Source organism: Maridesulfovibrio sp., from assembly GCF_963666665.1.
Lineage (GTDB): Bacteria > Desulfobacterota > Desulfovibrionia > Desulfovibrionales > Desulfovibrionaceae > Maridesulfovibrio.
This window is the reverse complement of sequence record NZ_OY762999.1, coordinates 3,954,387-4,005,000: the sequence shown is the minus strand read 5'-3', so window position 1 is coordinate 4,005,000 and position 50,614 is coordinate 3,954,387. Positions and strand designations below refer to the sequence as shown.

Sequence of the window (50,614 nt, the reverse complement as noted above, 5' to 3'; positions counted from 1 at the left end):
AGAAGAGCCGCTACGCCCATTAGTGAAAGCAGCAGGTAATCCGCACGGCCCCTGCTGAAGCGGACAGCTCTCGCCGAAAGATATTCAGGCAATGCTGCAGAAGCGGTCACCCGGTAAAGGATATATCCGGTGACAAAAAGGAGTATCAGTGGCAGCCTATCATATATATAACTACCGGAGAGTTCCATATCCTGTTCTCCATTTTTGATTAATCATAAAAATTTCTTGCATGGGAGTTCTGTTTCGTCAACGGTCCGGTAATCCGAAATATTTTGCATATGCTCAGCTGAAAAACAGTTTGTGAAGCCTTTCCCGCCTATTGCGTTTGACCCTAAAAATAAATACTAACTTCCTTTACCTAGAATCTATTCTCCCATCAGGAATCATATATATGTCAGAATTTGTTCATCTGCACGTCCACACAGAATACAGTCTGCTGGACGGTGCCATCCGTATCAAAGACCTGTGCCAGCAGGCCAAAGACTTCGGAATGCCCGCTGTCGCCATCACCGACCATGGATCCATGTTCGGCGCTGTTACCTTTTACATGACTGCCATGGACATGGGCATCAAACCCATCATAGGCTGCGAGGTCTATGTTGCGCCCGGAGAGATAGATGACGAAGAGGCCCACAAACGCAAAGACAAAAAAGGCCGCTACCATCTTGTATTACTGGCAAAAAACCAGCAGGGATACAAGAACATCATCAAGCTTTGCTCGCTCGGTTTTCTTGAGGGCTTCCACTACAAACCGCGAGTCAGCAAATACCTGCTCAATAAATACAGCGAAGGGATCATTGCCCTTTCTGCATGTCTTGCAGGTGAAGTTCCACGCGCCCTGAGAAACGAAGGACTTGAAGCCGGGATTGAAATGGCCAAGACCTACGAATCCATCTTTCCGGGCAACTTCTATCTTGAAGTTCAGGCTAACGGCCTTAAAGAGCAGGACGACCTCAACGAACTGATATACAAATGCGCCGAACAAACCGGATTGCCACTGGTCGCCACCAACGACTGCCATTACCTGACCAAGGAAGACTACGAGGCTCACGACCTGTTGCTCTGCATCCAGACCCAAACCACGGTTGATACAGAGAAACGCTTCCGCATGGGTACCGACCAGCTCTACTTCAAGCCGCAGGAAGAGTTTGAAGAATATTTCGCCCATGTACCGGAAGCCATTGCCAACACCCAGAAGATTGCCGAGATGTGCAACCTTGAAATCGAGTTGGGCAACTATTACTTCCCGGAATATGAACTTCCCGAAGGCATGACCATCGAGACCGAGTTTGTAAAACTCTGTAAAGAAGGTCTGCAAAAACGCATTGAAAACGCGCCCTACGAAATTGATGAAAAAAAATACTGGGAACGTCTTGATTATGAACTGGACGTCATTAACGAGATGGGTTTCCCGGCCTACTTCCTCATCGTTCAGGACTTCATCAACTGGGCCAAAGACAACAGGATCCCAGTTGGACCGGGACGTGGTTCAGCAGCTGGTTCTATCGTTGCATGGGCACTCCGAATCACCAACCTCGACCCCATCCCTTACGACCTGCTATTCGAAAGGTTCCTTAACGTAGAACGTGTATCCATGCCTGATATCGATGTCGACTTCTGTGAACGACGTCGTCTGGAAGTAGTTAAATACTGCTCCGAAAAATATGGTTGGGACCACGTGGCCCAGATCACCACCTACGGAACAATGAAAACCAAGGCGGTAATCAAAGACGTAGGTCGAGCCATGGGCATGCACTTTTCCGAAACCGATCCCATTGCCAAGCTGGTTCCCGATGATCCGGCGGTTATTGCGCAGGGACTCGGGGTCAAGAAAGCCAAGATCACCGTACCCAACGCGGTTGAGGCTATCCCGGAGCTGGGCAACATGGTTGCCACCGATCCCAAAATAGCCAAGCTCATGGATATCGCCACCCGTCTGGAGGGGATGTCCCGCCATGCATCGACTCACGCAGCCGGGGTTGTTATCTCCGATAAGCCCATGACCGATTACCTGCCTCTATACAAAGGTAAAAAGGGCGAAATCGTGACCCAGTACGACATGAAAAAGGTCGAAAAAGTCGGCCTGATCAAGTTCGACTTTCTGGGACTGCGTACCATGACCGTTGTCGAGGACTGCCTCGATATCATCCGTCTGCAGGGCAAAGAAGCACCGGATCTCGACACCCTCACCCTTGATGACCAGGCCACTTTCGATATTTTCTGTAAAGGAGATACTGACGGGGTCTTTCAGGTTGAATCATCGGGTATGCGTAAATATCTGCGCATGCTCCGCCCCAGTTGCTTTGAAGACATCATCGCGATGCTCGCCCTTTACCGCCCGGGTCCGCTCGGTTCCGGTATGGTTGATGAATTCATTAAACGTAAGCACGGCGAAATCGAAGTAACCTACCTCTGGCCGACTCTTGAGCCGAGCCTCAAGCCGACTTACGGGGTTATCGTATATCAGGAACAGGTAATGGGCGCGGCAATGACCATCGCCAACTACTCCCTCGGTGAGGGTGACCTGCTCCGCCGAGCCATGGGTAAGAAAATTCCCGAAGAGATGGCCAAGCACAGGGTCCGCTTTGTTGACGGTGCCAAGGAAAACAACATTCCGGAGCAGACTGCCAACGATATCTTCGACCTCATGGAACAGTTCGCGGCATACGGTTTTAACAAATCGCACTCCGCGGCTTACGCACTGATTTCATACTACACGGCTTACCTCAAAGCACATTTCCCGGTGGAATTCATGGCAGCACTCATGAGTACTGAAATGAACAACACCGAAAAGATCATCATGTACATCAACGCCTGCCGCGACATGGACGTTACTGTACGCCAGCCGGATATCAACCTCGGTGTCGCACGCTTTTCAGTGTACGAAGGCGACATTATTTACGGTATGGCCGGCATCAAAAACGTAGGGGAAGAAGCGATTGATGAAATCGTTGAAGAACGTCATAAAAACGGTCCCTTCAAAGACTTCATCGACTTCATAACCCGCGTTAACCTGCGCCGTGTTACCAAGCGTGTAATCGAATACCTGATCCGCGCCGGAGCTTTTGATTCCATGGGCTTAACCCGTTCCGGACTGATTGCTTCGCTGGATAAGGCTGTTGCATACGGTCAAAAGAAGAACAAAGAGAAAGAGTCCGGCATGATCAACATGCTCGACATGCTCGGCGGTGGCAACGAAGCTGAAGAACCTGCCGCGATCAGCTTTGAAGAATTCAATATGCGTGAAATGGACGACAAAGAGATGCAGCGACTTGAAAAAGAAGCCCTCGGCTTCTACCTGACCTGCCATCCCCTGCTTTCCTACCGTCATGAAATGAACCGTCTCGGCTTGCAGACCATTGAGAACTGCCCGAACATGGCCCATGAAGCCACAGTTAAACTGGGCGCCATCATCACCGGATACAAAGAAATCATCACCAAGAAATCCGGCAAGAAGATGGCCTTTGCCACCATTGAAGACATGACCGGATCCGGGGAGCTCATCATTTTCCCCAAGACCTATGAAGAGGTACACCAATACCTCGGGCAGGACATCCCCTTACTGATCAAGGGTAAGGTGGACAATCCGCCGCCGGAGGAAGGTCAGGAAGAAGCACCGGCGGAATCCAAAGTCATGTGCGATGAAATTTCACCGCTGGAGAATGCGCAGGCCGGCTGCAGCGAAGCAGTACCGCTTTCCGTACACCATTCACTGTGCTCTGACGAAGGTATCGCCGAACTTAAGGCGATTCTGGCCGGATATCCCGGCTCAGCACCGGTAACATTGCAGATGTTTTTAGCCGATTCCATCTGCACCTTGCGCCTCGGTCACGGATACAACATCAAGCCCAACGGAGATTTCTGGAAAGAATTCAACCAGTGGCGCAAAAACGGAAACGGAAAAAACACATTAATTCAATAAATAATATTCATGGAGAATAGATATATGTCTAAAGGTAAGTGGAAACTCAAGGTAAAGAAGGACTTCAGCTCAGCACACCAACTCCGTAACTACGGCGGAAAGTGCGAAAACATGCACGGCCACAACTTCGGTGTTGAGGTGGAAATTGAAGGAGACCGTCTTGACCAGAAAGTTGAAATTCTCATGGATTTCAAAGAGCTGAAAAAAGAACTCAATGAAGTGCTGGACACTCTGGACCACAAGCACCTGAACAGCCTGGAGTATTTTGAGCACCGCAATCCTTCTTCCGAAAACATTGCCCGTTATATATATGAAGAAATGAAAAAGCGTGTTGAGAGCGAACATGTGCGCATGGTCTTTGCTTCAGTCTCCGAAAAGGAAAGTTCCGTAGCAACATACTTTGAGGACTAGAATGAAACTGGTCATTCAAAGAACAAGCGGCGGAAAAGTCGAAGTAGAAGGTAAAACCGTGGGTGAAATCGGGCCCGGCATCATGGTGCTGGCCGGATTCGGCAATGATGACACGGAACAACTGCCTGAATCCAAGGTCTGGAAAACGCTGATCGATAAGATGCTCGGCCTTAGGATATTTGAAGACGAAGAAGGCCGCATGAATCTTTCCCTTGAGGATATTAAGGGCGACGTTCTTCTGGTTTCCCAGTTCACCCTTTACGCATCCTGCAAAAAAGGACGCAGGCCTTCATTTACCGGAGCTGCCGCTCCACAGCTTGCAAGTGATCTTTTTGACCGTCTGGTTGCGGATGTTGCCCGGAAGGCTCCTGCAAAAGTTGCCACCGGACAGTTCGGAGCTATGATGAATGTTGATTTCGTCAACTGGGGCCCGGTCACTATTATTCTGGATTCTGAGGATTTTATCTAAATTTTCAGGTTTTACCTTGACTTCCTTTGCGAAAAAGAGAGGATTAGGTATATTAAAATTTATTAATTGTGACATCCAGAAGTTGTAACGTCAGACAAAACAAATATATATGTCTGATAATAAACATGGAGCATTCATGCATCGCTTTGTGCTGGAAGCAATTCCGACCCCTGAAGAAAGCAGGGAAGTAGCCCGCAAGGCAATTATCATTCTTAAGGATTTTGTTGCGGATGAAAACCTTCTCCACGACATGGATCTTGTCCTGACAGAAGGTTGCTCCAATGTGGCCCGGCACGCCTATGACAAAATCGAAGAATGCAACAAGCTTGAGCTAACCATCAAAGTACATCCCGGTGAGTATATCATCTTTGAGATTGCAGACTGGGGCAAAGGACTCTGTTCAAAGTCGATCGATTTTTCCATGCCCTCCCCCGAAGCAGTGGGCGGCAGGGGAATGTTCATCATGTCTGAGCTAATGGACTCCTTTGAATTAATTAAAAAAAACGGTAAAAACATAATAAAGCTGACCCGCAAATTAAAGGAAGATCAATGGCGGAAGAAGTAATAAAAATCCAAGATGGTATTTTGACCTTAAAATGTGGAAAAGAGGTCACTATTGAAACCATCTATGAATTCAAGGAACAGGTTGAACGGCAAAGTGAGTCTTCTGAAGTTGAAGCTATTATTGCCGACCTTTCTGAAGCACGCTTTCTTGACAGTTCAGGGATAGGCTTCCTTGTTTCGCTGAATTCAAGACTTAAAAGCAACAACAAGAATATGTATCTTCTGCGCCCCAGTGAACAGATCTGCAAAACCCTTGAACTTGTAAGACTGATTTCCTTTTTTACTATCATTGAAGACGAAAGGGAAATTCCCTAACCGTTCCCGCATTTACCGGAGCTTCCTGCATGCCCTGCCTCAAGCACTATTTTGATCCAGATTTCGATTACACAGACCTGAAACCGGTAGAAAAAAACGACGGCAGCGTAGATTATTATAATATGGGCTACGTGCAGAGCGTTATTGTCGGTCAGGTTCTTGCCCAATGGGAAGAGCCCGGCGAAGACGGGAAATGCCCTCTGGGACAACGTCATTACCCGGAAAAGAAATTCCCGCGCGGCCCAAACACCAAGATCAATCCCGAAAACACCGACCAGCTGATTGCCACCCGTAACGGTTATGTCTTTTACAATGAAGAAGGCTTGATTACTGTAAAGGAATTGCTCAACGTACGCGGTGATGTAAGCCTTTCCACCGGGAACATATTTTTTGTCGGCGATATGGTTGTTCACGGTTCGATCAAATCCGGTTTGGATGTAAAAGCCAACAACATCAATGTCAAAGGCGTGATTGAACAGGCCAATGTGCATGCTGCAGGATTCCTCAAATGTGATGGGGGGATAAAAGGCAACACTAAAGGGCTGGTCGAATCAAAAGAAACACTACGCACAACCTTCTGCGAGAATGCAACACTTGTAAGCAGCGGAAATATTATCATTGATAAAAACTGCATGCATACTACAGTGTATTGCGAAGGCAAATTCGCGGCCAAAGGACGTTTTGCCGGCGGCAGATGTTACAGCGACCAAATAGTTTTCATTGGAGAACAGTTAGGTGGCGGCCTAAGTGCTGCTTCACAAATTATAGTGGGCTACAACCCGTTGCTGCTTCTCCAGATCGACAAAATTTCTACTCAGATTTCTGTATTGGAAAGTGAAGTGAAAGACCTGCAGAAAATCATGAGTAATGGAGCCTCGACAACTGCTGAATTCACAGGAAAAATTGAAAAATGCGAAATGAAAATTCGCTTTTTGAAAAACAAAAAAAAGCAGCTGTGGAGCAAAATCCAGCAGGCAGAAAAGCTGGAAAGTTGTAGAATTATGGTTCAGGGCATTGTAAAATCAGGAGTGGAGATCAGTATCGGTCCCGCTTACATGCAGGTAAATGAACCTCTGGAAAATGTTTATTTCTACTATGAAAACAACGAAATAAAAGTGGGCTCTCCCGCATTAAAGAAATAGAGCAAGTATGGATATTGCAACTTTAATAGGAATTGTAGGCGGTTTCGGTCTAATCGTGGCAACCATTGTCATGGGTGGTAACGCTGCCGGTTTTATAGACCCACCATCAATCGTCGTTGTTTTCGGGGGAACATTTGCCTCCTGCTTTATCATGTTTCCCATGAGCGTAGTACTTAAAGCGTTTAAAATCGCTTTAAAGGGTTTCTTTGCAAAATCCGAAGACCCTAAAATCATGATCGACCAGATCGTAGCCCTCGCTGAAACAGCACGTAAAGAAAGCCTTGTAGCACTTGAAAAAGTTTCCATAGATGATGAATACCTGAAAAAAGGCGTCATTCTTGTTGCTGACGGAACAGATGGAGACCTCGTCCGGGCGATCATGGAATTTGAAATTGACGCCATGAAGAAACGACATTTTCAAGGACAGGCTGTCATGAAAGGAATGGGTGCCATGGCCCCGGCCTTTGGAATGATCGGTACGCTGATCGGTCTGGTACAGATGCTTTCAAACCTCAGTGATCCCGATGCCATCGGTCCTGCAATGGCGGTTGCCTTGCTGACAACACTTTACGGTTCCGTTCTGGCCAACGTCATTTTCCTGCCCTTGGCCAAAAAGCTTGAAGAACGTTCCATCGAAGAAGCCTCATACATGGAAATCATGGTTGAAGGTGTTGTCTCCATCCAAAAAGGAGAACACCCCTCCATCGTAAAAGAAAAACTGCAGGCCTTCCTTGCCCCGACCCTGCGAGATGCTTCGGCATAATGGAAAGGCAGCCTCATGGCCAAAGTAGTTATCATAAAACCAAAGAATAATGATCCGCCACCGGAAGAAGGTCTTCCGCCGTGGATGGCAACATTCGCGGATATGGTAACCCTTCTGCTCTGCTTTTTTGTCCTCCTGCTTTCTTTTGCGAACAATGACCTTGATAAATTCAAGGAACTGCTCGGTTCGATCAAAGATGCCTTCGGGGTACAGATGGAACGCAAGGAAGAAGATAATCTTGCCCTGACACCGTCAGACCTGAAACGCAAAGAAGTCAAAATGGACAGCAACGATAAGCGCTTGCTGGGTCTGGTTTTGCGTATCAAGGCCCTATTGGATGAAGAAGATGCTACCCGCAAATCCTCCGGGGTGAAAGCTGATCAGGATGGTGTTCTGGTCAATACAGATTCGGCTTCTCTTTTTGAGCCGGGATCGGCAACCCTCAAGCCGGAAGCGCATAAGGTTTTGGACAAGGTGATCAGTATCCTGAAAGACCACAACTATAACCTTGTGGTCCGGGGGCATACGGACAATACCGAAATCCATTCCAAAAAATTCCCCACTAACTGGGAGCTTTCGTCAGCAAGAGCCGCAAGTGCATTGCGCTATATCGTTGAACAAGGCGGGATAGCCCCAAAACGGCTCAAAGCCGTTGGCTATGCTGATACGCAGCCGCTGGTAAAAAACGACTCACCAGCAAATATGCGCAAAAACAGGAGACTTGAATTCTTCTACCATAAACCGGCCCGTGACTCGTGGTAGGTATCTTCTAATGAGCACAAATTACGAAGCAGAAGCCATCCGGAACGGAACAGTTCTTACCGATATCCGTATCACCTCAGACGGTAGGACAAAACACATGTGGGGCAAATACGGGCAGCGCCGTGAAGAAGAGCTTGCCGCACAACTGGATGACAGTAAAATTCCCCTGCTGGTCGGTTCCGGCATCGGCGTCACCGCGCAGGAACTTCTTAAACACAATACCCGCCCCCTGATCATCCTTGACTGCGAAACAGAAATTCTAGCTGCCAGCGGTTTGAAAGAAGAACTTCGCAAAAATCCCAGGGTAATCTGGATCAATACAACTTCCCCTCAAAACGCTGCAGCGCACATAAGGGAACTGGCTTCCACCTCCGGTAAAGAAATCCAACTGCTCAAAAATCCTTTTTACCTGCGCTTATCTCCCTTCTACAGCCAGACAGAAAAACTTCTCATCGAACAGGAAGGCAAGGCGGTTGAATTCCCTGTCTGGCCCAAGTTTCTAAATGAGAAACCTAGAATCCTGCTCTTAACCAGCCAATATTTCCTCATGGGGGAAATCGTAGCTGCCTGCCAGCGTCAGGGTGTGCCGCACATGTTCATCAACATGGACGCCAAAGAGATGGAACTGGAACAATTTGTGGCTAGAGTTTCATCTGCCATCAACACTTTCAGGCCAGACTTTGTGCTTACGGTCAACCATCTTGGAGTTGATCAGGAAGGAGTCCTGAACACCCTCCTCCATAAATTTCAATTGCCGCTGGCCTCATGGTTTGTGGACAATCCCCTGCTGACTCTGCCCCTTTATCAAACGCAAGCCACTGAAAACACGACCATCTTCACATGGGATGCAGACCGCATGGACTCCCTGCGGGAAATGGGGTTCAACAAAATTTTCCACTTGCCGCTGGGAACCGACCAAACTCGATTCCTCCCCTCCAAGGGATGCACGGAAAGTAAGTGGGCGCGGGATATTACCTTTGTGGGCAACTCCATGGTCCATAAGACAGCCAAAAGGATGGAAGTCGCCAGAATCTCCGGGCTGCTGGCTGAAAAATATCAAGAAGTCGCCCATGCTTTCGGCGAAAGTAATGAACATTCAGTCGTAAATTTTCTGGAAAACAAGTACCCGGAACTTATCCCTGAATACGAGGCCCTCGTAATTCCCCACCGCAAACTTGCCTTTGAAACTCTGGTTATCTGGCAGGCAACGCTCGAATACCGTCTTTCCTGCGTAAAGCAGACTCTGGATTTCAATCCCATGATTGTTGGCGACGACGGATGGAAGCAACTACTGGCAAATGAATCCACATGGGAATACCATAGCGAGCTTTCCTACTACGAGGATTTACCCCGCTTCTACCCCTGCTCCAAAATAAATTTCAACTGCACCAGTCAACAGATGAAAGGAGCTGTAAACCAGCGGGTATTTGATGTCCCTGCCTGTAATGGATTTATCCTCACCGACCACCGTTACCAGATGGAAAGGCTGTTTGAACCGGGCAAGGAAATCGCTGTTTACAATTCGCTGGAGGAAATTCCGCAACTGATCGACAAATATCTGAACGACGAAACTGCGCGCAAAGATATAGTAAAGGCCGCCCGCAAAAGAATACTGGCAGAACATACCTATGACTGCCGAATCAAGACACTTATTGATTGCATGCGACAGGCATATTGTTAGATTTCAACAAAAAATCCCCGACTCAAAAGAATCGGGGATTTTTAATTATTATTCCGTGCACTTACACTCGTAGACAGGCATCTATTATTTGCCTCCGCAACCACCGTTTTTACCGTTGGAACCCTCACGGGGTCCTTTACCGATCTGTCACGGAGATATTCCCATTTTGGGGATCACCACTTTCACGATGATGAAAACGACTGCGAACACCGCAATCAAACCGAGTAAATCTGACATCTGAACCTCACAGGTTTTTTATCTACACTTCATTACCAGTTAAATCTTATATTACCTGTATCAATACAGAACCACAACAATAATCATATCAATCAATAGCGCTAACAGAAACACTGCCAAGATTTACATAAAAACGAAAGGTAGTTCCCTCCCCCACACTGCTGCACACAAAAATTTCCCCACCCATCATGCCTATCAGCTTACGTGAAATGGGCAAACCAAGGCCTGTGCCTCCGTACTTACGGGAGGTTGAAGAATCTGCCTGAGTGAAACTTTCAAATATATAGTTGATTTTGTCTGACGGAATACCGATCCCATCATCCTTAACTGCAAAGATAAGCTTCCCGGAATCCCAATAAACAGAAACTACAATTGTACCTTCGCTGGTGAATTTGACCGCGTTACTGATCAAGTTGTTTAAAACCTGCCTGAGCCGGGTGGCATCCCCGATAACATTCTCAGGTACGTCCTCATCAATATGACAAACGACCTTCAATCCCTTGCGGGCAGCATCCACAGCAAAAACAGCCACCACTCTTTCCACCACCTCGCGAAGCAGAAACTCATGTCTCTCTATTTGCAAATGTCCGGCTTCGATTTTCGAAATTTCAAGAACATCATTTATTATCTCAAGCAGATTCTCACCGGCGGCCCCGGCAATATTTAAGAATTCCCGCTGTTCCTCATCCACATTAGTTTCTTTAAGCAACTCCACCATTCCAAGTATCGAATGCATGGGAGTCCTGATCTCATGACTCATATTGGCTAAAAACTCAGTTTTCACCCTGCTGGCGGTTTCAGCCTTTGCTTTTTCTTCCTGCAGCAGCACCAAAATATCGTTTATTGATTCTGACAAATCACTAAGCTCGTCGTTTCCGCTCAACCTGAGAATCCTTTGTTCAGGACCTATAAAATACTCACCGCGTAACTGCTCCTGAACCCTCTTAACCCGGGAGATAAAATACCTATTGAGCACGAAAGTAGCAGCAATACCAAGAAGCAAAAGAGCGCTGCACATGAAAATCAGAAAAACCTTAAACATGGAACTTCCGACCTCATAGGCATCGCGATTCATGCCCAAGCCCAAAAGCACCAAAGGTTCACCAAAGACATCCCGCAAGACCGTATAACCCTTGATTTTATCCTCTCCACTTACCGGAGGATCGAAAAATACATCTTCATCAGAAACGTCCTTCAACTCCTTGAAGAACAGATCCATCTGCAAAGCATTCCCAAGCTTTTCCAAATGCCGGTCCCCGAAATAACGGCCCATAATCATAACTCCAGCGGGCGCTCCCTCCAAATCACTCTTCAAAATCTTTTGAACGCTGATTTGCATCAACCTGTGATCAATTCTTACAAGGCCGGTCAAACCCTCACTTCCGCATTTGCGGATTATATCGTTTCCCTGACAACCTTCGGTAGTAAAACATAGTTCCAGAGCATCAGTTCCTTCAGCGGAATGCGAGAAATAATATCTTCCCTCATCGTCAAAAAACATAATCAAATCAAGATCAAGGTTGACCAAAACCTCAGGAGTCAAATTTGAAATGACGTATTGTTCATTGAATTTTTTTAAAAATGAATATGTATTATCCCACCATGCCCAATCTCGGCAAAGGCTTTTCAGAGCTTGGGAATTTTCATTGACGGCAAATTCAGCACGGCTGAGGTTTTCTTCCACGAGAACTTTCTCAACCTTGGATATAGCTCGGCTGTTAAGCTTGTAAACCAGCAGGACACTGCCCGCCAAAACCAGCAGGCAAATCAAAGATACAATCAAATAACTTTTAGCCTTCAACCCGATTCGCATGTACACCCCAAAGGAGATTAGATTTTCTTATATCTTACTTCTTTAACAAAAAAAAAGAAACCGGATCGAAATCCGGTTTCTTAAAAATAATACAATTTAACGAATAAATACTAAATCACGGACCAAACTGCTCCCTGCGGAGTATCCTTGACTTCAACGCCGAGCTCAATCAGTTCATCCCTGATATCATCGGAACGGGCAAAATCCTTGTTCTTACGTGCTTCCTGACGGGCGGCAACCAACTCTTCAACTTTTGCCACTTCAATTCCCTTACGCTCAAGCATGCAAAGCTTCAGTTCTTCAAGGAATTCCTTGGGATCACGGGTAAAAATACCGAGTACTTCGCCCCATTTTTTCATGTCATCAAGGATGCGAATCCATGCATCACGTCCGCCTTCAGACTTACGCCATGATTTTTCTTCGCCGATACGTCCGGCAAGACGAATCAGGGTGAACATGTGACCCATTGCACCGGCAGTGTTCATGTCATCTTCCATGGCATCGGCCCAGCCCTTTTCGGCATCTTCAATTTCAGCCAGAACTTCTGCGGGCAAATCGGACTTTGACCACTTGGATTTATTCAGCGCTTCTGCGGTCTGCTCCAATGCGGAGTAAACACGGCGGATACCTTTTTCTGCTTCTTCAAGAGCTTCAAATGAGAAGTCGAGGGGGCTGCGGTAATGCATTGTCAGCAGGAAGTAGCGCAGAGTTTCGGGCATGAATTTATCAAGAATATCCCGAATAGTGAAAAAGTTACCAAGAGACTTGGACATTTTTTCGGAGTTGATCTGCACAAAACCGTTGTGAACCCAGAAACGAGCCATTTCCTTTCCGGTAGCTGCTTCACTCTGAGCAATTTCATTTTCATGGTGGGGGAAACTAAGGTCCTGTCCGCCGCCGTGAATATCGAAAGGAAGTTTTAAATATTTTTCGCTCATGGCAGAACATTCAAGATGCCAGCCGGGACGACCCTGTCCCCAAGGGCTTTCCCATGAAGGTTCACCGGGCTTGGCTGCTTTCCAAAGGGCGAAATCAAGAGGATCCTGTTTTTCTTCACCGGGCTGGATACGTGCACCGGACTGCAGGTCTTCAATGTTTCTGCCGGAAAGTTTTCCGTAGCCATCAAAGGAACGAACCTTGAAATAAACGTCTCCGGAAGGAGTAGCGTAAGCATGATCCTTATCGATCAGAGTCTGGGTCAACTCGATCATCTCGGGAATATGCTCAGTACACTTGGGTTCGATATCTGCGCGCAGGATGTTCAGCTTATCCATATCCACATAAAATTCACCGATAAATTTTTCGGCAAGTTCGGTGGAGGTAACTCCGGTTTCATTTGCCCGGTTAATGATCTTGTCATCAATATCGGTAAAGTTACGCACGAAGGTCACATCGTACCCTTTAAAGCGCAGGTAACGGACCAGAATATCAAAAACTACGGAAGAGCGGGCATGGCCGATGTGGCAGAGGTCGTAGGCGGTGATACCGCAAGCGTAAAGGCTTACGTTGTTGCCGTGTAAAGGTACGAACTCTTCCTTCTTCCGTTTGAGTGTATTGTATAGGCGCATAGCCACTCCTTATTTTCGTGAATAAAAATTTGCCTCGACCGTAATCCCGTAAAGGTCAAGCAGTTCTTCAAAGCTGCGTCCCATGAACATATAAAGCAGGGGCACAGGCTCGGTCGGTTCTACCCGTACAACCAGCCTCTCGGGATTCTCAATAAATTTCATAAGCTCGGCATAAAAATTCTCAGCATAGCCGTTGCCCAGACTTCTGGCCTCTTGCATATTCAATTGCAGAGACTCCAGCAGCCTGCCCCGATATAGTTCCGGACTGATCCCTTCACTTTCGGCAGAGAAGGCCAAAAGTCTCTTAGTAAAAGACATATCCTGCCAGACAATGGAACCGTCAAGCATGCTGGTTCCGACAAATCCGCCGATCCCCGGTCCTCGCAGACTCACATCACCTAGACTGAATCCGGCGCTTACCCGGCAAAGATCAGGGCCGTCAAAATTTATCGACTTTACTGAGAGCCGTTTAGTTTCGTCTTCATAGCTGTAGTCGGCAAAGAGGTCAAAATCCAGCTTTTCATAACCCATTTTTCGAAAATCACGGGCAAGTGTCCCCAGATTCAAGAACTCCACAGGTACAGAAACGCCATGAACTCTACCCCTTAGAAAACGGGGAGGATTGTGTTCATGATCAAAGGACTCAATCTCCAGCTTGCGGACGGTGCATCCTGCCCCGCTGGCCAGACGGCACTCAAGCCCCCAGACATGCAATGACTTGTCAAAAGGATTGAGCAAAGCCCGCTCAAAATCAACCCGAACCAATTCGGCATGACGATCCAAGGACTCGCGGACCTTGGCAGCGGAAAACTCCTCCAGCTTGAAATATCCTCCGGCAGTCACCGCAACCAGTAAAGCCAGTGTCAGGAATAATTTCAAAAAGGATTTTCCACTCATGCCCGGACCCTAAATCTTTTTCAGGCCTGTTACCGCGGCCACGGCTTTAATGCCCTTTTTCTCGCCGGTAAAACCGAGCTTTTCCTCAGTGGTTGCTTTCACATTGACCTGTGCTTTATCCAGGCCCATGACCGAAGCAACATTCTTGCGGATCAACTCCCTATGCGGAGAAAGTTTGGGGATCTGGCTTATCACGGTCAAGTCAACGTGAACGATCTCAACGCCGGCTTCCTCAGCTTTAGCCAGAACCTCTTTTACAATTATCCCGCTGGACATATTTTCACAGGCATCGGAAGTATCGGGAAAATGATGGCCGATATCTCCGCCGCCGAAAAGCCCCAGAATGGCATCAGCCAAGGCATGGAGCAGTACATCACCGTCAGAATGGGCAATTACTTCCGGGCCCCCGGGAATGGGAACACCTCCCAGTACCATAGGACGGCCTTCTCCGAATTTATGAACATCGTAGCCCCAACCCACGCAGGGTATGGTCCGCTTGTCATCTTCGATTTTTTTCAAATCTTCAGGGTTGGTCATCTTAATGTTACCTTCTTCTCCCTCACAAATATGGACATCCTTCCCGGCCATTTCCACCATGGAAGCATCATCGGTCACATCCCAGCCTTCTTCCTCCGCCTGCTTATGAGCGGCATAAAGGGTGGGCAGCGAAAAGCCCTGCGGGGTCTGCACCGCTTTCAAGCGGGAACGGACCAGTGTCTTCTCAACAATACCGTCTTCCACTTCCTTAATGGTATCGGTCACATCAATAGCCGGAATGGCAGCCTCATCCCCGGCCTGCAGACGGTCGATAATTCCGCTTACCATTTTCACCGAGGCAAAAGGACGTGCGGAATCATGAACCAGCACATGGGTACACCTTGAAGGAAGTTCGTTCAAGCCGTTGAATACGGAGTCCTGTCTGCGCTTCCCTCCGGCAGTAACCTTGAAGCGCATGCCAAGTGAATCAGCACCGTCCAGCTTGGCCACTACCTCTTTCATTTCCTCGACCTGATCAGGCGGAAAGACAAAGACTATGCCGGAAATAGCTGGGGTATTGGAAAAAGTAACGGCAGAATGCCAGAAGAGCGGGAAGCCCTTCCATTCAAGGAATTGTTTCTTGACCCCGCCGACAGCATTCGCCAGACGGGTACCGCTGCCTGCTGCCAGCAGAACGGCCCAGACTTCACCGGATGTACTCATAATTAAATCCCTATAAAAAAAGGGGCAGCCCAAAGGCTGCCCCTTTTTAATCTATACAAATAAAAGAGGAGTCGGACTATAAGCCGGGTCCTGTATCTGCCTTGCGGCAGACGATCATCATTCCTCTAGGATGCATGTTACCATACACCTCAAGCAACCTACCCGAAAGCTCGGCCGGGCCGGCCTCAAACACTTCCCTATTTGGTCTTGCTCCGGACGGGGTTTACCTGGCCGGATATGTCACCATACCCGCCGGTGGGCTCTTACCCCACCGTTTCACCCTTACTCCGGTGAATAATCACCGGGGCGGTCTGTTTTCTGTGGCACTTTCCCGGAATCACTTCCGCTGGGAGTTACCCAGCGTCCTGCCCTGCGGAGCCCGGACTTTCCTCCCCGGCATTAAGCCGCGGCGATGATCCGTCCAACTCCATTAAAAATCAATCTTTTCAGTTATGTTAAAAAACTAAGCTTCTTCTTTCTGGAGAGCTTTAGGCTTTGCAGCTTCGGGAATGTGCTCAATCCAGTAGATAAGGCGCTGGCAGTTGGGGCAGCTGAGAATCTGCTTGCCTTCCTGCAGCACGTTGTATTCCTGCGGCGGAATCATAATATTACAGCCGGAGCAAACAGCATCTTCGACAGGTACGATTACCGGATGTGCAAGACGTGAACGGATGAACTCGTAACGACCGAGAATGGGCTTGGGCACAACTTCACCGGCCTTATTGCGGCGCTTGTTGAGTTTATCCAGTTCACCGTTGGCAGCTTCAAGCTTTTCCTTGAGACCGGCACGTTTTTCTTCCAGCTCTGCGTCCAGTTCCTTGATCTTGTTCTCGATGTCAGCCATGCCTTCGGTCTGACGTTCGGTTTCTTCAAGAACGGTAATCTTTTCTTCTTCGCGAAGTCTGTTCAGCTTTTCGAGGCTGTCCATCTCACGCATCATGGCGTGGTATTCCTTGGTGGTACCAACCAGCATCAACTTGCTTTTGCTCTTTTTAACCTTAACGGAATCTTCTTCGATTTCGAAGTCGAGCTTTTTCTTCTGCTCAGCAAGCAGTTCAAGTTTTTCTGTAAGCTGCTGTTTACGCTTTTCAAGGGATTCCTTGCGGGATTCAAGGGCAGCCACATCTTTGGGTGCCTGATCGATTTCGGCTTCAAGAAGGATGATTTCGTCGTCAACCTTCTGCAAAACAACAAGCTGTTCTATCTGTTTTTCATACATTATTGGGTCCCCTTTTGCGGACGGCTTTATTAGGGCCTCCGCCACATCGATGTTCGGAAACTTAAATACAGTTCCGTAAGGCCTCTACGGTCCTGTTAATTCTCTTTTGTCATGACAGCCCGATATTTCAGGGCCTGCGCACGCCTTCCCCTTGCACATGGTAAGCGAAGGGATTGCGTCCGCTGAAAAATTTCACTTCTACTTCCTTTCCGAGATCTTCTCCAAGAAGAACGGAAAAACGGCGCATCATTTCCTCTTCCAGGGAAAAATGCCCCACATCAAGTACTGCCCCCACACTTTCCTGTGCAGGATGATACTTGACATCTCCGGTAATAAATACGTCCGCTCCAAGACCGAATGCCTTTTCCATGAGCGAAGACCCTGAACCGGGACACATGGCTACACAGCTGACATTTTCAGGTTCCGGACCGCACAGGGCCACTACTCCGCACCCGGAAAGCTGCGAAACACGCTCCACAAAATCCGCAAAAACAACCGGAATCGAATATTCACCAATACAACCGTATCCGAGTATATCACCGGCTTCGTTTTCCGCAACCTGATCCAGCACACGCAGATTCTCAAGCTCAAGCTCCCGCCCAAGCCATGAAGCAGCACCCTTGAACTGCACATCCAAAGAGGTGTGCGAAGCAAAAAGGGTGACATCCGCGCAAAAAACCTGCTTCATGACGTCATGAAACCAGTCCAGCTTTGCAGGCAGCTTTGCTTCAATAGCCAGCGGATGATGGGTCAGCACAAACTGTGCCCCCCATTCAAGGGCCGATGAAACAACCTGCGGTAAAGGGTCAAGGGTCACTGCGACCTTGGTCACATCCCTTTCCGGTCCCGCTATCTGAACACCGCAATTATCCCAAGGGGCAGCAAACCCCGAAGGAACAAGTGACTCGATCCTGCTGATAACTTCTGCTGTCTTCATAACGGCCACCATTTGTCCTGTGCATAGCTGCTCATTGCCACGCAAGGAAGATGTTCAATTATTTCCGCTCGTAATCAAATTCAACACATCAAAATGCAATAAAATAATATGCTCCCGCAAGGGATTTCCCCCGGGAGCATAACAGCTTTCATAAGTTAGAAAGCAGAAAGAATCTGGATTGTATTTTGATATGTATCCATATGAAATAAGTGGTGGGCCAACCAGGATTCGAACCTGGGACCATCCGGTTATGAGCCGGGGGCTCTGCCAACTGAGCTATTGGCCCGTTTCGCCAAGCGAGTCGAGCTTAATAGCCCAACATTCATCTACTTGTCAAGGGTAAAAACAAAACACAATTCTTCAAACTTGATAATTACTTCTAGCATAAAAATAAAGCATTTAAAACCAAAGGCAGCCAGAACTATTCGATTTCATTTTCACGGATATGACGAATCACCCCGGTAGTGGAATATCCGGGCAATAGCGGCAGGGAAAGCACTTCACCGCCACGCCCCTCGACAATATCACGCCCTACAATATTATCAACAGACCAGTCACCGCCCTTGATCAACACATCCGGCTGAACTTTATTAATCAGATTGTAAGGGGTGTCTTCATCAAAAAAAATTACGTAATCAATGCAGGCCAGCCCTGCGAGAACAAAAGCCCGCTGCTGCTGCGCGGTAACCGGGCGCTTTTCGCCCTTAATGGAACGCACGGATTTATCGCTGTTCAAACCCAGCACCAGCAGATCACCATGCTCACGGGCACGGGAAAGCAGATCCACATGTCCGGCATGCAAAATATCAAAGCAGCCGTTAGTAAAAACAATCTTTCTCTCAGCCGGGAAGTCAGCTCTGATCTTTGCAAATTCATCCGCAGAGAGTATCTTGGGGCTGTTCAGTTCTATATTTAATTGTTCAGACAAGAGTATATCTCCAATTTATTTGAGGCGCGCTAAACTCACAAACCGTCATAAACTTAATCAGCAATCCTCGCTTGGCAAGGAGTAATCAGCGTGATTAACAACAAAACCGCAATACTTTTTCTCGCCGCTTTGCCATTCTATCTCAACGACTTCAACAACATCTTCATTAAACACGAACTGCTCTGGCTGGCAATCGATTACGGAGCAAAGATTATTCCATTGGGATTCCTATTCTATCTGCTGAGAAAAGGAACGCTTAGCCGCGCTGACCTCGGCCTTGTGGCACTGTCTATGAAACAGTTCATCCTCTGGACCTTAGGTATAACCACGCTAGGTCTCTGCCTTGATGAACCGGGTTTTGCACTCTGGTCCAAGCTGCTGCCGTCTCTGCGGCTGGGTTCCATTCCCATCGTAACTGGCTCGCCGCTCTACATGCTGGATATGACCTTCGGCCTCGCGCTGGTAGCTATCTCCGAAGAGATCATATTCCGCGGCCTCGCCTTCACCGCACTAAAGGACCGCAGCTACTCCATCCCGCAAGTTTTCCTGATCTCTGCCATAATCTTCGGCCTTATCCACTGGTCTCAAGGCCCAGTAGCCGTAGTAGCAACAGCAATCACCGGATCGGGGCTCATGGTCTGCATGTATTGCACAGGCTCAATCTACCCGACCATAATCGCTCACTACGTGATTAATTACCTGTCTTTTTCGGGGAAAGCTGTGGAATTTTGGGGATTGTAGAAAATCGTTGCATTACGGGAGATTGCAACCCCTATCAGGAACTTCTTCTATAAAAAAAGACGTAGTTAACACAGTCCAAACGACAAGCATTATACTAGCAACAACTTGACCAACTCCGTGGCAGTTCACTTTTCTTACCATAGACACCTCCTCACTGTTAATTTTCAGATTGACTTCGAAGGAGGTCTGAGGAGTTGCAATAATTATCTCCACGGGATTTCCTCCCGCAATACAACGACTCGAAATACTTATTTGAATAATCTAGCTACGCTGGCCAACTTCGAAACATTATCAAATAAGTTCTGTTCATCTATTCCATTGGATTCTTGCTTTCGAGCGCGGAAAGTTGAAAGCAAAAGCACTATAAACAATACCGTTGGAATTGAGCCTGCAAAAATAACTAAACACAATGCATAAGGAGTATATTTAATAAGTGGTGTAAGGTGCTCAGGATGGAGAAGCAGAAAAGCAAAAATAGTGTAGAAAAAGAATACGATAAATAATGCAGCGCGAAATACCCAAGTCCTGAACTCTAATCTGGATTTTTCAATTTCTAACTCAATGTCTCTTTTCCCTGCAAGTTCAACACTTACGCTACCAGAAGCCATATCCAAACTATCAACGACTTTTCCATTCTGTTTTCTCACCTAAAAAACACCTATCTTTTTTAGCCGAATATTCATTGCAACGGTAGAAACATTAAAGCTATCTGCTAGGCCCTTAAGTGTTGTAACACCTTGCTCAATTAAATACCTGACTGCTTCAGCAGGCATCAACAATTCCGCAGCAAAATTATTCGCTGCAACTTCATACAGATCGTAATTATTAATCGAAAAATTCTGAGCTTCATCACGATGGCGTGGACCGTGATGCAAAACATAATGACCTAATTCATGAGCAACCGTAAATCTCTGCCTGACAGGTGCTTCTGTTGCATTATACTTAATTACGGGAGCTCCATTTTCTAATGTAAATTCGCCACTTAAAGGCTGGTCCGCATTATTAGTGATTTCCCCAAAAGACTGCTCTACACGCACGCCTAACCCAGTAGCAATACGAACAGGATCAACAGGCAGTCTCCCATCCCAATATTCTTTAAGAATTGTTTTTGCACTCTGAATAGGCATCTCAATGTCCACCCTTTAAAAATTTTTATATTACAGTTGTAATATAACTGCCCTACAAATAAAGTCAAGGACAATGTTAAACAAAACTAAACAACACCCCGTTCATCACCATGAACAAACGGGGGCAAAATAACCAATTAGAACAAACCTTATTTCTTAGGCGATAAATTCTCAGAAGAACCGAGCACGATCAGCTCTACCCAGTCGAGGGCGAAGCTGAGGCATTCTTCCTCGTCATTAAGGATAGCCTGTTGGCGCTCCTCGGAAATATCAAGACGGGAAAAGACGTTCATATCCTTGATGAAATTAATGAAGTTATCCACCTGATAGAGAGCGAGGAAAGCCATGTTCAGCTTGCGCTCATCGAGAACAACACCTGCCTGACGGGCGCGGTTCATGATGCGCATGTAGCGGTCATTGACTTCATTGTACGGCTCAAGACCCTGATCTTTCAGCCATTCATCGCTGGTCCAAGCTTTGTCTTCTTCGAATCCACGACAGTGCGGTTCCTGCACGATGAAAAACTGCTCAATTGTTTCGCCATTCTCATCCATACGGGATGCACGGCCGAGAGGGTAAGTGCGGCAGGCACCGGGACGGTTTTCATAGATGGAACAACCTTCTTCACGCACGAAAGGACAACTGCGCTTGGCATTGTCGAGCATGCGTAACTTGCACATTGGAAATCCAGTACCGGGAGTACGGGTGATGTCTGCATGATTGTGAATAAACTTCTTGCTGTCGTGTCCCAATCCCTTGCGCAGGCGGAGCACATCATAGGGGGTGAGCATGAGGTTAAGGTCACCGCAGCAGGCGTTGAAGCACCGCACTTCAGGATGACAGGCAAACCCAAAAGTCTTACCGGGTTCCAGCTCTGGCAGGTTATTCAGAAATTCCTGAGTTTGATCGTGGTCGGACATGTCACTCTCCCTGTATTTGGCTATCCGGCCAGAATCCCCTTCCGCACCAGATACTGCATCTTTTTCTCAAGGTCGGACTGAAGAAGCCTTTCTTCATCAGCCATTATCTGCAGTATTTCGCTACGCGGATGCATGGCCTGCATCTTGTATTTGTTACCCAGCGCGTTGCCTTCCTGTGCGGCATTGGTGTGGCTGGCAAATCCGGTCCGCTTACGGTGCAGGATACGCAAATGCCCCTGATAAACAGGAAAATCCCCTTTCAGGCAACTGCGCAAATCATGCTCCAGATCGTCATACTGCGAGGGAGAAAGGAACAGGGAAAAGCCTCCGTTGTCAAGCAGCTTCTGTGTCCTGAACAGATGGCAGCACCCCGTAACCGAACCGCAAGGGCGCATGAAATCGAAATATCCACTGTCTAAAAGATAAAGATGCAAATCCGAACACCGGAACGGGTTGGGTGCGATCTTGGTCAAATCCACTTCCGGCCCCTCGCCCTCGTCACCCAAAGGCTGGATGATGTGCAGGTCCACGGACTGCATGACTGACGGCGAAGCGTAATCCAAAACCTTACAACCCCAGACCCCGGCTTCGGGGTAAGCCTCCACCGCTGCACCGAAACGGGAGACCCAATCCGGCTCTACTTCTACATCGTCATCAAGGTAAACCGCAAAATCACACTCCATAACCTGCGGTTCCTTCATCAGCCAGTTGCGGGCAGCGGCAGCTCCGACGTTTACGGGCAGGTCAATGCGCACCATCTGCTCTCCGAACTCGTATTGCCACTTGCTGATGACCTCGGCTGTTCCATCGGAAGAACCGTTATCAAGCATAAAAATTTTGGCCCCATGCAGCTCGGAAACACGCAGGGAAGCGAGAGTGGCATCCAGTTCTTCTGCTTTGTTAAAAGAATACAGGAGAATGGCCAGACTTCCGGGCAATGGAGATGTCTTTTCATCCAAGCCGCAAGCCAAATCATAGACGCGCATAGCTTCGGAAGTTCGCCATGGCTGTGCATCAACAGCACCGGCAAGAATAGAAATGGATGTTTCGCGCTCTCCAAGCTTTAAAGCAATAGATGCGGCCAGATGAGCCATGTTATTCAATCCGAAAACATCGGAAGCGGACATGAGCAGTGGGAATGCTTCTGCCGCATTTCCGCTCATATAATGAAAAAAGGCTTTCGAACAGTTAATTGCCGGTAAGATTTCAGGGTGAAACTCTCCGGACAAAAGTTCCAACCCGAAGTTGAAATCGGCAAAAGCCCCGGCATGGACCATACCCTGCTGTATCCAAAACAGATTACCCGGTTCTTTTTCAAGAGACGAAAGGATGTATTTCTTAACCTTTTCAGCATCACGCTTGCCGGTAATACGCATGAAATATGAAAGGTTCTCAGGCTGCTTCCAATGGGTAACTACTCCCTTCAGGCAGGATGCGACAGAAGAAGGAAAGAGCGGCAGCAGCCCTTCGACTTGGGCAAGCTGGGCTGCAGTATTGCCGTCCAACGGGTTTGAGCAATAAGCCGCCAACAACAATTCAACACCCAACTGCGGGTCTGACTCCAAAGCATGTGCCCCGGTATCAAAAAGGTGCTTCGCGCCCACAGACCCCATCAAGAGTTTGCGGCGTACGGGTTCATGCATGCCGGACCAATAAGTATCGCTGTAGAGTTTGCCCATTTCTATTCCCTTCTAATTAACGGATGGATTATTCAAACCCACGTTAACCAAAAGGAATCTCCTCCACAACACCTCTTGTAAAAACAAAAATGGAGAAGAGCTATTCAACTCTTCTCCATAAATAAATTCGGAATTCAAAATAGTACGATTACTTCTTAATCAACCGGTCAATGTCCGGCAGTGCTGTCTGAGGTTTATCTCCGGGCAATGATGAGTACACACCCAAAAGAGCTTGAGCTTTAGCTGTGGTGGACATGAAAGAACGCACTATCCTGCGGTTCAAGCGGCCCATTTCACTGCGCAATTCACTGTCTTCGATGAGCCTCTTCATTGACTGGGCAAGGGCTTCGGCATCTTCCACTTCGCATAGCAGACCGTTAACCCCGTCGCGGATAAGTTCAGCAGTTCCACCGGCCTTGGTGCAGATGGCAGCCAGCCCGCACTCGAAAGCTTCAAGCAAGGTGTTTGGCATGGACTCCTGCCGCGAACTCATGACGTAGATATGCGATGTCGCCAACAGATTAACCACTTCCTCATGAGGAATGTAACCGGGACACTCAATGCGTTCCAACGTAGATGCCGATGCAATATCCCGGTAGGCGGAAAGGTCTTCCATTCCTACCGCAATAAAACGAACACCTTCGCATTTGTCCTGCGCCAGCAAACGGTCCACAGCCTTGATATACACATCCGGTCCCTTGGCGTGGCCTTCATTACCTACGTAAATGATGGAAGTTTCCGCAGCACGCTTGGGCTTGCGGCCTCCGCCGACAAAAGAATTGTAGACCACTTGCGCACGCTTGGGCAGCACACCGTGTTTGAGCAGCACTTCACGGCTCTTGGCAGAGTTACAAATATAACCATTGCCGATAAGCGAAAAGAGCGGAGCAAGCGGGTTAGGCTTGTAGATAACGCCACGGTTAAAGAAAAGTTTAAACTTGCGTCCGCCGAGCAGGGAAAGCCCTTTGGCAATGCAGCCGATCTTGACCGCACGGTTGTGGTAGGTATGAACCACGTCAATCTGATGCTCTTCAATCACACTGGAAAGAAATCCCGCTGCAGCGAGCATATTCTTGAAGTCGTCAAGAATGACAACTTCCACACCCATTTCTTCCAACTCCGGAATAAGCTTGGAGTCGGATTTGAGCACTGCAACTACACCGATTCCGGCATGAACCATAGCTCTGGCACTGTTGATCAACTGCCTGCTGCCGCCGGAAAGTTTCTCCGTGTCAGTGATGTAGAGCACCTTGCCGATATCGTTGCGCTTGGTGAAAAATTTGAAACAAAGCATGGCTGACGCTTCATTTGAATACATGAGCAGCCGTTTCTTTATCCATGCTGCATCCTTGCTGGTCCCCACTCCGATGCGGTTGATACGCATGGGATCAGTGCCGAGCATGTTTGCTGAACGCTCAAGGGTGAAGGTTCCGCAAAATCCGGCTGCAGCGGCCTCCTGCATACCGAGAGTATCAAAATCACCCCAAGGCCAGCAGAAGAACTGACGATGCGCGCCATTTATCTTCTGGATCTTTTCAAAACAGCTATTGAAATCATCACGAATGAATTTGCGCCTTTCATCATCGGAGCGCCGCTTGAAGGTTACCTTGCCCTTACGGAACTGGGGCCAGAAACCATTGTAGGCAAAAGCACTGCCATAATCATAGGTAAGCAGCTCTGAATCACGTTTGCGGTAAATACCCCATGTGGACCAATGGGAATCTGCAGAAAAATTACCTTTGAAGCGGAAGTCCTTGAAACAGCCCTGATGACGGCAGGTATGGGCGTAAACTTCCATACCTTTGTCATGGACCAGTGATTTAAGCTCCGCCTCATTCATGAACTGGGAGTTGTCGTTTTCAGAGAGAGCCTTGATGAAAGACTCGCGCATTGAAAACATCTGCGGAACATCCGCCCTGCTCCTGATTTTTCCCTGACCGATAAAATCACTGACCGCAAAAAAGACCCCGGTCATACCCCGCTCTTCGAGCATGGGAACAACGTTGATCCAATTGCTGATATGGCAGTCATCAAAGGTGAGCACCACATACTTGTCATCCATGGGTTTGCGGCCCATGCAGATTTCATAAAGATGGTCGGCAGTGATGGTTTTGAATCCCATCTCCAGAATCATATCAAGATGGGAAGCAAAGGTGGCGGGGGAATGACCGTCCTCTTCACAGACGGCATGATAACAAAAAACAGGAACACTCTTACCGAGCATGTGACAACTCCGAAACGCTTCGATGCCAAAAGCCCTCCCCCCGTAAAATTAAACTTAAACGGGGGGAGGGAAATCAATTACATTTGCAGACGGAAGGTTTCGGTTGAAAGCTTCCGTTCGAGTCGTCTTGCCACGAGACTCATCAGGTAGCAACAAATAAAGTACAAAAATGCTACGGTAGTATAAATTTCAAAAGGATAGATCATGAGCCTGTTGTTCAGTCCCTGGGCAACGAATGTCAGCTCCAGAACCCCGATAACAAAGGCCAGAGAGGTATCTTTAAAGATGGCGATAAACTGCCCCACAATAGCCGGAAGCATCTGTTTCAACGCCTGCGGCAGGATAACCTTGCGCATGGCCTGCCAGTAAGTCAGTCCGGTGGAAACTGCAGCCTCGAACTGGCCGGAAGGCAGGTTCTGGATGCCGGAACGGACAATTTCAGCCAGATAAGCCCCGGTAAATACGGTCAGGGCGATAGTCGCCGACCAGAAAACGTTCATGAACTTTCCGGTCAGAATCGGGATAAAAAAGTAAATCCAGAAAATAACCATAATCAACGGGTTACCGCGGATAAGCTCAATGTACAAAGTGGACGGGATCAGAAAAAGCTTGTTCTTGGAAGTACGCCCGATACCTACGAGCAATCCGATGAAAAAACTGACCGAGATTGCGATTACCGACATGATAATGGAAAAGGACAGACCACCCAGTCCCCAAAGAATTTCGTTAGGATCGCCTTCGGGGAATCTCCACCAAAGCAGGGTTCCGATATTTTCACGGATAACTTCAAAATTAAATTTGGATACGCCGTAAAGAGCGGATATGACCAGAAAGGCCAGACAGGCCAGAAATGTTCCTTTCCAGATAAGTCCTAACACCTTGGAGAGTTTAGCCAGAAAGGCCTTGCGCGCAGCCTGTGAGCTGGAAAGGCTGAAATCATTCTGCCGTCTACGCTTTATACGACGATGCATTTTGGCAAAGAAAGCAAAAGGGGCTTCAAAAGGCCAGAAAAGCAGATGTGCAAACTTGTGCCCCAGAGTGCGGTCCTTAACCGGAACAATCTGCAACTTCCAGTTAACCAAGGTAAGGATACCGGCAATAGTCAGGGAAAGGGAAAGATAAATTACAGTGGCGGCGGTGGTAGCTTCAAATCCCTTAAAGGTCATACCTTCGATCTGCTGTGATGCCCAACAGAGTTCCGGCACACCTACAACCATAGCCAGCGATGAGTTCTTCATGTTGTTCAGGAACTCACTGCCCAGCGGGGGAATGATGGCCCTGAAAGCCAGCGGAAGAATGATCTTGGTCAGGGTCTGGAACGGAGTCAGTCCTGAAGAATACGCTGCCTCCAACAATCCTTTAGGAATGGACTGAATACCGGCGCGGATGACCTCCGCCATAAAGGAACTGGTGTAGATACCGAGCCCCACAGTGGCTGAAAGCATTTCAAAATTCTGGTCAAAGAGAAAATTGCGGACACCTTCCGGCAAACCCATGGGCAAAGCGAAATACCAGAAAAAAAGCTGAACCAGCAGCGGTGTATTCCTGAAAAACTCAACGTAACAGGTACAAAAATAGTAAACCGGCTTAAACTGTGAAAGTCTGCCCAGTCCGAAAAGAATACCGAGGCCCAGCGCAATGGCCGAACTCATGAGCGTGATACTGATGGTCAGGTTCAAACCGGTGACGAGCATACCGCCCAGAACTTCGCCGTAAGAAGGGTCTTCCTTATATAATACCGACCAATCGAATTTGTAGCCGAAGTCGAAGACCCAGCCGAAATAGTAGACCAGTATGGCGGTCACAGTGGCGAGGCATAGATACTGAACCCAAGTTTTTTCCAGATAGCGATTGATCATTGCAGAAACTTTCTCTTTGTCTTCAATTTAAAAAGTGGCGGGGCCACGGGACCCCGCCAGTCTAGCAAATCAAATGAAGCCTAGGGCCACATTTCAATTTTTTCGGTAAGGGGGAAGTAGTACTTGGTGTCAGGACCGTACCACTTGTTGTAGATCTTTTCGTAGGTGCCGTCTTTCCACATATCCTGCAGTGCGAAGTTAACAGCGTCACGAAGCTTGGAATCATCTTCAACCAGACCGATGCCGTAAGGCTCGTTGGAGAAGAAGTCACCAACCAGTTCGTATTTACCGGGAACCTGTGCAGCGTAGCCAAGCAGGATGGTGGAGTCGGTGGACCATGCGTCTACACGACCCATCTGCAGAGCCTGAAAACACTCAGATTCTTTCTGGTAGGAAATAACTTTGGGAGCAGCATCGCCGAGGCTCTTGAGCAGGTTCTTAACGTTCAGCTCAGAAGTGGTACCCTGCATAACTGCAACCTTTTTGCCCACGAAGTCCTTGAGGGTGGAGAACTTGCCTTTGGGAGCAAGCATCTTCTGACCGTCAAAGAAGTAAGTGATGGAAAAATCGATGGATTGATCACGGGAACGCTTGTGAGTCATGTTGGAAACGGAAGCGTCGATGCGGCCCTGCTGGAGAAAACCGATACGGGTTTTGTTGTTAACGGGAACCTGATCGATTTTAACGCCCAGGCGTTTTGCGATTTCGTTAGCGATATCAACGTCAAAACCAACCCATTCTTTCTTGGCGTTGTAGAAAGCACCGGGAATGGAGTCAGTCATGATACCGACACGGATAACCTTGTCTTTCATGATTTTGTCATAGGTGGCGCCTGCAAATGCAGTTGCAGCAAAAGCCATAACCAGAGCGGCTGCGAGAGCCAGAGTCATAAACCTTTTCATTCTTTCCTCCTGCGTGGAAATAGACAAAGAGTATACAAAAGAGCGATCCCCGACACCGGAAACCGCGAGCTTCCTGATACTGAGCCTGTAAATATTAATTTACAAGCAATAACCTCACCTCACTATTTACACCCATCATATTTAGATGGGGAATTCCCTAATGTGAAAGAATCTTGCTCAAGAAAAGCTTGGAACGATCATGCTGGGGGTTGTGGAAAAATTCATCGGGAGTGTTTTCCTCAATGAGAGTCCCCTCATCCATGAAGATAACCCGGTCCGCTACCTCACGGGCAAAGCCCATTTCGTGGGTTACGCAAACCATGGTCATACCTTCACGGGCCAGAGCCTTCATTACGTCCAGCACCTCGTTGATCATTTCCGGGTCAAGGGCGGAAGTAGGCTCGTCGAAAAGCATGATATTGGGGCGCATAGCCAGACCGCGGGCGATTGCCACACGCTGCTGCTGGCCGCCGGAAAGCTGGGAGGGATAATCCCCGGCCTTGTCCGGAATGTTGACCTTGGAAAGAAGTTCCATGGCCAGATCTTCAGCATCCTTGCGTTTCATATTCCGAACCATGGTCGGTGCAAGAATGATATTTTCCAAAACCGTCATATGCGGATAGAGATTGAAAGACTGGAATACGAATCCGATCTCCGCCCGCAGCAGGGGCAGGTTTACCCTAGGACCGTTCACATCCATGTCTTCTACAATTATTTCACCTTCCTGAATGGGTTCAAGACGGTTAATGCAACGGATCATGGTGCTTTTACCAGACCCGGAAGGCCCGCAGACAACAACCACTTCGCCTTTTTTAATATGAAGGTTAAGATCCCTCAGGGCGTGGTAGTCACCGTAGTATTTATTGACATTGTTAAATTTTATCACTTTTGTACAAATCCCGTAAAAAATTGTTCTTAGCTCGAAAAAAACGGGTATCAAATGGAACAAAATTCGGCAAGTCCATCTCTATTTTGGATGAACTCTTCTTTTTTTAACGTTTCGCGAATTATCTATCTTATGAAAAATCATTTTTGTTAAAAACAGCCCTGAATTTTCCTGCAAAAGACAACTCCACACAATATTGTTGATTTCGTAAATCGAAATTATTTTTAACTTTCTTGCGTTTTGATCATAAATTTTCCTTTCTAATCAATATGAAAGAAAGCCTCAAAATACGCAGCAGGCAGCTTAAACGGGCATTATACAAAAGGATTTCATACATTTTCAATATAAACCCGCCTGCCAGAAGGGATATTTTGCACTCTTTTTAGGATTTTCCCTTAATTAATCGACCTTAATAATATATATGGAGTTGAAAAGGTTCTCACTTAGATATATGGAATCTACATGCCTGAGAGTACATTACTATTCATAGCCGAACCCCAATCCGTGACGTCCGTGTTTTCCCCTCTCAAAGAAGCGGGGTTTCAAGCAGGACTGGCCGATAACCTTGCCGGGGCCATCAATTTCATCAAAAAATCAAAGCCGTGCCTTATTTTCACAAGGCCGGTTATGCAGGGCTATTCCGCTCAGGCTCTTCTGGCCGAAGCCGTAAATATCGAAAATTTCCCTCCGGTAGTTATTTTTTCCCGCAACGGTTCTGCAGATGAAGCCCAGAGGTTTATGGAACTGGGAGCCCGAGATTACTGGCTGGAACCGCTTTCATGGGAAAAAATAAAACTCATGCTTCCCGATGAAAAGCCTTCCTCAATGCCCTCAGCGGACCAACTCGGCGCACCGGACAAACCTGCCGCTCCGGAACAGAAAGGCACTCAGGGACGCTACCAGATAATCGGTCAGCATCCGGCCATGTCCCGCGTTCTGGGCCTTGCCAAGCAGGTTGCCAAATCCAAGGCAACAGTACTTATTTCAGGTGAATCAGGAACAGGTAAGGAAATGTTCGCCCGCTTCCTGCATCACCATTCCGACCGGAACTACAAGCCTTTCGTAGCCATCAACTGCGCCGCCCTGCCCGAACACCTGCTGGAGTCTGAACTTTTCGGACATGAAAAAGGCGCATTTACCGGAGCCATCAACCGCAAACTCGGTAAATTTGAACTCGCATCCGGTGGAACCATCCTCCTTGATGAAATTACCGAAATGGAACTGGGTCTACAGGCTAAACTGCTCAGGGTTTTACAGGAAGGTGAAATTGACCGCGTCGGCGGTGTGGAAACCGTAAAGGTTGACGTGCGCGTACTGGCTACAACCAACCGTGCAATTGAAGAAACAGTAAAGGAAGGCAAATTCAGGCAGGACCTCTTCTACCGTCTGAACGTCATTCCGCTTAAGCTTCCTGCCCTCTCCCAGCGCGGTGAAGATATCCTGCTGCTGGCAAAATTTTTCGTTAATAAATACTGCACTGAATACGGCCTGTCACCGCTCGCCTTTTCGGAGGAAGCGACAAACTGGCTTCTGAGTTACGATTGGCCCGGTAACGTGCGAGAGCTCCAGAACCTGATGGAAAGAGCCGTGCTGCTGGCTGGTGCCGGCCCCATTGAGTCCAAGCATTTCCTTAATGATCCCGACGCATGGATGCCGGAAGAAGCACACACTGAAGGCATTGCACCAGCCGAAGAACAGGCTGCTAACGCTGACGGTGTAGCAGCAGAATTCGCAGTCATGCCCATATCCGAAATGGAAAAGAAACTTATCATCAAGAGTCTGGATCAAACAGCTGGAAACCGTACCAAGGCCGCCGAACTGCTGGGTATCTCAGTACGCACCCTGCGCAACAAGCTTAATGACTATAAAAAACAAGGTCTGGATTTGTAGCTTCCCAATACGATAACAATTTTAAAAAAGGCTGCCGTAATTTACGGCAGCCTTTTTCTTTGCACGAACCATACATTAATTAACATTATGTCATATAAAAGTATGATGTTTTTCGTCATACAGATGTTAAGATCACTCCAGCTTTATTTAAGCTGCATACTATTATTTCGCAGCTATGTGTTGATATTGAGAACCTTTTGCAATATTATTTAAATCTAACAAGCTAATTTCTCTTTGCGATATCCCCCCAAAAAAATTCTTCCAATCGAAAGAGACTAAGACCCACTCATCACATTAGGGAGAGGTACAGTGAACAAACTTTCCATTCGCGGCAAACTTGCCGTTCTTTTCTGCATTGCAATTTTCACCTCGCTGCTCACCATAGGAGTCAGCGCATATTCTTCATACGAACTAACCGAGCTTGAAGCCCAAAAGACACAGGAAATCATGCTCAATGCCCAGAAGGAAAAGCTCAAGTCAGCAGTATCATCCATGGCAGCCGCACTTTCCGGCGTGGTTGCAGGATTAGATGACGAACAGGAGCAGCTAAGGCTGATGCGTACCATGATCAAAGACGCGTTCTATGAAAATGATTCCTCCGGCTACTACTTCATCTACAAAGGCACTGTTAACGTTGCCCATCCGGTTAACCCCTCACTGCACGGCAAGGACCTCGACAATCTTGTGGGCAAGGACGGCATCTATTCAGTAAGGGAACTGGCCCGTGCAGCCCGCAACGGTGGAGACTTCGTACACTTCACATGGGATAAACCCGGATTCGATGAACCCATGCCCAAGCTCGGCTACGCAGCAATGATTCCGGGCACCGACTTCTGGATCGGAACCGGAGTATACATTGACAACATCAAGAGCCAGGCTGCGGTAATCAGGGCTGAAATGGAAGATCTTAACTTCACCGCCATCCTGATGCAGAGCGGAATTTCCGCCGGTCTTTTCCTGCTCATCCTGCTCCCGACAGGAATCATCATGAGCAAGGGCATCATCAAGCCCATCATTGAAATTAAGGAAGAAGCCCGCAAAATAGCATCCGGCGAATTCGACACCAACCTGACCGTCACCAGTAAAGACGAGATAGGCGAATTGCAGGTAGCACTTTCCGAAATGGCTGAATCCTTACAAAAAAACATAACCGAAATTACCCGTAAGGAGCAGGAAGCCGCACAAAAGGCAGAAGATGCCCTGCGAGCCAGCAGCGAAGCCAGAGCCGCCAACGAACTTGCCGAAACCAAGGCCGCGGAACTTCTCGAAGCCGCAGTACAGCTTGATAATGTAGTATATTCCGTATCCACAGCAACCGACAACCTGATGGTACAGATTGAACAATCCAGCGCCGGAGCCGCAGAGCAGGCCAGCCGGGTTGAAGAGACCGCCAGCTCCATGGAAGAGATGAACGCCACGGTGATGGAAGTGGCCCGAAACGCCGCCAGCGCTGCTGAGGAAGTAGACAAGGCCCGAAACATGGCCGAAGAAGGAGCCGAAGTTGTTTTCCGCGCAGTAGGCGGTATCGAAACAGTTTCAACGCAGGCCAAAATTCTCATGGATGACATGACCACCCTTGGAAATCAGGCTGAAGGTATCGGCGAAGTCATCAACGTTATTAACGACATTGCGGATCAGACCAACCTGCTGGCGCTCAACGCAGCTATCGAAGCGGCAAGGGCCGGAGAAGCAGGTCGAGGCTTCGCAGTTGTGGCGGATGAAGTGCGCAAACTGGCTGAAAAAACCATGGCCGCCACCAACGATGTTTCCAATGCAGTAAAAAGCATTCAGGACGAAGCGCGCAAGAATATTGATAACACCGTAAAATCGGTTGAGACAATCACCGAAGTTACCGAACTAGCAACCGCTTCCGGCGAGTCCCTGCGTGAAATAGTGACACTGGTCAATGCCGCAACCGCTCAGGTGCAGTCTATCGCCACCGCCGCAGATCAGCAGAGTTCCGCCAGTGACGAAATTACCCGTTCCATTACCGGGATCAGTGATATTTCCACTGAAACCTCTGCTGCTATGACCCTGTCCAGAAACGTAGTCAGCGACCTTTCCGAACAGATCAAAACCCTGAACAGCATGACCGAACGCATGAAAGCTTAAAGCACAAACAACTTAGACAAAAACAAAAGAAGGGCAGCCCGTCACCGGACTGCCCTTCTCTATTTCATATCTATCTGTAATTACTCAGCAGTAATAACTTCCAAACCGCCCATGTAAGGACGCAGTGCTTCAGGAATCACGATGGAGCCGTCTTTCTGCTGGTAGTTTTCAACCACAGCAACAAAAGTACGGCCAACAGCAAGACCGGAGCCGTTCAGTGTGTGTACGTACTGTTTCTTCTTGCTGTCCTTGGGCTGGAACTTGATGTTGGCACGACGGGCCTGAAAGTCCCCGCAGTTGGAGCAGGAAGAAATCTCACGGTATTTATCCTGTCCGGGTAGCCATACTTCGATGTCGTAAGTCTTTACGGAGCCAAAGCCCATGTCACCGGTACAAAGGGTGATGACCCGGTAATGCAGGCCGAGACGCTTGAGAATTTCTTCAGCGTGTCCGGTCATCTTTTCAAGGTCTTCGAAACTTTTGTCAGGATGGGCAAAACGAACCATCTCCACTTTGTGGAACTGGTGCTGGCGAATCAGCCCTTTGGTGTCCTTACCGTAAGACCCGGCTTCGGAACGGAAACAGGGAGTAGGTGCGCAGTATGCAATGGAAAGATCTTCTTCGCTGAGCACTTCATCACGGTGCAGGTTGGTCAGCGGAACTTCCGCAGTGGGGATCATGTAGTATTCCCAGTTCTCCAGTTTGAAAAGGTCCTCTTCAAACTTGGGGAGCTGACCGGTACCAAACAGGGAATCGCGGTTGACGATGTACGGAGGAATGACTTCGGTGTAACCGTGATCCATAGTCTGAACATCAACCATGAAAGAAGTCAGTGCACGCTCCAGACGTGCACCCCATTTCTTGAGCACGGCAAAACGCGCACCGGTGAGCTTGGCTGCACGTTCGAAATCAACACCGCCTAGTTCAACTGCCAGATCCCAGTGTTCACGGGGAGTGAAATCAAACTCAGGCTTCTCGCCCCAGTGACGGATTACCGGGTTATCGTCCTCGGTTTTACCGAAAGGAACGGACTCGTCAGGCATGTTAGGAACGGAGCTGAGCCATTCACGTTCTGCGGATTCAATATCTTTAAGGTCTTCATCAAGGGCCTTGATTTTGCCTGATACTTCACCCATGCGAGCGATGATCTCGGAAGCATCGCCCCCTTCTCTCTTTATCTTTGCAATCTCGCCGGAGGTAGAGTTGCGCTCGGCTTTAAGGGATTCCACTTCCTGCAGCAGGGACTTACGGCGGGAATCCAGATCGCTGAATTCATTAACATCAAGTTTGGACCCTCTTTTTTTGAGGCTTTCGCGAACTACATCCAGATTGTTCTGTACAAATTTCAAATCGAGCATTTCATTCTCCTGATATCATCTATATAAAAAGGCTCGTCTCAAGCCCTGCCATGCAGATATGATCCATCAAACTAAATTCATATTTATTTTGAATAAATCGGATTCTTTTTTCCCGTCAAATTCATGTATATGATTTTGACGAACGGGTCACTAGTAGCGAATCTAAGCACACTAATAAAGGGTATTCTTGCATCAATTTGCATAAAATACCTACAAATCATCAATTCCCATGCGCTTATTTCCATAAACGCAAGCGATATTGGCATAAATTCCAATCAAAAGCAGCAGAGCCATAAGACTTTCCAACCAGCAAGCGAAAAACACATATACCACGCTGGCGGACATACCGAAACCCTGCAAACCTTTTTTCCAGCCCCATGGGGATTCCAGCCAATTGCGTTCATACTCAAGGACTTTATCAATCACAGCAAAAGGCGGCGTAGGCTCAGGTAATTCCATCATAGCTGCCCCGACTCCGGCAATAAAAGCTAAACCCAGAAAAATAGATTTCGTCCACAAGGCCATAAGCAACACACATAGGGAACCGAGCATCACAATCCAGTTCCAATGATTCTGGTGTCTTTTCCAGATAAGACTGCTGATATTCATGAGAGCCATGGCGGGAGAGTATCATTTCACCCTGCAGTAAACAATATGCTGCAACTGCCCCTTTAAATATTGTTTGAATCGGTATACCGTACCTGCATGATTGAAAACATTGTACCATCTATCGGAAAAATTCTTGTTGAAAAAGGCTGGACCATGTCCACTGCAGAATCATGCACCGGAGGCCTTGTCGCCGCTACCCTGACCGACTTCTCCGGCAGTTCCACATGGTTCTCAGGCGCTGTGGTTGCATACTCCAATGAAGTAAAGATGTCGCAGCTGCATGTCCCTGAGCAGGCCATCACAGATCACGGAGCGGTCAGCGAACCGGTGGTCAGAGCCATGGCTGAAGGTGTCTGCAAGGCCCTTAATGTCGATGTGGGCATATCCCTTTCCGGCATTGCCGGGCCAACAGGCGGAACCCCGGATAAACCAGTGGGTACGGTCTGGATGGGCTGGCATGTAAACGGGAAAACCTATGCTGAAAAATTTCTTTTCAGCGGCGACCGCAAGAGCGTAAAAGATCAAAGCCTGCAAACAGTACTGGAAAAGCTGCACCAATTTCTTAAAGAGAGTTAATTCCCGATGAAAAAGACGCTGTTCCTGATTCTCCTCCTTGTTCTCTGCTGCGCGACAAATGGAATCTGCCGCGACTCCCTGCGCAAAACCCTGAACCTGCATGGACAGGCGGAAGAACGCCAGTCTGTGTTGTTTAAGGATTTCCAGCAATCCTGGAATGAAGTGCAGAATGCCACCGGGCCTCTGACCATTGAAGGAGACGTGCTCGGCTATATTCAGGCATACGGAAACAGCAAGATTGACGGAGAGACGCAGGACGGCAACGAATACGGCGCTTTCAAAGCCCGGCTCAGACTGCACTGGGAACCGATTGAAGACGGGAAATTCTTCTTTCAGGTTCAGGGCGGTGTTTCAGACATACACAGCAATCCCTCCAGCCGTGGAATGGTGCTCTCACCACTGAACTCTCAGGCATCCCGGACCAGCCCCGGTGGACAGGCATCCATTTCAGATGTGCTTTACACCCAGCACTTCACAGACAAAAAAATGTTTGTATCCCTAGGCTGGACTGACCCTGAATCCTTCATGGATGAAAACCGCTTTGCCGGAAACGGACGTATCCAGTTCGTCAACTCCATGTTCAACAATGAGCCGATCTTTGACGGAATTGATACCAACCTACCCATCGTTGCTGTCGGCTTCAACCCGGAAGAGCAATTCAAGTTCACCATGCTGGCCCAAGCCACAACTTATGCAGGAAGACCCGGCGATCAACGCAAAGGCGACTTTGAAGATATGGCCGACAGTCCGCTCATCGGCGGACAGCTGACATATTCCCCCAGCTTTGGTAAACTGAAAGGTAATTACCGCATCTTCGGCTGGACTAACACGTATGACCAGCCGCGCATTGATGGAAGTGAAGATTCAACGAACTGGGGTATCGCCTTTAACATGGATCAGGACATCACCGAAGATTTCGGGATATTCGCAAGGCTGGGAAAAGGTAACGGCGCGATAAACGACATCAGCTGGACATGGTCGATCGGTACTCACTGGCAAGGCCCGATCCCCGGAAGGGAGCAGGATGTCTGGGGTGTTGCCGCAGGTGGCGTGCAAGGCAACAAGCATACTGCCAACAAAGACATGGAGTTCCATTACGAGACCTACTACCAAGTCAAGCTGACCGACAATTTTTCAATTGTCCCGGACCTGACCTACGTAAACAACTCCAACGCCAACAGTAATAATGATGATATAATGTTCGGAATGTTGAAATTATTCTTCACTTTTTCCACACCCGGTTCATAAACACCTTAACAGGTTGGGATAATATGAAAAAGATACGCACATTTATCGCACACCCCGTACCCGAGGAGTGGAAAGGAATAATAAGGGAAGCTTCCTGCAGCCTGCATGAAGGGCTGAAATCAAAAATCGCATGGGTTAAGCCTGAAAATATGCACTTCACCCTGAAATTTCTCGGTCCAATAGGGGAGGACAAACTTGCAGAGGTGCAGGGAGTACTCAAAAAAATCCCGGTTGTAAACTTCAAAATTTCAACAGCAGGAGCCGGCTTCTTTCCGGCACTTGAAAAGCCGCATGTGATCTGGATTGGACTTGAACAGGGCGCCAAGGGATTCTGCTCTACCGCTGCAACAATTGAGTATCAAATGGCAAAGCTGGGCTTTGAAGAAAAGGGAAAATCCTGCCACGCCCACCTTACTCTGGGACGGGTCAAAAAAATTGCCAAGGATGACTGGGTCGCACTGGCTGAAAAGATAAACGGCATTGATTTGCCAGAGGCAGAGATAAACGGCTTCACTCTCTACAAAAGCGAGCTTACACCGGACGGACCTATTTATTCTGTGCTTGAAGAGTATAAGTAAAGAAAAGGCGGACAATCCACTTAGGACTGCCCGCCTTTTCTTTTATATTCAAAACGGCTCTAGCTATTCAATTTAACGTAATAGAAATTACGCCCACGCTGAACCTTGAGCATGACTTTGTTGTTCATACGGTAGCGCAAGAAGGAATCAAGAAAATCCTTTTGCGAGCCTACCATATGGTTGCCGATCTGGTGAATCTTGTCACCGGGTTGCAGGCCGAGCCTTGCTGCTGCACTGTTTTTACGCACCTTGCTGACCAGCATGCCCCGCCCGCGAGAATCATTGTCCACAACCATTCCCCAGCGTGTCCATGCCTGAGACCTGACCTGCTGCGACTCCAAAGATTGTGGACGGACCACAATATTCCGAACTTTGCCATCGTGAAGAACTTCAAGATCAACATCCTCACTGCGGGTCTGAACCCGGAGCAAGGCAAGGTATCCGGCCTTATCCTCAACCTCGATACCGTTAATCTTCAAAATAACATCACCGGGTTTCAAGCCCGCATAGGATGCCGGAGTATCCTTATGGACATCGGTAACCAGCATCCCATAAACACGAGATAGACCGAAATAGCTCGCTGCCCCCTGATCAAGATCTTGACCGCTCAGTCCCAGCCATACCGGAGAGACCTTACCGGATTCGAGCAGTTCCTTGACCACACGCTTGGCCCGGTTGATGGGAATGGCAAAGCCGATCCCTTCTGCACGGGCTTGAATGGCTGTATTGATACCGATCAGGTCACCCATGATATTCAGCAGCGGTCCGCCGCTGTTACCGGGGTTAATGGCGGCATCAGTCTGGATGAAATCAGTATAAGCACCCTCTTTTGACTTAACGGTGCGCTTAAGAGCTGAAACAACCCCGGTAGTCACTGTATGGGTGTAGCCGAAGGGGTTACCGATAGCGATGACCGTCTCACCGATATAAATATCCGACGAGTCGCCCATGGCAACCTGCGGCAGATTGCCCGCACCTTTAATCTTGAGGACTGCAATATCAAAATCCGCATCAGAACCGACAATCTCGGCAGGATATTCCTCGCCGTTGATCATCCTGACTTTGATATCACTTCCGCCTGAAAGGACATGGGCATTAGTGAGCACCAACCCTCGGCGACCGTTAATAATCACCCCGGAACCGGTGGACTGAGTACGGAACTTACGTTTCTGGGTCGGGAGGCCTTCGAAGAACAGCTCAAGCCCCTGCCCTCCGAACATCTGTCCGAACGGAGAAACACCACGCTCTACAATACTGGTAACATTGATATTCACAACAGCCGGAGCGGTCTTCTGCACCGCCCGTACTACAGGTGTCACGCGCAGGGAATCATTCCGGGCAGCAAGGGCCGGCTGGGTCATAACTACAGCGAGCAATGCAAGTATGAGACTTTTTAACGCGCGGTTCATATCAATTATCTTCCAGCCATGGACATGAGTCTGGCAATGCGGTCCTCAGTAGAGGGGTGGGTGCTGAACCAGTTTGCCATGTTTCCGCCACTGAAGGGGTTAACGATGAACATGTTTTCAGTTGCCGGGTTGGCGTCCATGGGAATGTTGCGCGCACTTGCATCCAATTTGTAGAGTGCGGACGCCAGCGCCTTAGGATCACTTGAAATCTGTGCTCCGGTGGAATCAGCAAGATATTCACGGGAACGGGAGATTGCCATCTGAATCAGGGAAGCGGCAATAGGTGCGAGGATTGCCACAAGAATCGCAGCAAAGGGGTTGGTTCCGCCTTCCTCGTCATCACCGCCGAAACCGAAAATTGCAGCCCACTGCATCATGTTGGCGACCATCATAATCACCCCGGCCAGAACTGCCGCAACGGACTGGATCAGGATATCGCGGTTCGCTATATGTCCGATTTCATGGGCAATAACACCGCGCAATTCTTCAGGAGTCAGGATACGCATGATCCCGCTGGTCACTGCTACAACGGCATTTTCAGGGTTGCGTCCGGTGGCGAATGCGTTAGGGGCATCCTGATCAACCACATAAAGGCGCGGGGTGGGAATTCCGGCATTGGCAGCCAGTTCTACGACCATAGCGTGTACCTGAGGAGCATCGTTGGGAGAAAGCTGGCGAGCTTTATACATGGAAAGAACGATTTTATCGGAATACCAGTAGCTGCCCACGTTCATGAACATGGCAAGGCCAAAGGCAATGACAAGCCCGGTCCGTCCCCCCATCAATCCTCCGAGAAAGAGAATGATAGCCGTAAGCGCGGCGAGCAGGAAAAAAGTCTTGATCTGACTGGTCATATTAAAATCTCCTGTTTTTTTATCTTGATAGAAAAATACCGCATCGGAATCGATGCGGTATATGAAAGATATGATTTAATACCATTCAGTCAAGAGATCGTAAATCAATAAAATCATTCCTCAACAATAGTATCCTTGGGCAGGACAATAGTAAAAGCAGTACCCTGACCTTCAACACTGGAACAGTTAATAGTTCCGCCAAGCCTTGTGTTAACCAGATTATAAACGATGCTCATTCCCAACCCAGTTCCGCCTGCACCGCGCTTGGTGGTGAAAAAAGGTTCGAAAATCTTATGCACATTGGCTTCGCTCATTCCCTTACCGTCGTCAGTGTAGCGGATAACAATACCTTCATCGGCAACCTCTACTCCGATATCAATATTCCCAGCCTCAACACCCTCAAATCCATGGATCAGGGTATTTATAATAAGATTCGAAAATATCTGCATAAAAACACCGGGATAAGTATTCAAAACCAGATCGTCAGCACAATTGATATTGATCTTATGCTGGGTTCGCTTGTACTTGGAACGCAGGCTGAGCAGGATTTCGTCTATGTATTCACGGAAATTAATGGTCCTTTTCTGACCTGAAGCCTGATCCGCGGCCACCTGCTTAAAAGTACCGATCAGTTCTGCAGCCCGATGCAGATTAAGCATGCTGGACTTAGTGGCCTCCCGCGCTACGGATATAAACTTATCAAAGTCAGACTTACGCAATTGCCCTGAATCAAGCTTCTTTGAGATCTCATTCAGCTTCTCTTCCATAAAACTGATGCTGGTCACACTAATCCCACCGGAGTGTTGATCTCATGGGCAACTCCGGCCACAAGGTCACCGAGAGCTGCCATTTTTTCAGACTGAATGAGCTGGTTCTGGGCATTCTCAAGACGTTCCACGGAGCTGCGCAGCTCGGCAGTCCGTTCCTCAACCTTCTGTTCAAGATCACGATTTAATGAGCTCAACTGATCCTGAACCGAACGTAATTCAGAAATATCCTTGCCCTCAGCAAGCAGAAAAAGCATTTTTCCATCAATATCAAAGGCCGGCTTCAAGGAAAAATCAACATACCGGGAACTTCCGTCAGGAAGATTTGTCTTCACTTCCCTGCGGACAATATGCCCGTTGGCGGCATTCTTGATGTCTTCTTTTAAATTCTCCCGCAGTGACGGCGGATCCTGCCACCAAGCTCCTTCCCAAAAAGGACGATCCAGAACATCCTCAGCAGCGATATCTCTGATATCAAGAGCTGCTCTGTTCACTTCTCTGAGATTACCATCCAGATCAACTACCCCCATGAACTGGAGAGACTGGCTGAACACGCCCCTGAACATGGCTTCACTCAGAGCAATCTGTTCCTGCGCTTCCTTAAGTTCTGTGACATTGTGACCTTCGACGATGAGAAAAAGGACTTTACCGCTGTCATCGACTACCGGATTTGCGGAAAAATCAACATAAATGACCTGCCCACCTTGTCCTTCATGTCTAAATATCCCCTTGCCCACACCGCCAAATGAAGCAACCTGAATCAATTCCTTCAGTTCACGCTGTGCAGCCAGAGAATCCTCCCACCACGGGGTTTCCCAAAGATAATGTCCGATGACCTTATCATTTTCACTGCCAATGAAATCCAATGAGGCTTGATTGGCAAGCAGCAGGACGCCTTCAGGACTAAGCACTCCCATAAACTGCTGACTGTGATTAAAGATACCTTTGAAAAGGGCCTCACTTTCCTGAATATCCTTCCCGGCTTTTCTGCTTTGGACGATAGTGTAAAATGAGAGCAGGGAAATCAGCCCCAGAATGCCAATGGTCATCATGATCAATTCACGATTCCGTGCGGCAGCCTCGGACTCAAGGTCATCAAGATACAGCCCGGTTCCCACTATCCACTTCCAAGGATAGAACCTCTGCACATAGGAAATTTTAGGAACTATTTTATTGGGTTGATCCTGCCATTGCCAGTGATAATCCACAAATGCGGAACCATCTTTCGCTGTAGCATTGATCATCTCAACAATGAGCAGCTTACCCTTAAAGTCAGCAAACTTAGACATATCCCGGCCATCCAGCTCCGGCATATATGGATGCATAATCATTTTGGCATTAAAATCATTAATCCAGAAGTAATCCTTGTTATCAGGTCCAAAACGCATCATCCCGATTATTTCAGCACCCTTCCTCCGTGCTTCCTCGGTAGAAATAATGCCTTTGAGTTCCTGATCGCGCAAATGGTCAAGAACACCAATGGCAACCTGAGTCATATGTTTTAAGGATTCTTTACGCTGGAAGAGTAGAGCGTCCCGAACCGCAGGCATATGGATAGCAAAGATAACAATGATAAAAAGCAGCAAAGAAGCAACCGTAGGTACGGCAACCCTCAACCAAACAGGACTTCTACGTCCTATCCCCTTGCTTTTTTCAAAAACACCCATGCATTTCTCCGTACTGTACGAGGAATATATATTAGTTCTGCAAAGTTAAGTGTACACTATATGACAGACAGAATACAACTTCTAAATTTAACGTAGAAGCACTTACCGCTGACAGGCATCAACATTCAGCAATTAAGCCCGATATCACTTGCTCGCGTTGCATTTTTATTTTAAAAATATAAATTCTTGCTTCATTATTATCTAAGACAAATTAATTTTCATAAACAAGACATAAAAAACAAAGAACACAATGCCTGTTGAACAAAACCATCCTCATGAAATCGGAGTAGTTACCGGGGTTTCCGGTGACGCCTACGCTCAAACCTCTTCCGGGACACGTATCCTTGAACCGGGAAGTCCTATTTATCAGGGCGAAGAACTGGTCACCGGAGGAAACGGTAATGTTGAGGTACGTTTTGCTGATGACACCCTGATTTCACAAGGCGCCAACTCCCGCATTGCACTTGATGACTACGTTTATGATCCCGACGGCGGAGAATCCAGTTTTCTGGGTGATATTGCCCAAGGAACCTTCCGTACAGTTACAGGTAAAATTGCCGAACAAAACCCGGACCGTTTCAAGCTCGGTTCACCGCTGGCGACCATCGGTATCCGCGGAACAATTATTCTCAGTGAAGTAAGCAGCGATGGCGAAAAACACGGTGTTGAAGAAATTCATGCCGGTAAAGCCATGCTCCTGCAGAGTAAGGCAACCGGTGCAATACGCCAGCTTTTTTCCGGCCAGATGGTCGACGTCGGCAAATCCGGCATACTCAGCCCCGTGCGCTCACTCTCCACGCAGGAACGGGATAACTTCCGTAAAATCGCTTCCGAGAACATCAGGCAGGAACAGGAAATCCGCGAACAGCAGGATGACGACCAGCAGGATGATCAAATTGATGAGCAGAATGACGAACAGCAAAATGATGAGCAGCAAGGAGAGCAGCAGGACGGTCCCCAAGAAGAACTTCCCGGCGATGTAGATCCGGGCGGAGGAGATCCCGGAGCACCAGTTAGTGACGGGGGAGTACTGCATCCAGGACAAGGTGTACTGGACCCGGGCGATGATGCTCTTGTCGGTCAACAAAAATTTAACCCAGATAAAATTGACCAGCCTCCTGAACCATTTGAGAAACCAGAAGTTGAAGAACGGGAAGGAAACGAAAGCCAACAGGAAGAACAACAGCAAGAAGGTGAGGACGGCAGCTCTGGAGACACCGACGGCGGTGAAACTGAAGAAGGTAACAATACCAACCAGCAAAATGAAAACGAAGCTGAAGATGCAAACACAGACAATGATGACACCGGAGATACCGAAAACGACGATACCGGCGGGGAGTCAGAAGACACTGAACACGACATTCACGGCAGCGGCCTCATAGAAGGCACAAACGAAGCCGATACTATTACCGGCAGCAGCTCCGATGATACAATTAAGGGACTTGGCGGCAACGACACCCTTTACGGGGAAGCCGGGGATGATGAACTTTTCGGCGGTGCCGGAAATGACTCCTTGTACGGCGGCGCGGGCGAAGACATGCTCAACGGCGGGACCGGAAACAACTACCTTGATGGAGGTTCAGGCGAATCCCATGAAACAGATTTCGCGTCTTTTGCCGAGCAGGAACACGGTGTTACCGTAGACCTCAGCAACAAAAATGACGCAGGTGAAGTAACAGTTACCACCGATACCGGACACGATGTGCTGGTCAATATTGAAGGTGTGATCGGGACCAATCATGAAGATACTCTCGTAGGTGATGAAGGCGTCAACAGATTTAACCCTCTACTCAACTCTGATTATGACGGCAGCACCATGGAATCCATCAATGGCGGTGACGGCAGTGACTGGATTCAATTCGAAACCATTGACTACAGCGTAGACATCACGCTTAAACAATCAGAGTCCTCCTATGCCGAACTCAAAGACGGCTCAACAGTAAAGAGCAAGATTAAGCTTTCCAACATTGAAAACGTACAAGGTTCCAGTCAAGCTGATAAAATTACAGGCTCGGATGAAGCCAACACTTTGCTGGGCGAAGCAGGCAATGACTCCATTTCCGGTGGGGCAGGAGATGACAGTATCGACGGTGGGACCGGCAATGACTTCATTTCCGGTGGTGAAGGAGCAGACATCATCGACGGCGGGGAAGGTATAGATTCCCTGAGCTACGACTACATTACCGCCGGAAGCGATTTCGGCATAGACATTACCCTCTCTGGTTCCGGGAAAGGAACGGCTAAGTTGGTCGGGGCGTCTGATCCTGAAGACACATTCACCAGTATTGAAAAAATCCTTGGTAGCGGAACCCACGACACCTTCAACGGCAGTGATGCAGCTGACACCTTTGACGGCAACGATGGTGACGACAGGATATACGGCAATGGCGGCGACGACATTCTGGCCGGCGGAGCAGGCAGCGACCAAATTTACGGGGGCACCGGAGCAGACTCCATCTCTGGCGGCAGTGGAGCCGACGTACTCTATGGCGAAGCTGATAATGACTCGTTATCAGGCGGTGCTGGTGATGATTCCATTTTTGGTGGGGATGGTGACGATTTCATTCAAGGCGGAACCGGAAACAACGTACTTCGCGGAGGGATTGATGGAACTTCTTCAGGAAATGACTCTCTCTCCTACCTAGGGTTCGATAGTGTAAACATTATTGTCGGCGATAATACTGCAAACCACACCCTATCTGATGATACCGGATCTGATTCTATTTCCGGCTTTGCGACCTACATCGGATCAGACGGAAACGATGAGTTCATAGGCGATGCCGACGGAGACACCTTTATCGGTGGCAAAGGAAACGATATCTTCAATGGTGGTGATGGCAACAACCTGTTCATAGGCGGAGAAGGAACCGACACCATTTCCTTTGCTGATTCCAGTACCGCGGTGACAGTTACTGTTCAGGAAACAGGCAATACCACCGTTACCCATTCCGGCGGTGAAGACGTTTTCAGCGGCGTGGAATCCTTCATTGGTTCCGCACAAGCAGACACCTTCAACGGCAGCAGCAATGATGAAACTTTTTCCGGAGAAGCTGGCAACGATACCATATACGCCGGAGCAGGCAACGACACCTTGAGCGGAGGAACCGGAATCAACTATCTGGACGGTCAGGGCGGCGACAAGGACTTTATATCTTTTGCTGATGCAGGCTCAGGTGTAACCGTAGCTCTTGACGGTGCCAATGAAGTGACTTTCGGCGGAGGAGCAGGTACCGATGTATTTCTCAACATAGAAGGAATCATCGGTTCCAAGTATAACGACACCCTTACTGGAGACGATAACGACAACTACTTTAAAGTAGGATTGAACGATAATTTTAATTTAGCAACTCCCTCTACCTATGAATCAGTGACCGGAGGCGGAGGTTCTGACTGGGTCCAATTCGATGATCTTTCCAGCCAATATTACATTGTTGCTGAAATGAACAGCAACCATGTTTTCGTTAAAAGCACCAGCGACAATAGTGTTGTAAACAAAGTTATACTTTCCAGCATTGAAAACCTGTTGGGAACATCCGGCAACGACACTATAACCGGATCATCAATAGCCAACACCCTTGACGGTGCAGCCGGGGATGACAGCATCTCCGGTGGAGACGGAAGTGATGTTCTTTATGGTGGAATCGGAAATGACAGCCTTGCAGGTGAAAAGGGAGATAACACTCTGGATGGCGGCGAAGGATACGACCGCATAGAGTATTCAGCTTCAACCAGCGGGGTAACCTTCAATATCAATGACTCCGGTGGTTCAGTTACCCATTCCGATGGAACGGACCAGTTCAGCAATATTGAAATCTACCAAGGCTCTGACCATGACGACATCTTCAACGGCAGTTCCAACAGCGAAACCATGATTGGTGGAGACGGAGCCGACTCTTTCACTGGTGGTGGAGGCAATGACCACATTATTGCAGGACTGGGCAACGACTCCATAGACGGTGGAAGCGGTATTGACACCCTTGATTATAGTGACACAAGCAAGGCTGTAACAATCATAGCCGATACCGGTAGCGGCAGTGGTACTGCCGAACGCCCGGACTACTCAGAAACTGACACTTTCAAAGGAATCGAACACTTCATCGGTTCTTCATGCGATGATTCTTTTACCGGCTCTGATGCTTCAGAAACATTCGAAGGCGGCAACGGAACAGATAATATTGATGGCGGGGGCGGAACAGACTTCATCAGCTTTGCAGGACTTGGAACAGGCATAAATATTGATCTCAGCAACAATGCTGAGGGATCAGGAAACCTTTGCACGGTCACATTAGGCGGGGGGAATGACACCTTTAAAAATATTGAGGGAGTTATCGGATCCAACTACTCTGACACCATTACCGCAAGTTCATCTGGCACTTCCACCATACAAGGGGGCGGAGGAGCTGACACAATAAACCTTGTAGACGGCAAAGCTACCCAAATTCTCTATACTTCCCTTTCCGAAGGCGGAGATACTATCAACAATTTTCAAAACCATGATACAGATGCCACTAACAGTGATAAATTCTGCTTCAGCGGTTCAGACTTTGACAGCTCTGCCAGCTTTTACACTTTCGATGACGGATATACGGATAGTGCCAATATAGGCACAACCAGTGCGTACTTTATCTTCGATGACAACAACCAACTTTGGTATGACTCCAACGGAGACCAAGCCGGCGGAGCAACCATGATTGCCCAGATTGCCAGCGGGGACGATGTCACAGCTGACGACATCAGCTTTACTTAAAAAAACAAAAGCGCCCTATCCTTCCGAAAAAAGATAGGGCGCTTAGACTTTATCTTCTAAAATTTATCTTCTTAAATTTTTTTCGCCGCCTTTCATCTGAGCATCTACGACCATACTCTCATAGGTAGTGATCTGATTCTTGACCCTGCGCAACTTCATTAAAGCTTTTTTCTGCTCCGCCATGGCCCTTGCGTGACGGCTGCGCAAACTGGCCTCCTCAGCCTTGAAAGCCTTGATTGTATCCCTATGCCAACTGGTAATCATCCTGTTTATAACCAGTGCAGAGAGCATAATCGCTGCGCAAATACCGAACATTAGAATCATTTTTTGCTCCTCGCATCATTCAAACTGCTCTTCAAATCATCAAGACTTCTGGTTGCATCAGCAATTTCGCGATTAATCTGAAGCGTACCTTTTTTTAACTTGCCGACCTTGAATTCCACTTCATCACGCAAATTATCGATTTGGATTCTTCGTTGACCTATATTTCCACTAACATTCATATAGCGACCATAAAGAATCATAAAGATGAGAAAGCCGAAAACAAGTGCAATTAAAAAATACATGAAACTTCCTGATAAAAACTGAAGAGTATGACTAGCCCTGCGGCGATTCGCTCTTTTTAAGCAGAGCTTTCAACTTATCATCATCCGGGAATTCAGTAAGAGCTTCCCCAAGGACTACACGGGCTTCATCATTCATACCGACCTTGAGAAAAATTCCGACAATATTGCGGGCCACAGACGCTGCACTTTTATGGATCATCCCATCAGAACGCACCGCCCGCTTAAAATACTTGGCACACTTGGCGTACTCTTTACCATCACTGTACGCCAGACCGATATTATAAAACAGTCCCGGCTCGTTGGGAGCAACCCTGAGCGCAGCCTGATAGTTTTCCACTGCCTGCATCCACTTACCCTGTTTCCGTAAGGCAATGCCCAACCTGTTGTAAGTCTCCAGATCGTCTACGCTCAGGTTGCCGGATTTAACCGACAGCAGTTTGGCGTAGTATTTCTCAGCCTTTTCCGGGGCCACATCAAAGAGGGACTCCGCAATTCCGCTCATAACCTGTGAAAGATAATTGTGAGCCTCTTTCACAGCGCAACGCACAGCCTGATCAAAATATGTTTCAGCATCATCAAGCTCTTCGCGCTCCAGATGCACGCGGCCAATCTCGCACTTCCGCTCAGTATTAAGCGGACTGATGGAATCAAGCTTTTTCAAATAGTGCAGATACTGGTCGTTATCATTACCCTTGTAGAACTCAGCCAGCTTCTTGATCGGCTCCATGAACACCTTGGACTGCTCATGGGCTTGCAGATATGATTTCAAGGCCTCATCACGCTGGCCCATGCCGGACTGGGCATCACCCTGCAGCATCAAGGCAGCGGGGCTATCAGGCTTGATCTCAAGGATCTTGGCACTGACCAGCAGGACTTTATCAAGCTCACCGTTACGTAAAAAAGTCTTCCCGGCTTCAACCAATTGCGCAAGCTTGCCCTGCGGCTTGATTGTAAAGGCCAGCTTCTGGACCAGACTGTCTACGGAAACGGGTTTGGTAATGATGTTGTTCGCCCCGAGTTCATGGAGAAAGATGAGCTCTTCCTGACTGGTTTCATCAGTGAGAACTACCACTTTAATTTCAGGAAATAACCTGCGGATGTTCAAGATAAAGTCAGCTGTAGGCCTACCCTTTACCAACCTTTCCACAAAAACAAGTACCGGCTGTTTAGCACTGATCTTATCCTTGATTTCGGATAAACACGGAGCCTGATCCTGATAATAAGCCAAGCAATCCCGGCGGATAGCTAAAATTTTATGCAGGGTACCGCGCAGCAGCTTATAAAATGAAGGCTCGTCACTGAGCAGAACTGTAAAGCCAGCCTGTTCTTCATAAAATTCGCGTACTATCTTATCATATTTTGTTGCCACTTTAGCCTCGCTGCGATGCAATAAAACTGTCGATACCATCAAAGTTCGACGCAACATCCTTCTTCAGGCAAAAACATTTCACACTCATCAACCTGCGCCAGTATTTCCATAATCTTATTACTACTGCAGGTTCGCACAAAAGGCTCCAAATGCACAAGGGCTACTTTTCCCATTCCAGCTGAAGATGCAAAATCAATACATTCTGCGACACTGGAATGACCTTTTACAATCTCATCCAGCCCATATGATTCGAGTATACCAAGGTCAACATTTAGTCCATTGCTCCGGCAATTTTCATCCAGCTTTCCGTCTCCGCTGTAAAAGACAGACTTGCCCGCGCATTCAAGCCGCAAACCCAGCGCAGATTCTGAATGATCCATCACACAGGTTCGCAGATTGAATCCGGCAATGCATTTCTCATCCCCGGGGCTGAATTCATGGAAACAAACATTAAATCCGAGCTTTGCCCGCATGGTCGGATAGGCTAAGTCTATAAGCCGAACAACCTTATCCTCGATCCCCAGCGGACCGCAAACATGTACTTCCTTCGTTCGCCCTGACGTCAGAAAGGAACCAAAAAGAAAGGGCAGCCCGAAAAAATGATCGCCATGAAAATGAGAAATCCAGACAGCATCAAGCAGGGATGGATCTTGGAGCGCACGCATGCATTGATGTCCGGCATTGAACCCGCAATCGAGAAGTAGAGTTCGTTCTTCGGCAGTCACCAGAACGGAGACATTAGTCTGCTTTGCGTCGAATGCGGAGCCTACGCCCAGAAAAGTGCACTTCATAAATCCTGCTGCCCTATCTAATCAGTACGAAAAGATCAGCCCGTCTCCGGTAGCGGAACCTTCAGGAGTAATTCCAAAATAACCCAGAATTTCCTTGAGCAACGGCTTTTCTTCTTCCGGGCCTTCTATGACCGTCACATCACCCTCAATATTGCAAAGGGCCTTGAGCACTGTCACGGAATCCTCAAATCCGCCGATGCGATCAACTAATCCGAGTTCCTTTGCTTCACGCCCGGTGATGGCCCGCCCGTCAGCAATCTTTTCAACCTGTTCACGGTCAAGCTTACGTGCAGATGCGACATCATCTACAAACTGATTATGCATATCCATAATCAACGCAGTCAGGTATTCTCGCTGTTCAGGTGTAAGCTCGGCAAAAGGTGAACCGGCGGCCTTCATCGTACCGCTGGTGATAATGACCGGCTTAACCCCGACCTTTTCCATAAGCTGATGAAAATTGGCGTACTCGGCCTTCACCCCGATGGAACCGGTTATGGAACCGGAGCTGGCCATAATCTTGGTTGCCGGAGCCGCAGCGTAATACCCGCCGGAAGCCGCAACAGTACCGAATGAAGCTACAATGGGCTTAACCTCGGCGAACCGTTTCACAGCATGGTAGAGCTCCTGGGAAGGAGCAATTGTACCCCCCGGAGAATTCACCCGCAGCAGTACGCCCTTAACTGAATCATCCCGGCGCAGATCACGCAGAAATTTTACCGTAGGCAATGAATTGATGATGGTTCCCTGCACATTGACCACCCCGATCTTTCCGGCACTGAACAAGTCCACTTTTCCATGAAAAAAGGCTGCGGCTCCCCATAGGAGAGCCACAGCCATTAATAGCAGACTGAAACCGAATAGAAACGGATGTCTGACAGAGAAACCTTTCTTAGGATTCTTCATCCTC

44 protein-coding genes, 1 tRNA gene and 1 other RNA gene (2 of these 46 only partly in view) are annotated in these 50,614 nt (G+C 48.1%); 16 read left to right on the top strand and 30 right to left on the bottom strand.

What is annotated here, in order from left to right:
• A protein-coding gene (locus ACKU40_RS18320; RefSeq protein WP_320174226.1) for an SLC13 family permease crosses the window boundary here: on the bottom strand, positions 1 to 188 show its 5' end (the start). The gene continues 1,003 nt to the left of window position 1, outside the view; the window shows 188 of its 1,191 coding nt (coding positions 1-188); it begins with the start codon at positions 186 to 188; its stop codon lies beyond the left edge, outside the window.
• 203 nt (positions 189 to 391) lie between these two features.
• Here ACKU40_RS18320 and dnaE point away from each other — a divergent pair, with 203 nt between their 5' ends.
• From dnaE to ACKU40_RS18275, 9 genes are all read left to right on the top strand, one after another.
• Positions 392 to 3,922, top strand: a complete 3,531-nt coding sequence (gene dnaE, locus ACKU40_RS18315) for a DNA polymerase III subunit alpha (protein WP_320174225.1) — start codon at positions 392 to 394, stop codon at positions 3,920 to 3,922.
• Positions 3,923 to 3,946: 24 nt separating this feature from the next.
• Positions 3,947 to 4,333, top strand: coding sequence for a 6-carboxytetrahydropterin synthase QueD (gene queD, locus ACKU40_RS18310; RefSeq protein ID WP_320174224.1), 387 nt, complete (start codon positions 3,947 to 3,949; stop codon positions 4,331 to 4,333).
• Between the two features lies 1 nt (position 4,334).
• Positions 4,335 to 4,802, top strand: coding sequence for a D-aminoacyl-tRNA deacylase (gene dtd, locus ACKU40_RS18305; RefSeq protein ID WP_320174223.1), 468 nt, complete (start codon positions 4,335 to 4,337; stop codon positions 4,800 to 4,802).
• A 109-nt stretch (positions 4,803 to 4,911) separates the two neighbouring features.
• Positions 4,912 to 5,367, top strand: a complete 456-nt coding sequence (locus ACKU40_RS18300; protein ID WP_320174222.1) for an ATP-binding protein — start codon at positions 4,912 to 4,914, stop codon at positions 5,365 to 5,367.
• Positions 5,352 to 5,681: an STAS domain-containing protein gene (locus tag ACKU40_RS18295; protein WP_320174221.1), complete on the top strand. Its 330-nt coding sequence runs from the start codon at positions 5,352 to 5,354 to the stop codon at positions 5,679 to 5,681. Before ACKU40_RS18300 ends, ACKU40_RS18295 begins: the two co-directional genes overlap by 16 nt.
• 29 nt (positions 5,682 to 5,710) lie before the next feature.
• Positions 5,711 to 6,823 (top strand): FapA family protein, encoded by a 1,113-nt coding sequence (locus ACKU40_RS18290; protein ID WP_320174220.1) that lies wholly within the window; start codon positions 5,711 to 5,713, stop codon positions 6,821 to 6,823.
• 7 nt (positions 6,824 to 6,830) lie between these two features.
• Positions 6,831 to 7,586, top strand: a complete 756-nt coding sequence (locus ACKU40_RS18285) for a MotA/TolQ/ExbB proton channel family protein (RefSeq protein ID WP_320174219.1) — start codon at positions 6,831 to 6,833, stop codon at positions 7,584 to 7,586.
• A gap of 15 nt (positions 7,587 to 7,601) precedes the next feature.
• Positions 7,602 to 8,348: an OmpA family protein gene (locus ACKU40_RS18280; RefSeq protein ID WP_320174218.1), complete on the top strand. Its 747-nt coding sequence runs from the start codon at positions 7,602 to 7,604 to the stop codon at positions 8,346 to 8,348.
• A 10-nt stretch (positions 8,349 to 8,358) separates the two neighbouring features.
• Complete coding sequence (locus ACKU40_RS18275; RefSeq protein WP_320174217.1) at positions 8,359 to 10,029, top strand: glycosyltransferase; 1,671 nt, start codon at positions 8,359 to 8,361, stop codon at positions 10,027 to 10,029.
• Between the two features lie 325 nt (positions 10,030 to 10,354).
• Here ACKU40_RS18275 and ACKU40_RS18270 read toward each other — a convergent pair whose 3' ends face one another.
• The 9 genes from ACKU40_RS18270 to rfaE2 all read right to left on the bottom strand — a co-directional run bounded on the left by ACKU40_RS18270 (position 10,355) and on the right by rfaE2 (position 18,828).
• On the bottom strand, positions 10,355 to 12,079 hold the full coding sequence (locus tag ACKU40_RS18270) for a CHASE4 domain-containing protein (RefSeq protein WP_320174216.1): 1,725 nt from the start codon (positions 12,077 to 12,079) through the stop codon (positions 10,355 to 10,357).
• Between the two features lie 110 nt (positions 12,080 to 12,189).
• Entirely contained in the window at positions 12,190 to 13,647 is a 1,458-nt protein-coding gene (cysS, locus tag ACKU40_RS18265; RefSeq protein WP_320174215.1) for a cysteine--tRNA ligase, read from the bottom strand.
• 9 nt (positions 13,648 to 13,656) lie between these two features.
• A complete protein-coding gene (locus ACKU40_RS18260; RefSeq protein WP_320174214.1) occupies positions 13,657 to 14,544 on the bottom strand; it encodes a hypothetical protein in 888 nt (295 codons plus the stop codon).
• 9 nt (positions 14,545 to 14,553) lie between these two features.
• On the bottom strand, positions 14,554 to 15,744 hold the full coding sequence (gene ispD, locus ACKU40_RS18255) for a 2-C-methyl-D-erythritol 4-phosphate cytidylyltransferase (protein ID WP_320174213.1): 1,191 nt from the start codon (positions 15,742 to 15,744) through the stop codon (positions 14,554 to 14,556).
• Between the two features lie 63 nt (positions 15,745 to 15,807).
• Positions 15,808 to 16,173: RNase P RNA component class A (rnpB, locus tag ACKU40_RS18250), an RNA gene on the bottom strand.
• A 34-nt stretch (positions 16,174 to 16,207) separates the two neighbouring features.
• A complete protein-coding gene (locus ACKU40_RS18245) occupies positions 16,208 to 16,963 on the bottom strand; it encodes a C4-type zinc ribbon domain-containing protein (RefSeq protein WP_320174212.1) in 756 nt (251 codons plus the stop codon).
• 127 nt (positions 16,964 to 17,090) lie between these two features.
• Entirely contained in the window at positions 17,091 to 17,900 is an 810-nt protein-coding gene (locus ACKU40_RS18240) for a Nif3-like dinuclear metal center hexameric protein (RefSeq protein ID WP_320174211.1), read from the bottom strand.
• Positions 17,901 to 18,110: 210 nt separating this feature from the next.
• A tRNA-Ile gene (locus tag ACKU40_RS18235) sits at positions 18,111 to 18,186 on the bottom strand.
• 135 nt (positions 18,187 to 18,321) lie between these two features.
• Positions 18,322 to 18,828, bottom strand: coding sequence for a D-glycero-beta-D-manno-heptose 1-phosphate adenylyltransferase (gene rfaE2 / locus ACKU40_RS18230; protein ID WP_320174210.1), 507 nt, complete (start codon positions 18,826 to 18,828; stop codon positions 18,322 to 18,324).
• Positions 18,829 to 18,918: 90 nt separating this feature from the next.
• Here rfaE2 and ACKU40_RS18225 point away from each other — a divergent pair, with 90 nt between their 5' ends.
• Complete coding sequence (locus tag ACKU40_RS18225) at positions 18,919 to 19,569, top strand: type II CAAX endopeptidase family protein (RefSeq protein WP_320174209.1); 651 nt, start codon at positions 18,919 to 18,921, stop codon at positions 19,567 to 19,569.
• A 248-nt stretch (positions 19,570 to 19,817) separates the two neighbouring features.
• On the opposite strand, the gene ACKU40_RS18220 is transcribed toward ACKU40_RS18225, so the two are convergent.
• The 8 genes from ACKU40_RS18220 to ACKU40_RS18185 all read right to left on the bottom strand — a co-directional run bounded on the left by ACKU40_RS18220 (position 19,818) and on the right by ACKU40_RS18185 (position 29,166).
• The gene (locus ACKU40_RS18220; RefSeq protein ID WP_320174208.1) at positions 19,818 to 20,216 is read right to left on the bottom strand and encodes a hypothetical protein; all 399 of its coding nucleotides are present in this window, start codon (positions 20,214 to 20,216) and stop codon (positions 19,818 to 19,820) included.
• Positions 20,217 to 20,696, bottom strand: coding sequence for an ImmA/IrrE family metallo-endopeptidase (locus tag ACKU40_RS18215; protein WP_320174207.1), 480 nt, complete (start codon positions 20,694 to 20,696; stop codon positions 20,217 to 20,219). It lies immediately after the preceding gene.
• A 149-nt stretch (positions 20,697 to 20,845) separates the two neighbouring features.
• Complete coding sequence (locus ACKU40_RS18210) at positions 20,846 to 21,616, bottom strand: YkgJ family cysteine cluster protein (RefSeq protein ID WP_320174206.1); 771 nt, start codon at positions 21,614 to 21,616, stop codon at positions 20,846 to 20,848.
• A gap of 20 nt (positions 21,617 to 21,636) precedes the next feature.
• Positions 21,637 to 23,295 (bottom strand): glycosyltransferase, encoded by a 1,659-nt coding sequence (locus ACKU40_RS18205; RefSeq protein WP_320174205.1) that lies wholly within the window; start codon positions 23,293 to 23,295, stop codon positions 21,637 to 21,639.
• Positions 23,296 to 23,443: 148 nt separating this feature from the next.
• Complete coding sequence (locus ACKU40_RS18200; protein WP_320174204.1) at positions 23,444 to 25,519, bottom strand: glycosyltransferase; 2,076 nt, start codon at positions 25,517 to 25,519, stop codon at positions 23,444 to 23,446.
• Between the two features lie 77 nt (positions 25,520 to 25,596).
• Positions 25,597 to 27,378, bottom strand: coding sequence for an amino acid ABC transporter permease (locus ACKU40_RS18195; protein WP_320174203.1), 1,782 nt, complete (start codon positions 27,376 to 27,378; stop codon positions 25,597 to 25,599).
• 80 nt (positions 27,379 to 27,458) lie between these two features.
• The gene (locus tag ACKU40_RS18190) at positions 27,459 to 28,280 is read right to left on the bottom strand and encodes a transporter substrate-binding domain-containing protein (RefSeq protein WP_320174202.1); all 822 of its coding nucleotides are present in this window, start codon (positions 28,278 to 28,280) and stop codon (positions 27,459 to 27,461) included.
• 157 nt (positions 28,281 to 28,437) lie between these two features.
• On the bottom strand, positions 28,438 to 29,166 hold the full coding sequence (locus ACKU40_RS18185; RefSeq protein WP_320174201.1) for an amino acid ABC transporter ATP-binding protein: 729 nt from the start codon (positions 29,164 to 29,166) through the stop codon (positions 28,438 to 28,440).
• A gap of 462 nt (positions 29,167 to 29,628) precedes the next feature.
• Here ACKU40_RS18185 and ACKU40_RS18180 point away from each other — a divergent pair, with 462 nt between their 5' ends.
• Together ACKU40_RS18180 and ACKU40_RS18175 are read left to right on the top strand one after the other, a co-directional pair.
• A complete protein-coding gene (locus ACKU40_RS18180) occupies positions 29,629 to 31,056 on the top strand; it encodes a sigma-54 dependent transcriptional regulator (protein WP_320174200.1) in 1,428 nt (475 codons plus the stop codon).
• Between the two features lie 309 nt (positions 31,057 to 31,365).
• On the top strand, positions 31,366 to 33,168 hold the full coding sequence (locus ACKU40_RS18175; protein WP_320174199.1) for a methyl-accepting chemotaxis protein: 1,803 nt from the start codon (positions 31,366 to 31,368) through the stop codon (positions 33,166 to 33,168).
• A gap of 80 nt (positions 33,169 to 33,248) precedes the next feature.
• Here ACKU40_RS18175 and serS read toward each other — a convergent pair whose 3' ends face one another.
• Together serS and ACKU40_RS18165 are read right to left on the bottom strand one after the other, a co-directional pair.
• Entirely contained in the window at positions 33,249 to 34,526 is a 1,278-nt protein-coding gene (gene serS / locus ACKU40_RS18170; RefSeq protein ID WP_320174198.1) for a serine--tRNA ligase, read from the bottom strand.
• A gap of 210 nt (positions 34,527 to 34,736) precedes the next feature.
• Positions 34,737 to 35,144, bottom strand: coding sequence for a hypothetical protein (locus ACKU40_RS18165; protein WP_320174197.1), 408 nt, complete (start codon positions 35,142 to 35,144; stop codon positions 34,737 to 34,739).
• An 87-nt stretch (positions 35,145 to 35,231) separates the two neighbouring features.
• Between ACKU40_RS18165 and ACKU40_RS18160 the strand changes: the two genes are divergently transcribed.
• From ACKU40_RS18160 to thpR, 3 genes are read left to right on the top strand one after another with little or no spacing between them, the layout of a single operon-like run.
• A complete protein-coding gene (locus ACKU40_RS18160) occupies positions 35,232 to 35,711 on the top strand; it encodes a CinA family protein (RefSeq protein ID WP_320174196.1) in 480 nt (159 codons plus the stop codon).
• A gap of 6 nt (positions 35,712 to 35,717) precedes the next feature.
• The gene (locus ACKU40_RS18155; RefSeq protein WP_320174195.1) at positions 35,718 to 36,959 is read left to right on the top strand and encodes a carbohydrate porin; all 1,242 of its coding nucleotides are present in this window, start codon (positions 35,718 to 35,720) and stop codon (positions 36,957 to 36,959) included.
• A gap of 23 nt (positions 36,960 to 36,982) precedes the next feature.
• On the top strand, positions 36,983 to 37,537 hold the full coding sequence (gene thpR, locus ACKU40_RS18150; RefSeq protein ID WP_320174194.1) for an RNA 2',3'-cyclic phosphodiesterase: 555 nt from the start codon (positions 36,983 to 36,985) through the stop codon (positions 37,535 to 37,537).
• Between the two features lie 59 nt (positions 37,538 to 37,596).
• Here thpR and ACKU40_RS18145 read toward each other — a convergent pair whose 3' ends face one another.
• The 4 genes from ACKU40_RS18145 to ACKU40_RS18130 form a co-directional block, all read right to left on the bottom strand.
• Positions 37,597 to 38,946, bottom strand: coding sequence for a trypsin-like peptidase domain-containing protein (locus ACKU40_RS18145; RefSeq protein ID WP_320174193.1), 1,350 nt, complete (start codon positions 38,944 to 38,946; stop codon positions 37,597 to 37,599).
• Positions 38,947 to 38,951: 5 nt separating this feature from the next.
• On the bottom strand, positions 38,952 to 39,800 hold the full coding sequence (gene htpX / locus ACKU40_RS18140; RefSeq protein WP_320174192.1) for a zinc metalloprotease HtpX: 849 nt from the start codon (positions 39,798 to 39,800) through the stop codon (positions 38,952 to 38,954).
• A gap of 113 nt (positions 39,801 to 39,913) precedes the next feature.
• Positions 39,914 to 40,585, bottom strand: a complete 672-nt coding sequence (locus ACKU40_RS18135) for a HAMP domain-containing sensor histidine kinase (RefSeq protein WP_320174191.1) — start codon at positions 40,583 to 40,585, stop codon at positions 39,914 to 39,916.
• Complete coding sequence (locus tag ACKU40_RS18130) at positions 40,582 to 42,234, bottom strand: cache domain-containing protein (RefSeq protein ID WP_320174190.1); 1,653 nt, start codon at positions 42,232 to 42,234, stop codon at positions 40,582 to 40,584. Before ACKU40_RS18130 ends, ACKU40_RS18135 begins: the two co-directional genes overlap by 4 nt.
• Before the next feature lie 250 nt (positions 42,235 to 42,484).
• On the opposite strand from ACKU40_RS18130, the gene ACKU40_RS18125 reads away from it, so the two are divergent.
• Entirely contained in the window at positions 42,485 to 46,981 is a 4,497-nt protein-coding gene (locus ACKU40_RS18125; RefSeq protein WP_320174189.1) for a FecR domain-containing protein, read from the top strand.
• Between the two features lie 63 nt (positions 46,982 to 47,044).
• Here the strand turns inward: ACKU40_RS18125 and ACKU40_RS18120 are convergent, their stop codons facing one another.
• The 6 genes in view from ACKU40_RS18120 to ACKU40_RS18095 are tightly spaced (at most 38 nt apart) and all read right to left on the bottom strand, a layout consistent with a single transcriptional unit that may run on beyond the window.
• Entirely contained in the window at positions 47,045 to 47,305 is a 261-nt protein-coding gene (locus ACKU40_RS18120) for a hypothetical protein (protein WP_320174188.1), read from the bottom strand.
• Positions 47,302 to 47,547: a hypothetical protein gene (locus ACKU40_RS18115; protein WP_320174187.1), complete on the bottom strand. Its 246-nt coding sequence runs from the start codon at positions 47,545 to 47,547 to the stop codon at positions 47,302 to 47,304. The genes ACKU40_RS18120 and ACKU40_RS18115 overlap by 4 nt, the downstream gene beginning before the upstream one ends.
• A gap of 31 nt (positions 47,548 to 47,578) precedes the next feature.
• Entirely contained in the window at positions 47,579 to 48,916 is a 1,338-nt protein-coding gene (locus ACKU40_RS18110; RefSeq protein ID WP_320174186.1) for a tetratricopeptide repeat protein, read from the bottom strand.
• A gap of 38 nt (positions 48,917 to 48,954) precedes the next feature.
• Positions 48,955 to 49,707, bottom strand: coding sequence for a ribonuclease Z (locus ACKU40_RS18105; RefSeq protein WP_320174185.1), 753 nt, complete (start codon positions 49,705 to 49,707; stop codon positions 48,955 to 48,957).
• A 21-nt stretch (positions 49,708 to 49,728) separates the two neighbouring features.
• Positions 49,729 to 50,610, bottom strand: a complete 882-nt coding sequence (gene sppA, locus ACKU40_RS18100; RefSeq protein WP_320174184.1) for a signal peptide peptidase SppA — start codon at positions 50,608 to 50,610, stop codon at positions 49,729 to 49,731.
• On the bottom strand, positions 50,597 to 50,614 hold the 3' end of the coding sequence (locus ACKU40_RS18095) for a 30S ribosomal protein S1 (RefSeq protein WP_320174183.1). 1,728 nt of this gene lie beyond the right edge of the window; the window shows 18 of its 1,746 coding nt (coding positions 1,729-1,746); the start codon falls outside the window, past its right edge — the gene reads right to left on this strand; the stop codon is at positions 50,597 to 50,599. The genes sppA and ACKU40_RS18095 overlap by 14 nt, the downstream gene beginning before the upstream one ends.

Excerpts from the sequence above, each read along its gene's own strand:
- dnaE (WP_320174225.1), top strand. The coding sequence starts at position 392 with ATGTCAGAATTTGTTCATCTGCACGTCCACACAGAATACAGTCTGCTG.
- queD (WP_320174224.1), top strand. The coding sequence starts at position 3,947 with ATGTCTAAAGGTAAGTGGAAACTCAAGGTAAAGAAGGACTTCAGCTCA.
- dtd (WP_320174223.1), top strand. The coding sequence starts at position 4,335 with ATGAAACTGGTCATTCAAAGAACAAGCGGCGGAAAAGTCGAAGTAGAA.
- ACKU40_RS18300 (WP_320174222.1), top strand. The coding sequence starts at position 4,912 with ATGTCTGATAATAAACATGGAGCATTCATGCATCGCTTTGTGCTGGAA.
- ACKU40_RS18295 (WP_320174221.1), top strand. The coding sequence starts at position 5,352 with ATGGCGGAAGAAGTAATAAAAATCCAAGATGGTATTTTGACCTTAAAA.
- ACKU40_RS18290 (WP_320174220.1), top strand. The coding sequence starts at position 5,711 with ATGCCCTGCCTCAAGCACTATTTTGATCCAGATTTCGATTACACAGAC.
- ACKU40_RS18285 (WP_320174219.1), top strand. The coding sequence starts at position 6,831 with ATGGATATTGCAACTTTAATAGGAATTGTAGGCGGTTTCGGTCTAATC.
- ACKU40_RS18280 (WP_320174218.1), top strand. The coding sequence starts at position 7,602 with ATGGCCAAAGTAGTTATCATAAAACCAAAGAATAATGATCCGCCACCG.
- ACKU40_RS18275 (WP_320174217.1), top strand. The coding sequence starts at position 8,359 with ATGAGCACAAATTACGAAGCAGAAGCCATCCGGAACGGAACAGTTCTT.
- ACKU40_RS18270 (WP_320174216.1), bottom strand. The coding sequence starts at position 12,079 with ATGCGAATCGGGTTGAAGGCTAAAAGTTATTTGATTGTATCTTTGATT.
- cysS (WP_320174215.1), bottom strand. The coding sequence starts at position 13,647 with ATGCGCCTATACAATACACTCAAACGGAAGAAGGAAGAGTTCGTACCT.
- ACKU40_RS18260 (WP_320174214.1), bottom strand. The coding sequence starts at position 14,544 with ATGAGTGGAAAATCCTTTTTGAAATTATTCCTGACACTGGCTTTACTG.
- ispD (WP_320174213.1), bottom strand. The coding sequence starts at position 15,744 with ATGAGTACATCCGGTGAAGTCTGGGCCGTTCTGCTGGCAGCAGGCAGC.
- ACKU40_RS18245 (WP_320174212.1), bottom strand. The coding sequence starts at position 16,963 with ATGTATGAAAAACAGATAGAACAGCTTGTTGTTTTGCAGAAGGTTGAC.
- ACKU40_RS18240 (WP_320174211.1), bottom strand. The coding sequence starts at position 17,900 with ATGAAGACAGCAGAAGTTATCAGCAGGATCGAGTCACTTGTTCCTTCG.
- ACKU40_RS18215 (WP_320174207.1), bottom strand. The coding sequence starts at position 20,696 with ATGCCTATTCAGAGTGCAAAAACAATTCTTAAAGAATATTGGGATGGG.
- ACKU40_RS18210 (WP_320174206.1), bottom strand. The coding sequence starts at position 21,616 with ATGTCCGACCACGATCAAACTCAGGAATTTCTGAATAACCTGCCAGAG.
- ACKU40_RS18205 (WP_320174205.1), bottom strand. The coding sequence starts at position 23,295 with ATGGGCAAACTCTACAGCGATACTTATTGGTCCGGCATGCATGAACCC.
- ACKU40_RS18200 (WP_320174204.1), bottom strand. The coding sequence starts at position 25,519 with ATGCTCGGTAAGAGTGTTCCTGTTTTTTGTTATCATGCCGTCTGTGAA.
- ACKU40_RS18195 (WP_320174203.1), bottom strand. The coding sequence starts at position 27,378 with ATGATCAATCGCTATCTGGAAAAAACTTGGGTTCAGTATCTATGCCTC.
- ACKU40_RS18190 (WP_320174202.1), bottom strand. The coding sequence starts at position 28,280 with ATGAAAAGGTTTATGACTCTGGCTCTCGCAGCCGCTCTGGTTATGGCT.
- ACKU40_RS18180 (WP_320174200.1), top strand. The coding sequence starts at position 29,629 with ATGCCTGAGAGTACATTACTATTCATAGCCGAACCCCAATCCGTGACG.
- serS (WP_320174198.1), bottom strand. The coding sequence starts at position 34,526 with ATGCTCGATTTGAAATTTGTACAGAACAATCTGGATGTAGTTCGCGAA.
- ACKU40_RS18165 (WP_320174197.1), bottom strand. The coding sequence starts at position 35,144 with ATGGCTCTCATGAATATCAGCAGTCTTATCTGGAAAAGACACCAGAAT.
- ACKU40_RS18160 (WP_320174196.1), top strand. The coding sequence starts at position 35,232 with ATGATTGAAAACATTGTACCATCTATCGGAAAAATTCTTGTTGAAAAA.
- ACKU40_RS18155 (WP_320174195.1), top strand. The coding sequence starts at position 35,718 with ATGAAAAAGACGCTGTTCCTGATTCTCCTCCTTGTTCTCTGCTGCGCG.
- thpR (WP_320174194.1), top strand. The coding sequence starts at position 36,983 with ATGAAAAAGATACGCACATTTATCGCACACCCCGTACCCGAGGAGTGG.
- ACKU40_RS18145 (WP_320174193.1), bottom strand. The coding sequence starts at position 38,946 with ATGAACCGCGCGTTAAAAAGTCTCATACTTGCATTGCTCGCTGTAGTT.
- htpX (WP_320174192.1), bottom strand. The coding sequence starts at position 39,800 with ATGACCAGTCAGATCAAGACTTTTTTCCTGCTCGCCGCGCTTACGGCT.
- ACKU40_RS18130 (WP_320174190.1), bottom strand. The coding sequence starts at position 42,234 with ATGGGTGTTTTTGAAAAAAGCAAGGGGATAGGACGTAGAAGTCCTGTT.
- ACKU40_RS18125 (WP_320174189.1), top strand. The coding sequence starts at position 42,485 with ATGCCTGTTGAACAAAACCATCCTCATGAAATCGGAGTAGTTACCGGG.
- ACKU40_RS18120 (WP_320174188.1), bottom strand. The coding sequence starts at position 47,305 with ATGATTCTAATGTTCGGTATTTGCGCAGCGATTATGCTCTCTGCACTG.
- ACKU40_RS18115 (WP_320174187.1), bottom strand. The coding sequence starts at position 47,547 with ATGTATTTTTTAATTGCACTTGTTTTCGGCTTTCTCATCTTTATGATT.
- ACKU40_RS18105 (WP_320174185.1), bottom strand. The coding sequence starts at position 49,707 with ATGAAGTGCACTTTTCTGGGCGTAGGCTCCGCATTCGACGCAAAGCAG.
- sppA (WP_320174184.1), bottom strand. The coding sequence starts at position 50,610 with ATGAAGAATCCTAAGAAAGGTTTCTCTGTCAGACATCCGTTTCTATTC.